The organism is Actinomadura flavalba DSM 45200 (assembly GCF_000374305.1).
GTDB classification, from domain to species: Bacteria; Actinomycetota; Actinomycetes; order Streptosporangiales; family Streptosporangiaceae; genus Spirillospora; species Spirillospora flavalba.
The window spans coordinates 57,536-111,782 of record NZ_KB894098.1; the positions used below are offsets into that span (position 1 = coordinate 57,536).

Here is a 54,247-nt window from a genome sequence, read left to right on the forward strand (position 1 = left end):
AGCGCGGTGCCGCGGTCAGGCGCCGTAGACCGGTTCGGGCACGGGGGCGCGGCCTAGCAGGTCCGCGACGACCGGGCCGAGGTCGGCGGGGTTCCAGCGGGCGCCCGCGTCGGCGGACGGGCCGTGCCGGAACGCGTCCATGACGCAGATCCGGCCGCCCTCGGCGGCGAAGACGCGGCCGGTGACGTCGCGCGACTGCGCCGAGCCGAGCCACACCACGAGCGGCGACACGTTCCCGGGCGCCATCGCGTCGAACGCGCCGTCCGGCGGCGTCGCCATCGTCCGCGCGAACACCTCCTCGGTCATGCGGGTGCGGGCGGCCGGGGCGACGGCGTTGACGGTGACGCCGTAGCGGGCCAGTTCGGCGGCGGCGACGAGCGTCAGCCCGACGATGCCCGCCTTGGCGGCGGAGTAGCCGCCCTGGCCGACGCTGCCGAGCAGGCCCGCGCCGGACGAGGTGTTGATCACGCGGGCGTCCACCGGGCGGCCCGCCTTGCTCTGCGCACGCCAGTGCCGTCCGGCCTGCCGGAGCGGGAGGAAGTGGCCGCGCAGGTGGACGCGCAGGACGGCGTCCCACGCGTCGGCGGCGGTGTTGATCAGCATCCGGTCGCGCAGGAACCCGGCGTTGTTGACCAGGACGTCCAGCCCGCCGAAGTGCTCGACGGCCAGCGCGATCAGGGCGGCGGCGCCGTCCTCGTCGGCGACGTCGTGCGCGCTGGCGACGGCGCGTCCGCCCAGCGCCTCGATCTCGGCGACGACGTCGGCGGCGGGACCGGCGGACGCGGCGCCGCCGCCGTCGGGGGCGACGCCGAGGTCGTTGACGACGACGCGGGCGCCCTGCCGGGCGAACTCCAGGGCGTGCGCGCGGCCGAGGCCGCGTCCGGCCCCGGTGACGACGGCGACGCGGTCGGTGCAGATCACGGGTTCTCCTCGCTGTTGACGGTGGCGGCGTCCAGGAACGCGGGCCGCTCTCCCCCGCCGTGCAGCAGCAGGGAGGCGCCCGAGACGTAACCGGCGAGGCCGGAGGCGAGGAAGGCGCACGCGGCGCCGACCTCGCCGGGGTCGGCCAGCCGGCCGAGCGGGACGGTGCGGGCGACGGCGGCGACGCCGTCCTCGTCGCCGTAGTGCAGGTGGGACCGCTCGGTGCGGACCATGCCGAGCGTGAGCGTGTTGACGCGCACGTCCGGCGCCCACTCGACGGCGAGCGACGCGGCGAGGCTGGCCAGGCCCGCCTTGGCGGCGCCGTAGGCGGCGGTGCCGGGCGAGGGGCGGGTGCCGCTGACGCTGCCGATCATGATGATCGAGCCGCCGCCCGCGGTGGCGAGCATCCGGTCGCGGGCGGCCCGCGCCATGATCAGCGGCGCGATCAGGTTCAGCTCGATGATCTTGGCGTGGGTGCGGGCGTCGCCGTCGGCGGCGGGCAGGAACGGGGTACCGCCCGCGTTGTTGACGAGGATGTCCAGCCGGGGCAGGCCCGCGCAGAACGCGGCGGCGGCCGTCGCGTCGCGGACGTCCAGGGACGCGAACCGGGCCCGCCGCCCGCCCGCCTCGGGCAGGGCCTCGGGGGCGCGGCGGGCGACGGCGACGACGTCGGCGCCCGCGTCGAGCAGCGCGCGGCTGACGCCCGCGCCGACGCCGCGCACGCCGCCGGTGACCACGGCCGTCCTGCCGGTGAGATCGACGTCGGGCACGGCGCTCCTTCCGGGGCGTTCTGCTACCTTCTCAGTTCTAACAAATGTTTGGTGGAAAGGTAGCGTATGGGAATCTCCACCACGACCCACCCGGACGGGGTCACCGAGATCGTCGTCGCCGTCCCGCCCGTCAACGCGCTGCCCGTTCAGGGCTGGTTCGACCTCGCGGACGCGATCACCCGCGCGGGCCGCGACCCCGGGGTGGGCGCCGTCGTGCTGCGCGCCGACGGACGCGGGTTCAACGCGGGCGTCGACATCAAGGAGATGCAGCGCGACGCGGGCCACGGCGCGCTCGTCGGCGCGAACCGGGGCTGCCACGCCGCGTTCGGCGCCGTCTACGACTGCGAGGTCCCCGTCGTCGCGGCCGTGCACGGGTTCTGCCTGGGCGGCGGGATCGGGCTGGTCGGCAACGCGGACCTGGTGATCGCCGCCGACGACGCCACGTTCGGGCTCCCCGAGGTCGACCGGGGCGCGCTCGGCGCCGCGACGCACCTGGCCCGGCTCGTCCCGCAGCACCTCGTGCGCGCGATGGTCTACACGTGCCGCACCGTCGGCGCGGACGAGCTGTACCGGCACGGGTCGGTGCTGGAGGTCGTGCCCGCCGCCGAACTGCGCGCGAGGGCGCTGGAGGTCGCCGGGGTGATCGCCGCCAAGGACCGGTACGTGATCCGCCGGGCCAAGGAGTCGCTGAACGGCATCGACCCGGTGGACGTGCACCGCAGCTACCGCTTCGAGCAGGGCTTCACGTTCGAGCTGAACCTCGTCGGCGCGGGCGACGCGCACCGGGACGCGTTCGTCGCGCGGGGGGCGGGCGGATGAGCAAGGTCATGACGATCGCGGACGTCGTCGGGTCGCTGGAGAGCGGCATGACGATCGGCATCGGCGGCTGGGGATCGCGGCGCAAGCCGATGGCGCTCGTGCGCGCCCTGTGCCGGTCGCCGCTGACCGACCTGACGATCGTGTCCTACGGCGGTCCCGACGTCGGGCTGCTGTGCGCGGCGGGCAAGGTGCGCCGCCTGGTGACGGCGTTCGTCACACTCGACTCGATCCCGCTGGAGCCGCACTTCCGGCAGGCCCGGCAGAACGGGACGATCGAGCTGACCGAGTACGACGAGGGCATGTTCCTGTTCGGCCTGTACGCGGCGGCGCACCGGCTGCCGTTCCTGCCGACGCCCGCCGGGCTCGGCTCGGACGTGCTCCGCGTGAACCCGCACCTGCGGACCGTCCGGTCGCCCTACGAGGACGGCACCGAGCTGGTCGCCGTCCCGCCGCTGCGCCTCGACGTCGCGCTGCTGCACCTCAACCGTGCCGACGCGCGCGGCAACGCCCAGTACCTCGGCCCCGACCCGTACATGGACGACCTGTTCGCCAAGGCCGCCGGGCGGACCTACGTCGCCTGCGAACGCCTCGTCGCGACCGGCGACCTGCTCAAGGAGGGCCCGATCCAGTCGCTGCTGGTCAACCGCTCGCACGTCGCGGGCGTCGTCGAGACGCCGGGCGGCGCGCACTTCACCGCGTGCGAGCCCGACCACGGCCGCGACGAGCCGTTCCAGCGGCTCTACGCCCGCGCGGCGGCCGACCCGGACGAGTGGGAGCGGTTCCGCGCCCGGTTCCTGGACGGCGACGAGACCGCCTACCAGGACGCCGTGCGAACCTGGCGGGAGGAGCGGGCGTGAGCGCGACGCGGGCCGAGGTGTGCGCGGTGGCGTGCGCGGAGCTGTTCCGGGGCGACGGCGAGATCGTCGCGGCGGCGGTGGCCGGGTTCGTCCCGATGCTGGGGGCGCGGCTCGCTCGCGCCACGTTCGAGCCGGACCTGCTGACGACCGACGGCGGTCCCGCGCTCAGCGCCGAACCGGTGCCGCTGGGCGGGCGGGCCGAGACCGTCGAGGGCTGGCTGCCGTTCCGCGACCACCTGTGGCTGGTGCTCAACGGGCGGCGGCACGTGGTGATGGGGCCGAGCCAGATCGACGCGTCCGGCAACACCAACATCTCGTGCGTCGGGCCGTGGGAGCGTCCGGCGCGGCAGCTTCTCGGGTCGCGCGGCGGACCGGGCAACACGCGGCTCAGCACCACGAGCTACTGGGTGCCCCGGCACTCCACGCGGGTGTTCACCGAGGCCGTGGACTTCGTCAGCGGCGTCGGACACGACCGGGGCGCGCACGAGATCCGGGCCGTCGTGACGAACCTGGCCGTGCTCGACTTCGGCGGCGACGGGCGGATGCGGCTGCGGTCGGTGCATCCGGGCGTCGGCGTGGACGACGTCGTCGCCGCGACCGGGTTCGCGCTGGGCGTTCCGGACGAGGTGCCCGAGACGCGGGCGCCCACGGCCGAGGAGCTGCGCGTCATCCGCGACGTCCTGGACCCCGGCGGCCTGCGCGAGCGCGAGGTCCCGGCGTGACCGCCGTCCTCGACACGCCCCTGACGCGGCTGACCGGCGTCCGGCACCCGGTCGTGCAGACGGGCATGGGCTGGGTGGCCGGGCCCCGGCTGGTGTCGGCGGTCGCGAACGCGGGCGGGCTCGGCGTCCTGGCGTCGGCGACGATGACGCACGCCGAGCTGGCGACCGCGATCCGAGCGGTCCGGGAGCGGACGGACGCGCCGTTCGGCGTCAACCTGCGCGCCGACGCCGCCGACGCGGACGAGCGCGTCGCCCTGCTGATCCGCGAGGGCGTGCGGGTGGCGTCGTTCGCGCTGGCGCCCCGGCGCGAGCTGATCGCGCGGCTCAAGGACGCGGGCGTCGTGGTGATCCCGTCGGTGGGAGCGCGGCGGCACGCCGAGAAGGTCGCCGCGTGGGGCGCGGACGCGGTGCTGGTGCAGGGCGGCGAGGGCGGCGGGCACACCGGCCCGGTCGCCACGACGCTGCTGCTGCCGCAGGTCGTGGACGCGGTGGACGTCCCGGTCGTCGCGGCGGGCGGGTTCTTCGACGGGCGCGGCCTGGCGGCGGCGCTGGCCTACGGCGCGGCGGGCGTCGCGATGGGCACGCGGTTCCTGCTCACGGCCGACAGCCCGGTTCCCGAGGCGGTCAAGCGGGTCTACCTGGGCGCGGCCGAGACCGTCGTGACCCGCCAGGTGGACGGGATGCCGCACCGGGTGCTGCGCAGCGACCTGGTGGACGGGCTGGAGCGCGCGGGCCGCGTGTCCGGCCTGGCCCGCGCGCTGCGCAACGCGGCGGCGTTCCGGCGGCTGTCGGGCCTGTCGTGGCGGGCGATGCTCACCGACGGCCGCGCGATGCGGCGCGGCCGGGACCTGTCGTGGTCACAGGTGATCATGGCGGGCAACACCCCGATGCTCCTGCGGGCCGCGATGGTGGACGGGCGCCCCGACCTCGGCGTCATGGCGTCCGGGCAGGCCGTCGCCGTCCTGGACGACCTGCCGTCGTGCGCGGACCTGATCGACCGGATCGTCACCGACGCCGTCCGCGCCATCGAACGGCAGGCCGCGCTGCTCCGGCCGGACGCGTCCTAGTAGCGGGCGCCCGCGGCGGCGGGCACGGCGTCCAGTTCGGCCAGGTCGTCCGGGGTGAGGTCGAGGGCGGCGGCGCCCGCGTTGTCGTGCAGGTAGCGGGACTTCTTGGTGCCCGGGATGGGGATCACGTGGTCGCCCTGGGCGAGTGTCCACGCGATCGCGACCTGCGCGGCGGTCGCGCCGTGCCGGGCGGCGACGGCCTGCACGATCTCGACGATGCGCCGGTTCTGCTCGGCCGCCTCCCGCTGGAAGCGCGGATTGCCCGCGCGGTAGTCGCCGTCCTCCAGGCCGTCCGCCGTGACGGCGCCGGTCAGGAAGCCGCGCCCGAGCGGGGAGAACGGCACGAACGCCGCCCCGTTCGCCGCGCACCAGGCCACGACGTCCCCGACGCCGCCGGTCCCGGCGGCGTCCGGGCCGCCGCCCGCGTGGCCGCCTTCGGCGCCGAGCGCGTCGCGCGTCCACAGCGACAGCTCGGACTGGACCGCCGCGACCGGGTGCAGCGCGTGCGCCTCGGCGGCCTGCGCGACCGTCACCTCCGACAGGCCGAGGCGGCGCACCGTGCCCGCCGCCACCAGGTCGGCCATCGCGCCCCACGTCTCCGCGAGCGGGACCGCCGGGTCGACGCGGTGCAGGTAGAACAGGTCGATCACGTCGGTGCGCAGCCGCCGCAGGCTCTGCTCCGCCGACGCCCGCACGTGCTCGGGCCGCCCGTCGCGGCGCATCCCGTCGCCCTCGGCGACCAGGCCCGTCTTGGTGGCGAGCACGGCCTCGTCGCGGCGGCCCGCCAGCGCGCGGCCCGCCAGCTCCTCGTTGTGGCCCGCGCCGTAGACCTGCGCGGTGTCCAGGAAGGTGACGCCGAGGTCCAGCGCCTCGTGGATCAGCGCGACCGACGCGTCGTCGTCCCGCTCGGACGCGCCGTAGGCCCAGCTCATCCCCATCAGGCCGAGCCCGACCGCCCCGACCGGGGTGCCGTGGAAGTTCCGTGTGCGCATGTCGAGCCCCTCTCCCGCCGTCCGGCGGCCAGCCTAGCCCTCCAGCAGCCGCCGCCCGATGATCATCTTCTGGATGTCGGCGGTGCCCTCGCCGATCAGCAGCATCGGCGCCTCCCGGTACAGCCGCTCGATCTCGTACTCGGTGGAGTAGCCGTAGCCGCCGTGGACGCGGAACGCGTCCTCGATGACCTCCTTGCAGTACTCCCCCGCGAGGTACTTGGCCATTCCGGCCTCCAGGTCGTTGCGCTCGCCGGAGTCCTTGCGGCGCGCGGCCATGACCGTCATCTGGTGCGCGGCCTCGACCTTGGTGGCCATCTCGGCGAGCCGGAACAGGACGGCCTGGTGCTCGGCGATCGGCCGGCCGAAGGTCTCGCGGCGGCGCGCGTAGTCAACGGCCAGCTCGTAGGCGCGGCGGGCCATGCCGCAGGCGCGGGCGGCGACGTTGACGCGGCCGACCTCGACGCCGTCCATCATGTGCGCGAACCCGCGCCCGGGGACGCCGCCGAGGATCTGTCCGGCGTCGATCCGGTACCCGTCGAAGACCAGCTCGGTGGTGTCGATGCCCCGGTAGCCCATCTTGGACAGCTTGCCGGGCACGGTCAGGCCCGGCGCGACCTCGCCGAACCCGGGCGTCTTGTCGACCAGGAACGTCGTCATGCCCCGGTGCCCGGCGTCCGGGTCGGTCTTGACGAGGGTCGCGACGAGCGAGGACGTGGCGCCGTTGGTGAGCCACGTCTTCTGGCCGTCGATCACGTAGGCGTCGCCGTCGCGGACGGCGCGGGTGCGGATCGCGGCGACGTCGGAGCCGCACCCGGGCTCGGTCATGGAGAACGCGCCCCGCACGTCGCCCGCCGCCATCCTCGGCAGGTAGTGCGCGCGCTGCGCGGGCGTCCCGTGCTGGGCGACCATCCAGGCGACGATGAAGTGCGTGTTGATGATGCCGGACACGCTCATCCAGCCGCGGGCCAGTTCCTCGACGACGAGCGCGTAGGTGAGCAGGGACGCGCCCAGCCCGCCGTGCTCCTCCCCGATCATCAGGCCGAACAGGCCGAGGTCGCGCATTCCGGCGACGATCTGCTCGGGATAGGCGTCGGCGCGCTCCAGGTCGCCGGCGACGGGAAGGATCTCCCGTTCCGCGAACGTCCGGACGGTCGCGACGATCTCGCGCTGCTCGGCGGTGAGCCCGTGCGTCTGCTGGAGACGATCCATCAGTGACCCCTTACTCGATGATCGCCGCCAGCGTAATCGTTCGACAGCTCCCGTTCCTTCCGGAATGCTCCTGCGCACGAACACCGGGGGCCGATCCGCCTCCCGTCCTTCCCCCCAAGGAGCACATCCGTGGCCAGCCAGATCGAGATCCGCGCCGCCGGAACGCCCGAGCAGGTCGTCCCGCTGCTCACCGAGACCGTCGAGGCCGACGGTTTCCGCGTGACGTGGGAGAGCCCGGGCTCGGGCCTCATCGAGAAGGGCAGCGCGCTCAAGGCGATGCTGCTCGGTGCCTTCGGCACCCACTACAAGTACCGGGTGCTCGTGCACCCGCAGCAGGACGGCGGCACCGTGCTCAACATCGCGCTGGCCACCACCGGCATGTCCGGCGGCGCCGTGGGCGTCACCAAGGTGCAGCGCAAGCTCACCGACCTCCAGAACCGCCTGAACACGGCGTTCGGGAGCACCGGGGCCGTCGCGGGTTCCTGACCGCTCAGGCGATGACGCCGCGCGCCCGCAGCGCGGCCGGGTCCAGGCCCGCCTCGGCCAGCACGGCGTCGGTGTCGGCGCCCAGGCCGGGGGCGGGCCGGACCGTGCGCGGGCCCGCGTTCAGCGGCGAGGCCGGGGCGCGGACGCGGCCCACGCCCGGCTGGTCGATCTCCGCGAGCAGCGGGGTGTCCAGGTCGATCTCGGTGAAGCGCCGGTAGGGCGACCACAGCACCGACGTGCCGGTGAACGCCGCCGCGACCCCGTCCTCGGTGCGCGCGCCGAACCACGGCTCGAACAGCGCCGCCAGCGCCTCGCGGTGCCGGTAGCGGTCGCCGTCCACCGTGAAGTCGGCGCCCAGCAGGCGCGCCAGGTCCGCGACGTCGCCGGTCCGGCCGGTCGCCGCCGCCAGGTCGGCGAAGTGCCGGGCCGTCAGCGCGACGACCATGACGCGCCGCCCGTCCGCCAGGACGAAGTCCCGCCCGAACCCGCCGAACAGGTGGTTGCCGACGCGGGGACGCTCCGCGCCGAACTGCGCCTCGGCCAGCAGCCCGAGGTTGCCGGCCGTCGCCAGCGCGACGTCGCGCAGCGGCAGCCGGATCGCGGCGCCCGCGCCGGTGCGGGCGCGGCGGCGCTCGGCGGCGAGCAGGCCGACCGCCGCGTACAGGCCGCACGCCACGTCCCAGGCGGGCAGCACGTGGTTCACCGGGCCGCCGTGGCCCTCCGGGCCGGTGACGAACGGGAACCCCAGCTCGGCGTTGACGGTGTAGTCGACGGCCGGGGCGCCGTCGTGGGTGCCCTCGATCTGGAGGTGGATCAGGTCGGGACGGTGCGCGGCGAGCGCCGCGTGCGACAGCCAGTCCCGCCCGACCGTGTTGGTCAGCACGATCCCGGCGCCGGCGACGAGCCGCGTCACGGCGTCGCGTCCTTCGGGTGAGCGCAGGTCGATCGCGACCGAGCGCTTGCCCTTGTTCAGGCCCGTCCAGGGCAGGCTGGCGCCCGACGGCGCCAGCGGCCACCGGCCCCGGTCGGCGGCGCCGCCCAGCGGATCGACGCGGATCACCTCGGCGCCGAGCTGGGCGAGCGTCATCCCGCCGAGCGGGGCGGCGACGAAGCTGGAGACCTCCACGATCCGCAGCCCGTCGAGCAGAGTTCCCACGCGCGAGAACCTACCCGGTGCCGGGTTCAGAGCCGTTCGAGGACGGTGACGTTGGCCTGGCCGCCGCCCTCGCACATCGTCTGGAGCCCGTACCGGCCGCCCGTCCGCTCCAGCTCGTGCAGCAGCGACGTCATGAGCCGCGCGCCCGTCGCGCCCAGCGGGTGCCCGAGCGCGATCGCGCCGCCGTTGGGGTTGACCAGGGCCGGGTCGGCGCCGGTCTCCTTCAGCCAGGCCAGCACGACCGGCGCGAACGCCTCGTTGATCTCCACGGCGTCGAACTGGCCGATCGTCATCCCGGCCTTCTTCAGCGCGTGCGCGGTCGCGGGGATCGGCGCCGACAGCATCCGGATCGGGTCCTCGCCGCGCGCCGACAGGTGGTGGACGCGGGCGCGCGGCGTCAGGCCGTGCGCGCGGACGGCGCGCTCGGACGCCACCAGCAGCGCGGCAGCGCCGTCGGAGATCTGCGCGGCGAGCGCGGCGGTGAGGCGGCCGCCGTCCACCAGCGGCTTGAGGCCCGCCATCTTCTCCCGCGTGGTGTCGCGGCGGGGTCCTTCGTCGGTGTCCACGCCCTCGTACGGGACGATCTCGCGGGCGAACCGGCCCTCGTCGATCGCGGTGTTCGCCCGCCGGTGGGAGGTGTGGGCGAACTCCTCCATGGCGTCGCGGGACAGGTCCCAGTCGCGGGCGATCTGCTCGGCGCCGAGGAACTGCGAGACGGGGCGTCCGCCGTACCGGGCCTGCCAGCCCCTGGACCCGGCGAACGGGCCCCGGTCGAAGCCGAGCGGCTCGGCCGCCGTCATCGCGTACCCGATCGGGATCTGCGACATGTTCTGCACGCCGCCCGCGACCACCAGGTCCGCCGTGCCCGACAGCACGGCCTGCGCCGCGAAGTGCACCGCCTGCTGCGACGACCCGCACTGCCGGTCCACGGTGACGCCCGGGACCTCCTCGGGCAGGCCCGCCGCCAGCCAGCAGGTGCGGGCGATGTCGCCCGCCTGCGGGCCGACGGTGTCCACGCAGCCGAACACGACGTCCTCGACCGCGGCCGGATCGGCGGGCGACCGGTCCATCAGCGCCTTCAGCACGTGCGCGCCGAGGTCGGCGGGATGCGCCCCGGCCAGCCCGCCGCCGCGCCGTCCGACGGGGGTGCGGACCGCGTCCACGATGTACGCCTCGGCCATGCTCGGTCTCCTTCTAAGGGTCGCTCGCCTGGATGCCCTCCAGGACCATCGCGAGGTACTGCTCGGCGATCTGCTCGGCGGACAGCCGCCCGCCGCGCTGGTACCAGTTCGCCGCGACCCAGACGGTGTCGCGCAGGAACCGGTAGATCAGGGTGGGGTCGAGGTCGGGGCGGAACGCGCCCTCCTTGACGCCGCGCTCCAGCAGCGTCCGCCACATCTCCTCGAACCTGCGGTGCGAGTCGGCCAGGTACCCGAACCGGGGCTGCGCGGCCAGGTGCCGCGACTCGTTCTGGTAGATCACGACGGCGGAGCGGTGCCGGTCGATCGAGCGGAACGACTCCACGACGAGCGCGCGCACGGTCCCCCGGGCGTCCAGGTCCGCGTCCAGGACGCGGTCGTAGGCGCTCCACATGTCGTGCAGGAACGTGGACAGGATCTCGTCGGCCATCGACTCCTTGGAGTCGAAGTGGTAGTACAGGCTGCCGCCGAGGATGCCCGCCGCGTCGGCGACCTTCCGGACGGTGGTGGCGTTGTACCCCTGCTCGGCGAACACCTGCGCGGCGGTGGCGAGCAGCTCGGCCCGCCGCTGCACGCGCGCGGCGGCGGTGCCCTCGGCGTCGCGCCGTCGTGGACTCATCGGGAACGGTTCCTCACGGGTGCTGGCTGGAGACGGAGACGGCCTCGCCCGTCATGTACGACGCGTAGTCCGAGGCCAGGAAGACGATAACGTTGGCCACCTCCCACGGCTCGGCGCAGCGGCCGAACGCCTCGCGCGCCGTCAGCTCCTCCAGCAGTTCCGGTGACGTCACCTTGACCAGGTGCGGGTGCATCGCCAGCGACGGCGACACCGCGTTGATCCGCACGCCGTGCGCGGCGGCCTCCAGCGCCGCGCAGCGCGTCAGCGCCATCACGCCCGCCTTGGCCGCCGCGTAGTGCGCCTGGCCGCGCTGGGCGCGCCAGCCGATCACCGACGCGTTGTTGACGATCACTCCCCCGCCCTGGCCGCGCAGGTGCCGCAGCGCGGCGCGGGTGCAGCGCATCGTGCCGGTCAGCGTGATGTCCAGGACGCGGTTCCACTGCTCGTCGGTCATGTCGGCGAGGTCGGCCGTGCCGCCGAGCCCGGCGTTGTTGACGGCGACGTCGAAGCGTCCGAACCGGTCCAGGGCCCGCGCGTACAGCGCTTGGACCTGGGCCTCGTCGGTGACGTCGCAGGGCAGGGCGTCCACGCGGTCCGCGCCGAACTCGGCGGCCAGCTCGGCGCGGGCGGCGCCGAGGCGGCGTTCGTGCGCGTCCGACAGCAGGACGTCCGCGCCCTCCTCCAGGCAGCGGCGCGCGGTGGCGCCGCCGATCCCGGCGCCGGCCGCCGCCGTGAGCACGACGACGCGTCCGGCGAGCAGGCCGTGGCCCGCGACGTAGGGCGGGGTCATGGGCGGGCCTCCCGGGGCAGGCGCAGGACGCGCTCGGCGATGATCGTGCGCTGGATCTCGTTGGAGCCCGCGTAGATGGTGTCGGCGCGGGAGAACAGGAACAGCCGCTGCCAGTCGTTCAGGTCGTACGGCTCGCCGTCGGTGATCATGCCGGCGGCGCCGAGGACGTCCATCGCCAGCTCGCCCAGGTCGCGGTGCCAGGTGCCCCACACCAGCTTGGAGATCGACGACTCGGGACCGGGCGCGCCGTCCGCCGCGCCCGCCATCGTGCGGACGGCGTTGGCGCGCATCGCCTCCAGCCCGATCCAGGCGCGGACCAGGCGGTCGCGCAGCAGCGGATCGTCCAGCGCGCCGGTGCGGCGGGCCAGCTCGATCACGCCCGTCAGCTCGCGGCGGAAGCCGACCTGCTGGCCGAGGGTGGCGACGCCGCGTTCGAAGCCGAGCGTCGCCATCGCGATCCGCCAGCCGTCGCCGGGCGCGCCGACGACGCAGGACGCGTCGGTGCGGGCGTCGTCGAAGAACACCTCGTTGAACTCGCTGGTGCCGGTGAGCTGGACGATGGGGCGGACGTCCACGCCGTCCTGCCGCATCGGGACGAGCAGGTACGACAGGCCCCGGTGGCGGACCGAGCCGGGTTCGGTGCGGCAGACGGCGAAGCACCAGTCGGCCTCGGCGGCCAGCGACGTCCACACCTTCTGGCCGGTGACGCGCCAGGTGCCGCCGTCCAAGGTCGCGCGGGTCTGCACGTTGGCCAGGTCCGACCCGGCGTCCGGCTCTGAGTAGCCCTGGCACCACAGTTCCTCGACGGCGGCGATCGGGGGGAGGAAGCGGGCGCGCTGCTCGTCGGTGCCGAAGGCGAGGAGCGTCGGGCCGAGCAGGTTCTCGCCGATGTGGCCGACGCGGGCGGGGGCGTCGGCCAGGGCGTACTCCTCGTTGAAGACGACCTGCTCCGCCAGCGTGGCGCCGCGTCCGCCGTGCTCGGCGGGCCAGCCGAGGCAGGTCCAGCCCGCGGCGGCCAGGTGCCGTTCCCAGGCGAGCCGTTCGGGGAACGCCTCGTGCTCGCGGCCGGGGCCGCCCAGGCCCCGGGCGTGGGCGAACGCGCCGGTGAGGGCGTCGTTCAGCCAGTCGCGGACCTCGGCCCGGAACGTCCCGTTCGCTGCCACGGGCGCGACTCTACCAAACGGTTGTTAGAAAGAACGGGGCAAACTCCCGATCAAGCTTTGCCGCCGTCCGCGTCGGGTCCTCCCGCCTGCGGGAACGATGGCTCGCGAGGGGGGACCGATGAGTTACGAGACCGGCAACATGTATCCCGAGTACCCCGAACGCCCCGGACCGCCCGGCGACCGGCCCCGGCCCGGCGTCAACGCCGGGCGGCTGTGGGCGGGCGGCGCCGCCACCGCGCTCGTCGCCGCGTTCATCGGCGTCGTCGGCGTGCTGGTCGCGCGCGGCGTGCTCGACATCCCCGTCTGGCTGCCCGCCGGGCAGGACCGCGTCGCCGACGGCACCGCCCTCGGCGTCGCCGTCTTCGGCGCCATCGCCGCGATCACCGCCACGGCCCTGCTGCACCTGCTCATGCTGACGACGCCCAGCCCCCGCCAGTTCTTCGCGTGGATCGTCGCGCTCGCCACGATCGTCGGCGTCGTCTGGCCGTTCACGACCGGCGTCTCCCTGGAGAGCCAGGTCGCCCAGGCCATCATCGCCGGGCTCACCGGCCTCGCCATCGGCACCCTGCTCACGTCGGTGGCGTCCAGCTCCGTCCGCGCCTAGCGCGGCCTACTCCACCCGGACCGCGAAGAGGGTCGTGTCGTCGGCCGCGCGGTCCGGGTTCATGCCGTGCAGGGCGCGGTCGACGACGCGGCCCGGATCGGCCGGGCCGTCCTGGAGGAGGCCCGCCAGGCGTTCGATGCCGTCGCCCAGGTCGGCGCCGCGCCGCTCGACCAGGCCGTCGGTGTAGAGCAGGACGACGTCGTCGGGGCACAGCGGGAGGGTGTGCGTCGCGTACTCGACGTGCGGGACGGCGCCCAGCATCGGGTCGGGCTCGCCCTCCAGCGGATACGCGGCGCCGTCCCGGAGCAGGATCGGCGGCAGGTGCCCCGCCGACGACCAGCTCAGCAGCCGCTCGCGCGGGTCGAACCGGGCGATCACGGCCGTGCCGGTCGTCGGCTCCATGTCGATGACGAGATCGTTGAGCCAGCCCGCGAGCCGCCCCGGGGGCTCCCCCGTGGACGCCAGGCCCAGCAGGCCGTTGCGGCTGCGCGCCATCGCCTCCGTCGCGGGCAGGCCGTGCCCGGCGACGTCGCCGATCGCGAACAGGTCGGTGCCGTCGACGAGGATGCGGGTCGCGAACCAGTCGCCGCCGATGCGCGCCGCGCTCTCGGCCGCCAGGCTGCGCACCGCGATCTCCAGGCCGGGCATGTGCCGCACGTCGGCCGCGTCCGGCAGGATCGCCCGGCGCAGCGTCACCGCCAGACGCTGCTGCTCGGCGGTGCGGGCCTGCTGGCGCTGCATCTGCCGGCGCGTCTGCGTCAGCGCCCGCTCGATGCGGCGGCGGCGCGTGATGTCCTGCGAGACGATGTTGACCGACACCGGGTAGCCGCCGCTGTCCAGCACGGGTTCGGCGAACACCCACAGGTGCCGGTACCGGCCGCCCGTCAGGGCGACGCGGTGCTCGACCTCGACCGGCTCCAGGCGGCTGAACAGCGTCTGGAGCCCCTCCTCGATGAGCGGGACGTCGGCGGGCGCCACGATCTTCGCCAGCTCGGCGGGCGTGGACGGCGCGTCCTCCATGGAGACGCCGTAGTTGGCGGCCATCTGGCTCGACCACTCGACCTCGCCGCTGATCAGGTCCCACTCGCCGAACCCCAGGCGGCCGAGCCGCTCCACCCGGTCGAGGCGGCGGCGGGCCCGGTCCTCCTCGAAGTGGTAGCGCCAGGTGACGCAGACGCCCGTCGGGACGCGGACCGCGCGCAGGGTCATCCTTGACGACTTGGCGACGCCGTCTTTGGCCGTCGAATAGATCATCGGGCCGCCGTGGTAGGGCTCCTCCGACTCCAGCACCTTGACGTAGGAGTCGAACACCCCCGACAGCGCGGAGCCGGGGTCGGTGCGCAGCAGCCGGCGGCCGAGCAGATCGTCGCGGCCCCGTCCGAACAGGTCGCTGGCGCCCTCGTTCAGCTCCGCGTACAGGAAGTCGAAGACGCGGCCGTCGGGACGCCGGACCGGCACCAGGTGGGCGGCGCTGTCCAGCGAGGCCGTCAGCAGGACGCGGGCCTCCGGGTCGTCGGGGAGTTCCTTGAGCGTGGCGGCGTCGTGGTCGGTGTCGGCCTGCGACACCGACCGCAGGATGCGGGCCCGCTCGGCCTCGGCGTCCTCGGTGAGCCGGGCCCGCTCCTCGTCGGTGGTGGCGGGACGCGCCACGGCGGCGACGGTGCCCTCGGGCGCCTCGCTCTCCTCGCCCGGCGCCTTGGTGACGAGCGCGGCGGCGTCGGCGAGTTCGAGGTCCATGTCGCGGGCGAGCCAGATGAGGTGCTGGAGCGCCTCCCCGGTCGGCACCCCGAGCCGGGCGGCCAGCGCGGCCCGCGCCTCGGCGATCAGCGCCCGGCCGCGGACGGCCCCGCGCAGCTCGGCGAATCCGGCATCCGGCGCGTCCGGCGAACCCTCCGGCGGCACGCCCGCCTCGTCGCCAGCAGTCACCGCCTCGCCCCCGTTCCGCAGATGACCTCGTCCCTGAAAAGGTACATAGGTCAGGGAACAGCGACTCCCGACAATTTCGTCCCTAGCCCAGCTTTTTGCCCCACCTTGCCCGACCCCCCGAAGCCGGACACCGAGCCCCTACCCGCCCCACAACCGAGTACGCACCAACCCGGAGTCTGCGCTACAGTAATCAAGCCCGCTACGGCAGGGCACCGGGACGTAGCGCAGTTTGGCAGCGCACTTGACTGGGGGTCAAGGGGTCGTGGGTTCAAATCCCGCCGTCCCGACCGGGTAGGAAAGGGCTTCGGAGCTTGCTCCGGGGCCCTTTTTTGTGTGCGCTGAGGCTTCGGAGGGCGCCGTCCTTGCTGTTATAACATATAGCGTCTAGCCTCGGAGTGTTCTTCCACCCCTGGTAGGAGGCCGGATATGGGGCAGCGGCGGCGTTGTGGTGCGCGGTACGAGGTCGGTGGGCGGGGTGTCTTCTGATGGCGCCGTTGCCGATTGACGCGCTGCCCGGGCGCGTGCCGGTGCTGGTCGCGGGTGGGGGGCCGGTCGGGCTGGCCACGGCGATCGAGCTGGGGACGCGCGGCGTCGGCTGCCTCGTCGTCGAGCCCCGCGCCACCGTCTCCACCGCCCGGCCCCGCTGCAAGACCGTCAACGTGCGGACGATGGAGCACCTGCGCCGCTGGGGCCTGGCCGACCGGCTCCGGCGGCGGGCGCCGCTGCCCGTCTCCTGGTCGCGGGACGTGGTGTTCTGCACGTCGCTGACCGGCCGGGAACTGTCCCGCTTCACCGGCGTGCTCGGCCTCGCTCCGGACGGCGACCGGTTCGCCGAGACCGGCCAGCAGGTGCCGCAGTACGTGCTGGAGGAGGTGCTGCGCGAGGCCGTCACCGACCTGGACCCGTGCACCCTCGCCCTCGGCCTGCGCGTCACGGACCTCGACCAGGACGCCGACTCCGTGCGCGTCACCGTGCGCGACGACGCGGGCCGCGAGGCCGTCGTCACCGCCGATCACGTCGTGGGCTGCGACGGCCCGCGCAGCGTCGTCCGCGAGCGCATCGGCGCCGCCTACCGGGGCGGCCGGGCGCTCAGCCCGAACTTCGGCATGGTGTTTTCCTGCCCGGAGCTGGCCGGGCACGTCGCGCACGGACCGGCCGTGCAGTACTGGGTCGTCAACGGCACGGCGCCCGCCCTCGTCGGTCCGCTCGACCGGACCGGCACCTGGTGGGCGATCGCGTTCGGCGTCGACCGGGCCACCGGCGAGGCGACGGCGCACGACCTCATCGACGCCGTCGCGGGACGCCCGGTGCGGGCCGAGGTGCTGTCGACCGACCCCTGGACGGCCCGGATGGAGATCGTCGACCGGATGCGCCGGGGCCGCGTCTTCCTGGCCGGTGACGCCGCCCACCTCAACCCGCCCTTCGGCGGCCACGGGCTGAACACCGGAATCGGTGACGCGGTCGACCTCGGCTGGAAGCTGGCGGCCGTCGCGCGGGGCTGGGGCGGGCCCGCGCTGCTCGACGGCTACGAGGCCGAGCGGCGGCCGATCCAGGAACGGGTGATCGCGGAGGCGACCGCGAACATGCGGGTGCTGTCGTCCGATCTCGTCACCGCCGACCTGGAGGCCGGCGGCCCGGCGGGCGACGCCGCGCGGCGGGCCGCCGGGGAGCGGATTCAGCGGACCAAGCGCGCCGAGTTCCACGCGCTCGACCTGGTGCTGGACGTCCGCGTCGCCGCCTCCCCCGTCCTGCCGGACGGCGCGGCGTGCGGGACGCGGCTCCCCCACGCCTTCACCGGCGGCGCCTCGCTCTACGACCTGCTCGGCCCGGACCTGACCCTGCTCGTCCTGCGCCCCGGCGCGGCGCCGGAGACGATCGAGGACGCCGCCCGCCGGCAGGGCGTCCCGCTGGCGACCGTGGACGTCACCGCCACCGGCCTGGCGGCCCGCCTCGGCGCGTCGCTCGCGCTGGTGCGTCCCGACCAGATGATCGCCTGGACGGGCGACGGCGCCCCCGCCGACCCGGCGGCCCTGCTCGCGACGGTCACGGGCACGGCGCCGGTACCGGTCAGCCGTCGGTGAGGGCGGCCAGCGCCATCCGCTCGTTGCGCGCCAGGTGCTCGGCGACGGCGTCCGAGGCGGTCGCGGGGTCGCGGCTGCGGAAGGCGGCGACGAGGTCGAGATGGGCCCGGCCGCGCCGCCGGTGCTCGTCCGGGTCGGGGTCCAGGCGGCCGAAGCCGATCCGGACGTAGCGTTCCGCCGCCCGCCACAGCGTGGTGAGGAGCCGCACGTCCCAGACGGTGGCCGCGGGGGCCAGCAGCGCGAAGTGGAACGCGTGGTGGCCGTCGTAGATGTCGCCGATGCCGTGGCCCCGGGCGCCGAACCCGGCGGCCTCGGCCTCCAGCCGGTCGAGTTCGGCGTCGCTGAGCAGCGTGCACGACCGCGCGGCGATCTCCGGCTCGACGACGCGGCGGAGCCGGTAGATGCCGTGCAGGTCGTCCAGGTCGAGGGGGGTCACGGTGGCGCTGCGGCCGGGCCGCATGACGACGAGTCCTTCGCTCTCCAGGCTGCGCAGTGCCTCCCGGACGGGGATGAAGGAGACGTCGAGCATGTCGGCCAGCTCGCGCAGGGAGTAGTCCTGCCCGGGGGCGAGGTCGCCGGACAGGATGGCCCGGCGCAGCTCGTCGGTCGACTGCTCCACGACCGACCGGGAGGTGATGGGCCGCAGTTTCGCCCGAGGTGCCGCCACGTGCTCCGCCTTCCGGGGCCTGGAGATCGGGTTATCAACTATAGCGATCGGTCGGCCCACCCTTGCTGTTATCAAATATACGAAATACGCTGTGGGTCGGATCACAGGAGGAGGTCACCGATGCCCACCCCCAAGTTCGCCCACGTGGTGCTCCAGACCGGACGGCCCGCCGCGCTGCGGGACTGGTACTGCACCGTGCTGGACGGCCACGTCGTCTACGGGGACGACATGCTGACGTTCATCACCTTCGACGAGGAGCACCACCGGATCGCCCTGCTCAGCCCGCCGGTCCCGATCCGCCCCAGGACGCCCGACACGGCCGCCATGCACCACGTCGCCTACACGTTCGCCGGGCTGGACGACCTGCTCGACCGGTACGTCCTGCTGCGCGACGCGGGCGTCCGCCCGGCCGTGTGCATCGCGCACGGGGTGACGACGTCGCTGTACTACCGCGACCCGGACGGCAACTTCGTCGAGATGCAGGTCGACAACTTCGCCGAGCCCGACCAGGCCACCCGGTACATGGGCGGCCCGGAGTACGCCGCCGACTCGGTGGGCCCGGCGTTCGACCCGGAGGAGATGCTGGCGGCCCGGCGCGGCGGAGCGTCCGTCGACGAGCTGACGGCGCGGGCCTGGTCGCTGAAGGCGGGCCTGCCGGACCCGATGGGCGTGCTGCTCGGCACCTGACGTTCCGGCGTGGGCACGCTGTTATCAAATATCTAACCGAAGGGACCACCATGCGCGTCGCCAACCTCGCGGGACGGCTCGTCATCGTCACCGGCGCCCCCGGCGCCGAAGTCGCCCACGACGTCGAGAAGAACAGCGGCGGCCGGTTCGCCGCCGCGCCCCAGGCGGTCTACGACGACTGGGACGCGTTCACCGCGTGGGCGGCCGGCGCCGCGCTGACCGACCCGGTGCCGCTCGACCCCGCCGATCTGGGCGCCCCGTCGCCCGAGCCCCGGCAGGTCCTCGCCGTCGGCCTCAACTACCGCGACCACGCGGCCGAGTCCGGCTTCGCCGCCCCCGCCGGAGACCCGCCGGTCTTCACCAAGTTCCCGAGCTGCCTGACCGGTCCGCGCGGCGACGTCGTCCTGCCGTCCGGCGGGCGCACCGACTGGGAGGTCGAACTCGTCGCGGTGATCGGCCGCCGGGCGCACCGGGTCTCGGCCGCCGAGGCCCCCGCGTACGTCGCCGGGTACACGGTCGGGCAGGACCTGTCCGAGCGGGTGCTCCAGATGGCGGCGCAGCCGCCGCAGTTCAGCCTCGGCAAGTCCCTGCCCGGTTTCGGCCCGACCGGGCCGTGGCTCGTCACGCCGGACGAACTGGACGACGCCGCCGACCTGGAGCTGAGCTGCGCCGTCAACGGCGAACGGGTCCAGCACGGCCGCACGAGCCGTCTCATCCACTCGGTCCCCGATCTGGTCGCCCGCCTCTCGGCGACGCTGCCGCTCCTGCCCGGCGACCTCCTGTTCACCGGCACCCCGGGCGGCGTCGGCTTCGGCATGAACCCCCCGCGCTACCTCGCACCCGGCGACGTCCTCACCAGCCGCATCGAGGGCATCGGTGAGCTCCGCCACCGCTTCGTCGCCGCGCCCGCCTGACGCGGGCGGGTTTCCGCCGCTCCGGGCGCGGTAGCGTCGGGGCATGCGGCTTCATGTGGGGTGTCCTATGTGGGGGCATGTGCCGTGGCAGGGGCGGTTCCTGCCGGAGGGGCTGCCCGCGCGGGAGCGGCTGGCGGCGTACGCGTCGTGGTGCAACGCCGTCGAGGGCAACACGACGTTCTACGCGACGCCCGCGCGCGACGTCGTGGAGACGTGGGCCGAGCAGACGCCCGAGGACTTCCGGTTCCTGCTCAAGCTGCCGAAACCCGTCACGCACGACCACCGGCTCGTCGGCGGCGAGGACGCGCTGCGCACGTTCCTGACGGCGATCGAGCCGCTCGGCCCGCGCGTCCACGCGCTGTGGGTGCAGTTGCCGGCGTCGTTCGGGCCCGGTGAGGTGCAGACGCTCGGCGCGTTCCTGCGGGCGCTGCCGTCCGGGCACCGGTACGCCGTCGAGGTGCGGCATCCGGCGTTCTTCGCGGACGCGCGCGCTGCGGCGCCGCTGCGGAGGATCCTGGAGGACGCGGGCGCCGAGTGGGTTCCGTTCGACACCACGGTGATGTTCGCGAGCCCGCCCGAGAGCGACGCCGAACGGGAGGCGTGGGCGAAGAAGCCGCGCGTCCCGCGCCGGGCCCCGGCCGTGACCGACCGGCCGATCGTGCGGTACCTCGGCCGCGACGACGTGGACCGCACCGTCGAGGGCTGGGCGTACTGGGTGGAGACCGTCGCGGACTGGCTGCGTGGCGGCCGCTCCCCCACGGTGTTCGTCCACACGCCCGACAACACCGAGTCCCTGCCGCTGGCGCGCCGCTTCCACGACGAGGTCCGCGCCCGCGTCCCGGGCCTGGAGCCGCTGCCCGAACCGGTCGAGAACGCCACCCTGTTCTAGGGCCGCGCGGCGAGCGCCCGCTCCAGCCGGGTGAGGGCCCGGCGGAGTTCGTCGATGTCGGCCTTGTCGGCGGGCTGGTCGCGGTCGTTGAGGCGGACGAGGACGGTGCCGCCGGGCTCCAGCGTGATGACCGACGTCTCGGTGACCGCGTCGCCGCCCGCGCGCTGCACCTCGGCGTCCAGGTCCTCGCGGCGCAGGCCGAGGCGGGAGAGGGCCGGGGGCAGGTAGGCGCCGTCGCGGGCGAGGACGGTCGTGCCGCCCTCCAGGAGGCGGCCGATCCGGTGCCAGCGCAGCGTCGCCCGGTCCAGGACGGTGTTGGTGGCGAGCAGCACGGCGGCGCCGAACAGCGCCCCGGTGACCGAGTTGTCCGGCCCGATGATGGCGTTCTGCACGACGTTGGACAGCAGCAGCATGACGACCAGGTCGAGGTTGTTGAGCTGCGCGAGGTCGCGTTTGCCGACGAACCGCAACAGCACGACCAGCGCGACGTACACGAGGATCGTCCGCACGGCCTTGTCCCCGTACGAGACACCGCTCACCAGGATCTCGCGCCACATACACCCGTCCTCCACCGACCACCCTAGGACGGCGCCGCCTCCCCCGCCGGGACGCCGCGCCGCGCCGCCAGCCCGGCGACGGTCAGCGCGGCGAGGACGAACGCGGCGGCGAGCAGCACGAGGATCGACGGCATCGGGTGCTGGACGCCGTCCAGGTAGCCGACCGGGGCGGAGCCGTCCCCCCGCTGGGCCAGCGCGACGGTCTCGCGCCCGCCGAGCGCCACGGCGGCGGCGACGGGACCGAGCGCGGCGGGCACCCCGGCGGTGCGCAGCGCGGGCGGCACGGCGGCGGCGGTCGCGCAGGTCAGTGTGGCGACGAGCAGGGCGAGCAGCAGCACGGCGGGAACCCAGCGGCCCTGCGTGACGATCTTGCTCGTCTCCCCGCCGGTCGCGGCCAGCGCGACCAGCAGGCCGAGCGCGACGAACACGAGCCCGCCGGACGCGAAGGCGGCGCGGCAGCGCGTCGCGCCGCACACGGCCCCGGCGGCGAGCCCGGCCAGCGCGGCCGTCAGCGCGGCCAGCGGGCGGTGCTGCGACGCCGTCCATGCCAGCAGCAGGGGCGCGACGGCGCCGGCGTGGGCCGCGCCGACGACCAGCGCCGCGCCGCCAGGACGCCGACGTGCGGTGCGGCCAGGGACGGCACCGTCAGGACCGCACCGGCGAGCAGCGTCCAGGGCCAGCGGCGGATGAGCACCAGCCCGGCGACGACCGCCGCGCGCGCGAGCGCCGCTCCGAGGAACCGGCCGTCCGCCCAGAATCCGAACGGCCGGGTGGACGCGGCGTGCGGCACGGGCCCGGCCGTGGCGGCGGCGGCCAGCGCGGGCAGGGCGAGCGCCGCGAGCGCGAGGTGCCGGGGGGACGCACCGTCCTGATCTTCCATGGCGGAAGCCTGACACGACGCACCGCCCGAAAATGGGCTTTTGACCACGAATTGACAACGATGAGAGGGCATCGGTCAGGCCCTTGTGTGTCGGGGCCTGATTCGTCCTGGGTGAGTCGGACTTTTCGCCCGTTCGGTGGGACGAGTGCCCGGCGCGGGCTGGGACGGCTGCTTCCTACGGTTCCCGGCATTACCGACACCGAGGAGATGCCCATGGTCACCGAATCCGTTCGTCGTCGGCTCGCCGCCGTCTGCCTGCTGCTCTACGGCGTGCTGCTGTTCCTCGGCTTCGTCACCGGGCCCGACGGGGCCGAGCACGTTCCGGCCGTGTTCCGGGCCGAGGCCGCGACCGTCCAGCTCAGCGCGGTCCTGCTGCACTGGGCGATCGTCGCGCTGGTCGCCGCGCTCGTCGGGCTCGCGCCGCTGCTGCGCGGCTCGGTCGTCGCGACGATCGGCTGGGGCGCGGCGTTCCTCGGCTACGTCAACGCGTCGGGGCTGCTGGTGGGCGACTTCTACGACCTCGCCCTCGCGCAGAAGGCGCCCGACGCGGTGAGCACCGCCGTCATGGACACCGCCGGGGGGCTGCCCGGGTTCGTGTTCGGGTTCCTGCTGCCCGCGTTCCTGTCGCATCTGGGGATGCTCGCGGTCCTCGTCGTCCTGGTGCGGCGCGGGTTCGCGCCGTGGTGGACGCCGGTCGCGGTCGTCGCCGGGATCGTGCTGCCGTTCGTCGTCGCCGGGCAGGCGTCGGCCGTGCAGGCGGTCGGGCCGCTGGTCCAGCTCGCCGGTTACGCGGCGCTGGCGGCGCGGCTGCTGCGGGCGCCGGTCACGGCAGCCCCGCGTCCCGTGCCCGCATGATCGCGTGCGCGCGGTCCGCGACCTGGAGCTTGGCGAAGATGCTCGACACGTGGTTGCGGACGGTCTTGGGGCTCAGCCCCAGCCGTTCCGCGATCTGCGGGTTCGTCAGGTGCCGGGCGACCAGCGCGAGGATCTCCCGCTCCCGGACGGTCAGCTCCGGGAACGGGTGGTCGGCGGGCGCGGGTTCGGCGCCGAGCGCGGCGAAGTAGCTCATCAGCCGGGTCGCGATGGCCGGGCCGAAGATCGCCTCGCCCTGCGCGACGGCGTGCACCGAGCGCAGCACCTCGTCGCGGCGGGCGCCCTTGAGCAGGTAGCCGCGCGCGCCCGCCTGCATGGCCGCGAAGACCGAGGCGTCGTCGTCGGCCATGCTCAGCACGAGGACGCGGACGTGCGGGCTGTCGGCGGTGATGCGGGCGGTGGCCTCCATACCGCCCATGCCGGGCATCGCCAGGTCCATGAGGACGACGTCGGGCTGGACGCGCGGCAGCAGCGCCAGGGCCTGTTCGCCGCTGGCGGCCACGTCCGCGACCTCGACGCCGGGCGCCGCCGCCAGCAGCGCGCACAGCCCGGCGCGGAACGGCGCGTGGTCGTCGACGACGAGCAGCCGGACGGGGTTCACGGAGGTCATCCTTCCAGCGGCAGGTCGGCGCGGACGCGGGTGCCCGCGCCGGGCCCGGACGTGAGGGTGAGCGTGCCGCCGAGTTCGGCGGCGCGTTCGCGCATCGACGCCAGGCCGACGCCGGGGACGGCGTCGGCGGGCAGTCCGCGCCCGTCGTCGGTGACGAGCACGCTGAGGCGCCCGTCCGCGACGGCGACCGTCAGCTCGCAGCGGGCGGCGTCCGCGTGCCGGCGGGCGTTGGTGAGCGCCTCGGTGGCGATCCGGTAGGCGGCGACCTCGACGGCGGCGGGCAGGTCGGGCAGCGTGCCGGGGGCGTGCAGGACGGTGCGCGGGCCGGGCGCCGAGCCGGTGAAGGAGCGCAGCGCGCCGAGCAGCCCGAGGGTGTCGAGCGCGGGCGGGCGCAGGCCGTCCACGAGGCGGCGCACCTCACCGAGCGCGGTCTGCGTGCCCTCGACGATCTCCTCCAGCAGCGCGACCGCCGGGCCGGGCGGGACGGACGCGGCGACGGCCTCGGCGCGCATCGTCAGCGCGGCCAGCTCGGGGCCGAGTCCGTCGTGCAGGTCGCGGCGCAGCCGCCGCCGTTCCTCCTCGCGGGCCAGGACGAGGCGTTCGCGGGCGCGCTGGAGGTGCAGGGCGACGGCGATCTGCGGCGCCAGGTCTGCGAGGATGCGGCGGTCGGCGGCCGACAGGCCCCGCTCCCCCGGGCGCGGCGAGACGAGCAGGCGGCCGAGGGTCGCGTCGCGGTAGACGAGCGGCAGTTCGACCGTCCGGGCGCCGGGGGTGCCGAGCGCGGCGACCGCGCCGGAGTCGAGTTCGACGGCGGCGTAGGGCAGCCGCAGCGTCTCGGCGAGGGTGCGGGCGGCGGTGGCCGGGACGGCGTCGGGCGCGGCGGTGCGCTCCAGGCTGCGGCCGAGGCCGACCAGGACGGCGTACGGGTCGTCGCGGCGCCCGTACAGCAGGCGGTTCACCGAGCGCTGCACCAGGTCGCGCAGCGGCGCGAACACCAGCGCGACCAGGCCGGTGGCGGCGAGCGAGACGGGCAGGCTGGCGGCGAACAGCGCGCCGAGGTAGCCGACGACGGCGACGTAGCCGCCGACGACGCAGGCCGTCAGCACGGTGTAGACGAGCGTCCGGTTGATCAGCAGGTCGATGTCGAACAGGCCGTGCCGCAGGATCGCGATGCCGAGCGCGGCGGGGACGGCGCTCATCCCGGCGGCGCCGAGGATCTCCCAGCCGAGGCCGGTCGGCCACAGGCCGGGCGCGCCGTCGGTGAGACCGGCCGTCAGCCGGGCCAGGACGGCGAGCAGCGCGAGGGCGACGGCGTAGGCGAGCCACTTGAAGGGGCGGGCGCCGTCGCCGCGGGCGCGCCGGGCGCGGGCGATGACCGTCCCGGCGCCGACGGCGAACAGCAGCGGCAGCATCGCCCCGGTGACGGCGGCGGCGAGCGCGGCGGGCGCCTCGGCGGCGGCGACGCCGAACGGGTTGGGCATCTGCCGCTCCCCGCCGACCTGGCCGTTCTCGCCGGGCGCGAACGCGGCCAGCGCCATCGTGACGGCGCCGACGGCGACGGCCGCGTGGATCGGGCGGCGCCGGGCGGGAACCTCCCCGGCCGGGAAGAAGAACGGGACGAGGACCAGCGCGAGGTTGGCGGGTACCCACAGGAACGTCTGCGGCCAGGCCGCGACGGCGGCACCGGGCAGCCCGGCCAGCGCCCACTGCCCGCACGCCTCCATCAGCGCGAACGCCGACGCGCTGACGAGCAGCAGCCGCCCGACCGGGTTGCCGGGCCGGTGCACGGCGATGAGGCCGCCGACGACCGCGCACGACGCGACCAGCGGCAGATGGCTCTGCTCGGCCGCCGACCCGTCGCGGACGGCGCACAGGACGACCGCCGCGACGAGCAGCGCGAGCGTGCTCGCGGCCCACAGCGAGCGGCGCAGGGTGGTCACGGGGTTCGTCCCTTCGGGAGGCGGCGTCACTGTAGCCCGGCCGCCCGTCCCGGGGCACGGGACGGTGTCCCGCCCGGCCGGGACGGTCAGAACGCCGAGAGCACGAGCCCCGCCGCGCACAGCAGCCCGAGCCCGGCGGCGGCGACGCCGAGGATCGCGCGCGTGGCGCGGTGCGGGGTGTGGCCCCGCGCGAGGTAGGCGACGCCCCAGGGCAGCGGCAGCAGGAACAGCAGGCCGAGCGCCGGGACCGACAGGGCGCCGAGGCGGCCGGTCAGGTCGGCGCGGCGGGCGGCGTCCCCGGCGGTGTTGAGGCGCGCGGCGAACGGTTCGCCGACGTCGGACTCGGGCGGCAGGTGCACGTCGGACAGCGGCGGGCGCGCGGCGTCGTCGGGCGTGAACGTCCCCCGGCACTCGCGCCGCGCCTGGTTGCCGGCGCCGTATTCGCGGCAGCTCCCGGCGGTCGCGGTGCCCGGCGTTCCGGCGACGCCGAACGCGAGCCGCAGGTCATCGACGCCGAACCCGATGGGGGCGAGCGCGACGGCGAGCCAGAGCGCGGTGACGAGGAGGAGGCCGCGCAGCCCGGTGCGGGGCGCGCGCGTGTCCGATCGCGACATGGAGCCGCCTTCCGGTCGGGGGGAGCCGATCGCCTCTGGTGCGCTTTGGACGCGGGCGGGCGCGGTCCCGTTCACGTCGGGCATGATCCAGGGAAGAGATCGCCGACGGGAGGGCGCGATGACGGCCGAGCGAGAGCATGTCCTGGCGGTGCCGGACGAGGCGGCGTGGCGCGAGGGCTATCCCTACGACGTGAAGCTGCGCCGCAAGGAGTACGAGCGCGACAAGCGCGCCCTCCAGATCGAGCTGCTCAAACTCCAGGCGTGGGTGAAGGGCACCGGGCAGCGGCTCGTCGTCCTCTTCGAGGGCCGCGACGCCGCGGGCAAGGGCGGCACGATCAAACGCTTCACCGAGCACCTGAACCCGCGCGGCGCGCGCGTCGTGGCGCTGGAGAAGCCGACCGAGCGGGAACGCACGCAGTGGTACTTCCAGCGGTACGTGGCGCATCTGCCGAGCGCCGGGGAGATCGTCCTGTTCGACCGCTCCTGGTACAACCGCGCCGGGGTGGAACGCGTGATGGGCTTCTGCACGCCGCGCGAGTACGTCGAGTTCATGCACCAGGCGCCGGAGTTCGAGCGTCTTCTCGTCCGCGACGGCGTGCACCTGGTCAAGTTCTGGTTCTCGGTCTCGCGCGGCGAGCAGCACCGCCGGTTCGCCGCCCGCCGCGACGACCCCGTCCGCCGCTGGAAGCTGAGCCCGGTCGACCTGGAGTCCCTCGACAAGTGGGACGCCTACACCGAGGCCAAGGAACTGATGTTCTTCCACACCGACACGCTGGACGCCCCGTGGACGGTCGTGAAGAGCAACGACAAGAAGCGCGCCCGCCTGGAGGCCATGCGCCACGTCCTGCACCGCTTCGACTACGAGGACAAGGACCCGTCCATCGTCGGCACCCCCGACGAAAAGATCGTCGGCCCCGCCGCCCGCCTCTTCGAAGAGGGCGAACGCAACGCCCTACTCCTGACCGACGACCCCCCGCGCCCCGGAGCCGCCCCGCCGTGACCGGTCGTGCCACCGGGTGACGAGGGCCGCCAGGCTCAGCCCGGCGGTCTCGACCAGGGCGATCTCGTACACCCCGAGGTTCGCGGTGGCGCCGAGGGCCGTCACGGCGGCGAAGGTGGCGACGACGTACGCCACGACCCCGCGCACCAGCGCCGGGCCCGTGGATCTGTACAGCAACGCCACCGCCGCGACCACCGCCACCGCCGCGACGACCCAGCCGACCGGCCCGGCCTCCCCCGCGGCCGCCACCGACAGCACCACCACCCCGACGGCGGCGACGCACGCGACCAGGCGGGCCAGCACACGCACGAACCTCTTCACCAGCGGCCCCCTCGCCCCGGCCGACGTCTCTGAACGACGAAACGCCTGGTCGGACGACCAGAACCGGACGAACGACACCATAAGTCCCGCAGCGGAGCCCCGACCGCAGGAAGCGCCACATGTCCATAACGATGGGACACGACGAAGGGGAGAGCCGGATGGCTCTCCCCTTCTTGGTGGTGCGGTCAGCGGCGGGCGCGGCGGCGGGTGATGATGAGGGCGATGCCGCCGAGGGCGAAGGCGCCCAGGCCGAGGCCGCTCAGCCAGCCGATGGGGCTGCCGGTGTTGGGCAGCTCACCGGCGGTGGCCTTGCGGCACGGGCCGCCGACGGGGCCGGGCGTGCCCGCGCCGGGAGCGCCGCTGCCGCCCGACGAGGCGCTCTGGTGCGCGCAGACGCATGACTGGCGCCCGGACGAATCGCGGACCGGCGTCTCGCCCTCGACGCACGGGCGCAGCGGGTTCGGCGTGGCCGCCGGGCCCGGCGCGGCACCGGCGGCCGGCTGCTCGGCGGCGGCAGCGGGCTTGGGCTTCGGCGACGTCGTCGGCTCGGGCTTGGGCGCCGAACGGGGTCCGAGCGCGGCGTGCGCGACGGCGGACTGCGGCTTCGCAGCGGCGGCGGCTTGGACGGTGACGGCCGCGCGGGCCGTCGCGGTGCGTCCCGCGTAGCTGAGCGTCGCGACGTTGGTGAGCTTGCCCGGCTCGGCGCCCTGCGTGACCTTCGCGTTGACGGTGATCGTGCGCGTCGCCTTGTACGGCACGGTCTTCCACCGGCAGGTCACCGCGTTGCCCGCCTTGGCGCAGCCGGAGCCCGCGACCGAGGCGATCGTGAGCCCCGCCGGAGCCGGGTCGCGGAGCCGCACGTTGGACGCGGGCACCATTCCGACATTGCGGAGCGTGAGCTTGAACGTGGCCTTTCCGCCGGGTTTGACCTTGGGGGTGGAGGTCGACTTGGTGAGCTGGAGCCGGGGCGGCGTCGGGGGGCCGTCGGCCGGCAGCACCGCTGCTGCGGCGGGCGTGCAGGTCACCGTGAGGGCGGTCAGCGCGAACATGGCCGCGGAGGCCGAGCCGCCGCGACGCCGGGACAGACGCATCCAAGATCCGATCATCAGTGCGGTTGTGGCGGGACCGCCCGACAGAACGGCCACGGAGAGTCACTTTCGCACTGCGGACAGCACCGGTCAACGATGACGCGCCCACTCCGCAAAGGCCGGAGGGGAGAACCGCGACGCGGTTCTCCCCTCCGATCGCCCCAGGTCAGGCGCGGGTCAGCGCTTGGCCTTGTCCTTGGCGGCCTGGACGGCCTTGCCACCGGTATGGGCGGCCTTCTCCTTCGCCTTGACGGCACCGGCGACGGCCTTGTCGCGGGCCGGGCCGGCGGCGTCACGGGCGTTGCCCGCGACGTTCTGGAGCTGGAGCTGGGCGCGGGCCCAGTTGGTCTGGCTCCGGCGGACGTGCCGCCGCCACAGCAGCACCGCCACGACTCCGGCGGCGATGCTCGCCAGTCCCGCGCCGCCGCTCCAGGCGGCCTTGCGGGCCTTGGTCCGGTCGGCGCCGAGCGTGTCGAGCGTCTGGCCGGCGTCGTCGTGGAGCTGGGCCGGCGACGTCTGCGCGTCACCCTGCGGGTCGCCGAGCCCGGCCCTGCCGTCGAGCCGGGTGGGCTTGTGCGTGGTCAAGGGGGCTCCCCTCCTTGCGGTCGATCCGGTCAACATCCGGCTTACCCGACGTGAACGGATCAAACGTGACCCTCCTTGGGAGGCCGAGAAACCCGGGCGGTCACCCGCCCGCGAGGAGGTCCGCGAACGGCGTCGGCTCGTCGTAGGGGTCGGACGCGACGGCCGGGGCGCGGCCCGCGACGAGATCCGCGAGTTCGCGCCCGGCGCGCTCGACGCGCGGGGTGAGCGGATCGGCGTCGCCGCCCCAGTCCTCCGACGCCGCGTAGACGGCCGTCGGGGCGACCGTCGCGCGCAGGTAGGCGAACAGCGGGCGCATCGCGTGGTCGATCGCCAGCGAGTGGCGGGCCGTGCCGCCGGTGGCGCCGAGCAGGACGGGCCGTCCCTCCAGCGACCCGGGCTCCAGGACGTCGAAGAACGTCTTGAACAGGCCGCTGTAGGACGCGTTGAACACCGGCGTCACGGCGACGAGGCCGTCCGCGCCGGTCACGCCCTCCAGCACGCCGCGCAGCCTGCCGCCGGGGAAGCCGGTGACGAGGTTGTCGACGAGGTCGTGCGCGTGGTCGCGCAGGTCCACCGGGACGAGCGTCACGGTGTCGCCGCGCTCGCGCAGGCTCGCGGCGGCGGCCGCGCCGAGCCGGTCGGCGAGCAGGCGGGTGGTGGACGGCCGGCCGAGACCGGCCGCCACGACGGCGAGGGTGCGTTCGCTCATCGGGTGGCCTCCTGGGTGCTCGGGACGTCGCCGGCGCGGGCGGCGACGAGGGACGCGTGCGTCGGGGCGTCGGGCACGTGCGCCGGACGGCCCTTGGCGAACTCCTCGCGCAGCACCGGGACGACCTCCCCGCCGAGCAGGTCGAGCTGCTCCAGGACCGTCTTCAGCGGCAGCCCGGCGTGGTCCACCAGGAAGAGCTGGCGCTGGTAGTCGCCGAAGTCCTCGCGGAAGCGCAGCGTCCGGTCGATGACCTGCTGGGGGCTGCCGACGATCAGCGGCGTCTCGGCCATGAAGTCCTCCAGCGACGGCCCGTGCCCGTAGACGGGCGCGTTGTCGAAGTAGGGGCGGAACTCGCGGATGGCGTCCTGGGAGTTCTTGCGCAGGAACGCCTGCCCGCCGAGCCCGACGATCGCCTGGTCGGCGCTGCCGTGGCCGTAGTGCTCGAAGCGGCGCCGGTACAGGCCGATGAGGCGCTGGTAGTGCTCCTTGGGCCAGAAGATGTTGTTGGCGAAGAAGCCGTCGCCGTAGTAGGCGGCCTGCTCGGCGATCTCCGGGCTGCGGATCGATCCGTGCCAGACGAACGGCGGGACGCCGTCCAGCGGGCGGGGCGTCGAGGTGAACGACTGGAGCGGCGTGCGGTGCTTGCCCTGCCAGTCGACGACGTCCTCGCGCCACAGCCGGTGCAGCAGCGCGTAGTTCTCGACCGCGAGCGCGATGCCGTCGCGGATGTCCTTGCCGAACCACGGGTAGACGGGGCCGGTGTTGCCGCGGCCGAGGACGAGGTCGGTGCGGCCGTCGGACAGATGCTGGAGCATCGCGTAGTCCTCGGCGATCTTCACCGGGTCGTTCGTCGTGATCAGCGTGGTCGCGGTGGACAGGATCAGCCGTTCGGTGCGGGCGGCGACGTAGCCGAGCATCGTCGTCGGGGACGACGGCACGAACGGCGGGTTGTGGTGCTCGCCGGTGGCGAAGACGTCGAGCCCGACCTCTTCGGCCTTCTGCGCGATCGTGACCATCGCCTTGATGCGCTCCGCCTCGGAGGGCGTGCGGCCGGTCGTCGGGTCCGGGGTCAGGTCACCGACGGAGAAGATCCCGAACTGCATGGTCGCCCTCCAAGATAGTAGAAGTTTCAATCATAGAGGGGAACCGGACGCCCCGTCGATCTATTCCGCCCGCCGGACCGGCCCCCGGCCGCTAGAAAGGACCCCATGTACGCGCTGCTGGCCCGTCTCTGGAAGGCCCTGTCCGCCCGCGCCCAGTGGAGGATCGCGTGGTTGCGCCACCCGACGTTCATGGTGGGGGTGACCGGCGTCGTCCGCGACGCCGACGGCCGCGTCCTGCTGCTGCGCCACCGGCTGTGGCCGGAGGGCCGCGCGTGGGGCCTGCCGACCGGCTACGCCGAGCGCGGCGAGACGTTCGAGGAGACCGTCGTCCGCGAGGTCCGGGAGGAGACGTCCCTGGACGTCCGCACCGGCCGCCTGCTGCGCCTGCGCAGCGGCTACCGGCTGCGCGCCGAGGTCGCCTACGAGGCCGAACTCCTCGGCGGCACGCTCCGCCTCGACCCCCGCGAGATCCTCGACGCGGCCTGGTTCTCCCCCACCAATCTCCCCGAGACGACGATGCCGTCCCACCGCGCCCTCATCCTCGGCCCCCCGGAGGAACCGTGACGGTCAGGCCGGGTTCGGCTCGTGTTCGGCCTTCCGGGTGAGGTTGGTGGGCATGCCGCCGAAGATGAGGCCGTGGAACGGGGAGATGGACTGCCAGTAGAGGTGGCCGAGGAGGCCGTGCGGGCGGAAGACGGCGCGCTGGTGGTAGATCGTGCCGCCGGTCTCCTCGTCGGGCTCGATCCACAGTTCCAGCCAGGCGCGGCCCGGCAGCAGCATCTCGGCGCGCAGCCGCAGGCACCTGCCGGGCTCGATGGCCTCGACGCGCCAGAAGTCCAGGGCGTCGCCGGTGCGCAGGCGGACGGGGTCGCGGCGGCCCCGGCGCAGGCCGACGCCGCCCGCCAGCCGGTCCAGGAACCCGCGCACGTACCAGGCGACCGGCAGCGAATACCAGCCGTTCTCGCCGCCGATGCCCTCGATGCGCCGCCACACCGCCTCGGGTGACGCCGGGGTGCGCAGCTCGCGCTCGTCGGTGTAGAGGCTGCCGCCCGCCCAGTCGGGGTCGGTGGGCAGCGGGTCGCTCGGCGCGCCCGGCGTCGCCGCCGAGCTCCAGCGGGTGCTGACGTCGCCGGACCGGACGCGGCGCAGCGCCAGCTCCACCGCCTGCTCGAACCCGATCAGGCCCTCCGGCGGGTCGGGCACGTAGGCGGCGATGTCGTGCTCCTTCGCCACGACCTCCGTCGTCAGCGACTCCACCAGCGGGCGCGCGATCGCCCCCGGCACCGGCGTGATCAGCCCGACCCACAGGCTCGACAGCCACGGCGACAGGATCGGCACCGGCACGATGAGGCGCGGCGTCAGCCCCGCGACCTTCGCGTAGCGGATCATCATCTCGCGGTAGGTGAGGACGTCCGGGCCGCCGATGTCGAAGCCGCGGCTCACGTCGGACGGCAGTTCCGCGACGCCGACGAGGTAGCGCAGCACGTCCCGGATCGCGATCGGCTGCACGCACGACCCGGCCCACTTCGGCGTGACCATCGCGGGCAGCCGCTCGGTCAGGTAGCGCAGCATCTCGAACGACGCCGACCCCGACCCGATGATCACCCCGGCGTTGAGCACGACGGTCGGGACGTCGCCGCCGAGCAGGATCTCCGCGACCTCGGCCCGCGACCGCATGTGCTCCGACAGCTCGCCCGAGTCGTGCATGCCGCCGAGGAACACGACGCGGCGGACGCCCGCGTCGCGGGCCGCGTCCGCGAACGACCGCGCGGCGCGGCGGTCGCGTTCGGCGAAGTCGCCGCCGCCGCCCATCGCGTGCACGAGGTAGTAGGCGACGTCCACGTCCGCGAGGGCGGGCGCCAGCGTCGGCGGGTCGAGCACGTCGGCGCGGACGGTCTCGACGCGGCCGGCCCACGGCTGGTCGCGGACGCCCTCGGGGTGCCGGGCCATGCAGCGGACCGTGTGACCGGCGTCGAGCAGCTCGGGGACGAGACGTCCGCCGACGTAGCCGGTGACGCCCGTCACGAGACAGCGGGTGGAAGTGGCCATGACCGGCGCCTACCCCGCGTGACCCCGCCGAACCCGGAACGGCGCCCAGTAGGGTCGGCACCGTGATCGACGTTCCCGAACCGCCGCCCACGATCGGCGACACCCGCGACCTGCTGACCGGCTACCTCGACTACTACCGGAGCGCGCTGCTGCGCAAGCTCGACGGCCTGTCCGAGGAGGGGCTGCGCACGAGCGGCGTGCCGTCCGGCTGGACGCCGCTGGAGCTGCTCAAGCACCTCACGCACGTGGAGATCCGCTGGCTGCGCTGGCGGTTCCTCGGTGAGGATGTCCCCGACCTGTACGACGACCGGGGCCCCGGCGGGCGCCGCGAGGACCCGTGGCGCGTCCTGCCCGAGGTGACGTTCGCGGAGGTCCGCGAGGGGTTCGAGGCGACGGCGGCGCGCTCGCGGCAGATCGTCGCGGACGCCGCGCTCTCCGACGTCAGCGCCCGCACGGACGACGAGCACCCCGGCACGAGCCTGGCCTGGATCCTCTTCCACCTGCTCCAGGAGTACGCCCGGCACGTCGGCCAGCTCGACGTCGTCCGCGAGCGGTTCGACGGCGCGGTGGGCGAGTAGGTCTACCGCCAGCGGACGGACGTGCCGCCGTCGCGCTCGCCCCGCACGAGGAGGCGGTCGTAGACGAACTCGGCGGGCCGGACGAGGCTCGGCCGGACCCGCCACAGCTCCCCCACCGCCCCGGGGGCCTGGTCGAGCAGGGCGACGGTGAGCGCGGCCAGCGCGGCGGCGCGGTCGCCGCACACGCCGCCCGGTCCCCCGGTGCCGTGCTCGGGCGGTCGGATCTCCCAGGCGAAACGCGTTCCCGGTATCGGTCCCATGCTCGCAGCGTAGGCACGGCGGGCGCGCGGCACGGCCGGATCGGACGGTATAGGGATACCGATGTTCGCGCTCAGCCGGGTTCGTCGAGCCGCGCGGCGATCTGCGTCCGCGACGTGCACTCCAGCTTGGCGAGGATGTGCTCGACGTGGGAGTCGGCGGTGCGCTTGGCGATGACGAGCCGGTCCGCGATCTCCCGGTTGGTGAGCCCGTCCGCGACCAGTCCGGCGATCTCGCGTTCGCGCGGGGTGAGGCGGCGCCTTCCCGGCCCGGCCTCGGCCGCGCCGACGGCGGGCGCGGTCTCGCCCAGTGCCTCCGCGACGGCGGAGTCCTCACCGAGGCGGCGGCCCGCCTCCAGGGCGGCGGTGAAGACGTCCTCCCCGACGGCCTCGACGGCCTGGCCCTCGTAGAAGGACCGCAGCAGCGCGTGCTGCGGCCCGAACATCGTGGTGCCGGTGCGGGTGCGCAGCCGGTCGGCCACGCCGAGCCAGCGGGCGGCGCTCGGCGCGTCCCCGAGGGAGACCGCGCACGCGGCGGCCATGTCGAGGGCGAGCGCGACGCCGAGCCGGTCACCGAGGTCGCGTTTGACGGCCAGCCCGGCGCGGACGTCGTCCAGGGCGCCCGCGGCATCGCCGTCGAGTAGCCGGGCGAGGCCGAGCACGCACAGCCCGAACGAGCGGCACCACAGCTCGCCCGCCGGGGTGGTGGCGAGGACGGCGCGGCGGGCGTCGTCCTGCGCGGCGCGCGGGTCGCCGCCCAGGCAGCGGGCGACGGCGAGGAACACGTCGGCGGTGGGGGTGAGGACGTCGGTGACGCCCGCCTCGGCGTGCAGGTCGCGGGCCTGGGCCAGCGCGGTGACGGCGTCCGCCATCCGGTCGGCGTACAGGGCGGTGACGCCCTGGGCGAGGCGGACGTAGCCGAGCCCGGACCGGTCGTCGTCGGCCGCGGCGCGCTCCTCGGCGGCGGCCAGCGGCCCCGCGGCGGCGTCCGGGTCGTTCTGGAGGACGGCGAGCACGCCGCCGAGGGCGAGCATCTCGGTGCCGGCCCGGCCCTGCGGCTCGCGCAGCTCCAGGTAGTGCTCGAACCAGTACCGGGCCTCACCGATGAGCCCCTGCAACGCCAGGATGCGGCCGAGGCCGAGCAGGGCGGGGCACAGCAGCGCGTCGTCGGCGGTGCGCAGGCCGTGGTCGAGGAGGGCGCGCAGGTTGGCCTCCTCGTCGCGGTACCAGTCGAGGACGCGGCGCTGCCCGGCGGTGGTCAGCTCGGGGACGGCGCGGGCGACGCATCCGGCGAACCAGGCGAACGCGCGGTCGCGCAGGACGGCGGTCTCCCCGGCGCGGTCGAGCCGTTCGGCGCCGTACTCCCGGATGGTGTCGAGCATCCGGTAGCGGGCGGCGGCGCCGCGTGTGACGGGCCGCACGATCGACTTGGCGACGAGCCCGGCGAGCAGGTCGAAGACCTCCCCGGCGGGCAGTTCGGCGTCGGCGCAGACGTTCTCGGCGCTGTCCAGGTCGAAGCCGCCCTCGAACACCGACAGCCGCGCCCACAGCAGCCGCTCGCCCGGCGAGCACAGCTCGTGGCTCCAGCCGATCGCGGTCTCCAGCGTCTGGTGCCGGGGCATGGCGGTGCGGCGTCCGCGCACGTGCAGGATGCGCCGGTCGAGCCGGTCGACGATCTGCGTCACCGACAGGGCGCGCAACTGCACGGCGGCCAGCTCGATCGCGAGCGGGATGCCGTCCAGGCGGCGGCAGAGCAGCACGACGGCGCCGCGGTCGGAGTCGGTGAGGCGCCACTCGGGGACGACGGCGGCGGCGCGTTCGGCGAACAGGTCGACGGAGTCGCACGGGGCGCCGGGGTCGTGGTCGTCGGCGCCGGGCACCGCGAGCGGCGCGACGACGAGCGTGTGCTCGCCCGCGATGTCGAGCGGCTGCCGGCTGGTGGCGAGGATGCGCAGGCCGGGGGCGCTGCGCAGCAGCAGTTCGGCGAGGATCGCGCAGGCGTCGACGAGGCGTTCGCAGGTGTCCAGGACGAGCAGCAGGTCGCGGTCGGCCAGGTGGGCGACGAGGTCGTCCAGGGCGGTGGCGGCGTTGTGGTCGGGCAGGCCGAGCGCGCCGCCGAGGGCGCGCGCGAGCAGGCCCGGTTCGCGCAGCACGGACAGGTCGACGAAGCAGACGCCGTCGGCGTGGTCGTCGGCGAGCCGGTCGGCGGCGCGGACGGCGAGCCGCGACTTGCCGACGCCGCCGGGACCGGTGAGCGTCACGAGCCGGCCGCGCGCGAACATCCGGCCGATCTCGGCCAGTTCGGCGCGGCGTCCGATGAAGCTGGTCAGCTCCGCGGGGAGCCGTCCGGAACGGGGTTCCAGACTCGTCGTCGTCACGGCCGCCTCTGCTCAGCTCCCACCGGCCGGAGGCCGGCGACTCACCGGGGGACCTACGGTGGCATCGTACCGGCCGCTGAACCGATCGCAACCGTTCCATTACCGTCGGCTGGACGGGCGGGGCGGCCGAGCAGGGCGCCGCGCGCGATCTCGCGCGCGGTGCGGGACGCGACGACGGTCCACGCGACGGCGAGCAGCGCGTACAGCGCGGCGGACACGGCGGCGAGCGCGGTGAGGCCGGTGTGGCGGGCGAGGACGGCGGCGCCGGTGACGCACGTCCCGACCGGGAACGTGTACGCCCACCAGGTGAGCCCGAACGGCAGGCCGGTGCGCAGCGCGCGCAGGTTGGCGGCGCCCGCGACGGCGAGCCACAGCAGCGCGAAGCCGAGCACGGGGACGCCGTATCCGGCGGCGGCGAGCCGCAGCGGCCCGGCGTACTGCGGCAGGACGGTCCGGGCGGCGTCGGCGAGCAGCCCGGCGGCGGTGACGGACTGCCCGAGCGGGCCGAGGACGAGGAACAGCGACGGCGTCAGCGCGTCCGGCAGGCCGCTGCGGGCGATCCGCGTCCAGATGCCGGGGAGCAGCAGCGCCGTGCCCAGCAGGGAGGCGCCGAACAGCGCGGCGCAGGCGGCGAGCAGGGTGGCGCGGGGTTCGCCGGGCGGCAGGTGCGGGACGAGCGCCGCCCCGGCGGTCGCGGCGACCATGGGCGCGACGACCGGCAGCAGCCAGGTCGGGTCGGCCTCGCGGTCGGCGCGCCGGGTGACCAGCAGGTACGGGACGGCCGCCGCGACGGCGACGGCGTACACCGTGCCCGCCGTCCAGAGCGCGGCGTCCACGAGGACGGCGGCGCGCGGGCCGATCACGTCCGTGCCGATGGTGAGGGTGGCGTGGCCGGTGGCGAGCAGCGCCATCGGCGGGCAGCCGTAGAAGACGGCGGTGGCCGGGGTGCGCAGGTGCTCGCGGGCGACGTCGCGGTGCCGGGCGACGTGGACGGCGCGGGCGGCGACGAGGGCGGTGAGCAGGGCGCAGGAGAGCATCCAGACGGCGGCGCCCGCGGGGCGCAGCGCGGGGTGGGGCGCGGCGGCGGTCGCGACGATCGCGGTCCCCATGACCGCCGCGTACCAGTTCGGGCCGAGATGGCGCACCCGGTCGGAGAAGGGCATGGGGCGCACTCTGGCCGTGTCCGGACGCCATCGGTAGAGGTCACAGCCCTATGGGGCCATAACATGGACTTATGGGGATTGCGCATCGCGTGCCGGATCTCGGCGCGCTGGAGCTGCTGCTGGCCGTGGTGCGGCTCGGCAGCGTCGGGCGGGCCGCCGCCGAGCTGGGCGTGACGCAGCCCGCCGCCAGCGCGCGCATCCGGTCGATGGAACGGCAGCTCGGCGTCGAACTGCTCGACCGGTCCCCGCGCGGCTCCACGCCGACGGCGGCCGGGACGCTCGTCGCGGGGTGGGCGCAGCAGGTGGTCGACGCCGCGACGGCGCTGGACGCGGGCGTGGCGGCCCTGCGGCACGACCAGGACGCCCGGCTGCGGGTCGTCGCGAGCCTCACCGTCGCCGAATATCTCGTCCCCGCCTGGCTGGTCGCGCTGCGGGCGCACCGCCCCGGCACGGCCGTCACGCTGCGCACGGCGAACTCGACGGCCGTCGCCGAGGCCGTGCGCGCCGGGGAGGCCGACCTGGGGTTCGTGGAGGGCACCCGCACCCCCGCCGGGCTGCACGGCTCGGTCATCGCCGCCGACCGGCTCGTCGTGGTCGTCGCGCCCGGCCACCCCTGGGCGCGGCGCCGCTCGGGCGTCACCGGCGCGGAGCTGGCGGCCACGCCGCTCATCCTGCGCGAGGAGGGCTCGGGCACGCGCGAGGTCCTGGACCGCGCCCTCGCCGCCCACGGCGGCACGGCGCCGCCGCTGCTCCAGCTCGCGTCCACGACGGCGCTCAAGGCCGCCGCGACGTCCGGCACCGCGCCGGTCGTCGTCAGCGAGCTGGCCGTCACCGACGAGATCGCCGGGGGACGTCTCGTCGCCGTCCCCGTCCCCGGGCTCGACCTGCGCCGCCCGCTGCGCGCCGTCTGGCCCGCCGGGCACCGCCCCACCGGCCCGGCCCGCGACCTGCTGGCCCTCGCCCGCCGCGCCTAGTCCGCCGCCTCGATCACGCCGTCGGTGACGGTGAGGCGGGCGGTGACGTCGCCCCGGGTGAGGGTGAAGGCGTACTCGGTGTGGGTGCGGGCGCCGTCGAGGCCGAGGAGATGGGTGGCGCGGTCGGACTCCGCGTAGGTGAGGCCGCCCGGGAGGTGGCGGTGGCCGCCGGAGCCGTCCTCGGTGTCGGCGCGCCAGGTGGCGGCGGCGACGTCGCGGGTGACGACCAGGGGCGGGCGGCGGTCGCCGGTGAGGCGGACGCGCAGCGGCGGCGGATGCTCGGGGTCGTCGAACGGGCGCGGCGCGGCGTGCTCGGCGGTGCGGACCGGGAGGGCCAGCACGCTGCGGGCCGGGTCGAGCGTGACCGTGAACGGGGCGTCCGGCGACCACGGCCAGCGGGCGGTCGCGACGGCCAGCCGTACCCGGTGACCGGGCCGGAAGGCGTGCCCGGTGGGACGCAGGACGGCGGTGAGGTCGCTCCACTCCCCCGGCGCGCCGGGGAACTCCCCCTCGCCGCGCGCGACGAGCGCGGACGCGCCGTCCGGCCCGACGTCGCAGAGCCGCAGCGCGAGCACGCCCGGCTCGCCCGCCAGGCGCAGGCGGACGCGGACCCGGCCGAGGATCGTCAGCTCGGCGGGGAGCGGCGCCGAGTCGAACGCGGCGCCGCGCGCGTCCTCCTCACGCTGGTCGTGCGGCAGGTCGGCGGCGGTGCGGGGAACCGGGCGCCCGGTGTCGACGCCCGCGTGCGGCGGCGACCGGACGACGACGGGCGCGGCGTCCCCCTCGCGCAGCGGCGCCTCGCGCAGCACGACGTCCGGGGACGGCCAGACCGGCTCGGCGGCCCATCCCGCGCCGAGGAAGGCGCGCAGCGCGGGATCGTCCGTGACGCCGGTGTCCGCGCCGCGCAGCCAGTGCTCCCACCAGCGCAGCGTCTCCTGGAGGAACCCGATGGCGGCCGCCGCCGGTGCCTCGTCGGGGTACTGCCGCGCCCACGGCCCGACGATGGCACGCGCCGTGGGCGACGCCTCCAGCAGGTCCAGGACGCGACCGGCCGCCGGATCGGGCCAGCCCGCGACGGCGAGCACGGGCACGGGCACGTCGCCCCCGTCCGCCGGGGCCGGTGGGCCGGGCGCGTCCAGGCGGGCGCGCCAGAGCGCGCGCCAGTCGCCGGTGCCGGCGGGGTCGGGCGGAAGCGGCGGAACGGACGCGGTGCCGGGGGCGCAGGCGACGACGGCGGCGAGCGGATCGGGGGCCAGGGCGGCGACGTCCAGCGCCGTCTGGGCGCCAGGGCCGAGGCCGAACATGCCGACCCGCCCCGTGCACCAGGCGCGGCCGGCGAGCCAGCCGACGACCGCCGCGCCGTCCCCGGCGGTGTGATCGGCGTACACGCCCTCCGAGCCGCCGGTGCCGCGCGCGTCCACCCGGACGGACGCGTAGCCGTGGCCCGCGTACCAGGGGTGCCGCTGGGCGTCGCGGGCCGCCGTGCGGTCATCGAGCCGTTCGGGCGAGAACTCCAGCAGCGCCGGGACCGGGACGTCCGTGCGCGGGCGCCACACGCGGGCGTGCAGCCGGACGCCATCGGGCAGCGGGACGGCGACGTCCTCGACGGACGTCGCGAACGGGAACGCCGTCCGGTAGCGCACGGACGTCGGTATACCCGGCGGACGGGCAAGGACCGCCGGGTTCCGGGCCAACGGCCCGCAAACGATCCCGTCCGTTGATTCCGCCGTGTGCCGGGCATGCTGGACACATGATCGGAGAACACGTCCTCGCCGCGTACGCGCCGGGCGGCGGGGGCCGGGACGCGCTGGCGTTCGCCGAGGCGGTCGTCGCGCACACCACCGGCAGGCTCACCGTCGCGCACGTCCACCCGCCGGACCGCCCGGCCGCCGCCGGGGAGGCCGCGACGCTGCTGCGGCAGGCCGAGGCCGCGCTGGGCGACCGGCCCGCCGCGTACACGGCGCGCGAGAGCCGCAGCGTGGCGCGCGGCCTGGCCGGGGAGGCGGGCAAGGCCGGCGCCGACCTCATCGTCGTCGGTTCGACCGAGGGGGGCGCGGGCGGGCGCATCGCGATCGGCTCCACCGCCGACCACCTGCTGCACTCGGCGCCCGAGGCCGTCGCGCTCGTCCCGGCCGGGTGGCCGCCCGCCGTGCTCGGCCGCATCACCGTCATGTACGTCGACCGGCCGCAGTGCGACGAGGCGGTGACGCGCGCCGCGCTCGCCGCGCTCACCCTCGGCGTGCCGCTGCGGCTCGTCACGCTCGCGCTGCCCGGCGACCCGGCCGAGCGGTTCCGCGACGACCTGGCGATGGCCATCCGGCTCGCCGTGGACTCCACCGGGATCGACCCGGGCGAGGTGTCCGCCGAACTGGCCGAGGGCGACGACGTGGCGGACGCGCTCGCCGGCGCCGGGTGGGACGACGGCGACCTGCTGGTGTGCGCGAGCAGCGAGGACGCCGCCGCGCACCGGGTGTTCGTGGGCGAGGTCGCGCTGAAGATGCTGCGGGCGGCGACCGTCCCGGCGATCGTCCTGCCTCGGGGCTACTCATGAGCTAGTCATGACCGACCATGGGACATATGGCACAAATCAACCGTTTTCCCTGCTCCGCTTGCCGCCAGGATTTACCTCGCATACATTCTCCCGAGACCGGGACGTGACCTGCGTGCAGCATGAGGTCCGGCGCCGGTTCCGGGTCCGGGCTCCCGCCCGCCCGCGCGAGGTTTCCAGGGAGCTGGCATGGACCCCATCGGCAAGAAGCTGCTCAACGTCGCCAAATCCGAACTCGGCTACGTGGAGAAGGGCGACGGGTACACCAAGTTCGGCGAGTGGTACCGCAAGAACGTCGACGGCGACCACGACGAGTACTTCTCCACCGCCCCCTGGTGCGACATGTTCCTCGCCTGGGCCGCCGACAAGGCCGGCGTCACCGAACAGGCCGGGCAGTTCGCCTCCACCGTCGAGCACGCCAAGTGGTTCCAGGGCAAGGACGCCTTCGGCACCGAACCCGAACCCGGCGCGTTCATCTTCTTCGACTGGAACGGCTCGGACGACATCGACCAGATCGACCACATCGGTCTCGTCGAACGCGTCGACGGCAAGAAGATCCACACCATCGAGGGCAACGCCGACGGGTACAAGCTCACCCGCAAGGTCCGCGACATGGACACCGTCGTCGGCTTCGGCTACCCCTCCAAGGTCAAGGTCGCCCAGACGTACGCGCCCAAGCACGCCGCGCCGCCGCCCGCCGTCGAACAGCTCACCGGGCAGCCCGTCGCCGACGCCGTCCCCGGCGTCACCAAGGAGACCCCCGCCGACGACGCCAAGCCCATCGGCACCCAGGACGCCGTCCTCGGCGGCGTCCTCGCGATGATCCTCTTCGGCACCGTCGCCCTCGCCGCCGGACGCGCCGGCGCCGCCAAGGCGCCCACCACGCCGCCCATCCGCGTCCGCAAGCGCGGCAAGCACCACAAGCCGTCCACCCCCGTCAAGCTGCCCGCCGACGTCACCCCCGCCGACCTCGACGCCGCCGACACCGCCACCACCGTCATGCCCGCCCTCTCCCTCGCCGTCGCCCACGCCGCCGAGGACCGCGAGTTCTGGGGCCGCATCGACCACCTCAAGGACGACGAGGAACTCGCCTTCTGGGACACCCTGCACGCCGAGTTCGCCACCGAACCCGCCGCCGCACACGCCGAGTACCCATCCGCTCCCGAGTTCCGCTAGAGTTGGCGACGTCGCCGCGAGGGGAAACCCGAGCGGAGGGCAAGCGGAAGTGGCTCAGGGGTAGAGCATCACCTTGCCAAGGTGAGGGTCGCGGGTTCAAATCCCGTCTTCCGCTCTGAGAGGCCGCATGGCCTCGCTCTGGTGGAGTGGCCGAGAGGCGAGGCAACGGCCTGCAAAGCCGTGTACACGGGTTCAAATCCCGTCTCCACCTCAACGCCGTCACCCTTCTACAGGGTCACGCGCGGGCGATTAGCTCAGTGGGAGAGCGCTACCTTGACACGGTAGAGGTCACTGGTTCAATCCCAGTATCGCCCACGAGCAGGCTTCCCCTGTTCAGCGCGGCTGCGCTTTCCCCGAGTGCCGCAATTCCGCCCGGGGGGACGACCCCCCGGAACCCCCCGAGGTGGGGGCTGCGCCCCCACACCCCCATCGTGCGTGGCTGGGGTTTTGTTCGGTCCTCTCCCTTTTCCGCCTTCGCTCTTTTCTTAGAGTAGGCCGGTTTGGATTAGCCAGGCTTTTGCTACTGATGCTGGTTTGTCTCTGTTTGTTGTTACTCGGGTGTTCATGTAGCGGAGGTCGGCCGTCGTTAGTTTGGTGGAGACGGTGTTCAGGGTTTGGCGGGTGGTGGGGTCGGCCTTCTGGGTGCGGATGAGGGGGGTGATGTTCTGGGCGGAGAAGAGGTGGTCGGGGTCGTCCAGGAGGGTGAGGTCGCGTTTGGTGAGGGACGGGTCGGTCGTGAAGAGCTGGGCGGCCTGGACCGAGTTCGAGGCGAGGAGTTCGGCGCGGGTGTCGAGGTCCTCGGTGCGGAAGGGCTGGAAGGCGCGGAAGTCCAGGTCGTAGACGGCGCGAAGGCCGATCATGCCCTGGTAGCGGGTGGCGAACTCCGGGGCGGCGCCCAGGGTGAAGGTCGGGGCCACCGCCTTCAGGTCCCGCAGGGACTTCAGGCCGTGTTCCCGGGCCGTCGCGCGGGTGACGGCGATCGCGTCCTTGTTCTCCGCGCGTGACGACGGGAGGATCTCCAGGTCCTTCGGGAGACGGTCGCGCAGGAGCTTGTTGATGCTCTCGCCCGTCGTGGGGGCCTCGGCGCCCATGCGCAACGCGCCCACGTAGGAGGCCAGCGCGCCGTTGTACTCGGGGACCAGGTCGACCTGGCCGTCGGCCACCAAGGAGTAATAGGACTCCCGGGAACCGATCGAGTGCCTGCGGACGACGCGATGGCCCTTCGCCTCCAGCGCCTGCGCGTAGATCTCCGCCAGCAGGACGCTCTCGGGAAAGTTCGCCGAACCGACCGTGAGCGTGCCCGGCGGAGGCGTCCGCGCCGCCTGCACCGCCGGTTTCGGGGGCGTGTGCGGCCACAGCAGGACGAGTGCCGCCGCCAGCGCCGGGACCGCCGCCACCGCGAGGATCTTCAGGGCCAGGGCCGTACGGCGGCCCGCCGCGACGTGCGGGCCGCCGCCGCGGCGGGCGTCGCGCAGGCGGCCCACCGTGGGGTCGCGGGGCTGGAGCGGGGTCGGCGGCCGTTCGGGCGGCGGCGTCTCCTCGGCCGCGCCCGCCGGTTCGCGTTCGTCGTGGCCCAGCAGCCGCAGGAGCAGCACGCGCGCCGTGGGACGGGACTCCGGATCGTCGGCCAGGCAGGGTTCCACCAGCGGGCGCAGCCAGCCGGGCAGATCGGCCATCTGCCCCTGGAGGCGCAACTGGCGGGCGAACGGGCCCTCACCCGGCGGCCCGGTGATCGCCGCCGCGTAGATCATGGTGAGGGCCCAGCCGTAGACGTCCGCCGGTGGGCCCGCCGGAGTCCCCCGCGCCTGCTCGGGAGCCATGAAACCCGGCGTCCCGCCGTCCGCAGCGGGCGTGCCGAGGGCCGTGGCGACGCCGAAGTCCACGATCCGCGGCCCCTCCGCCGCGAGCAGCACGTTCTGCGGCTTGATGTCGCGGTGCACCACGTTCGCCGCGTGCGTGGCCGTGAGCGCCGCCAGCGTGCCCAGCGCCAGACGTTCCAGGTCGGCGCCGCGCAGCGGCCCCCCGGTCTCGACGGCCCGGTGGAGCGACGGGCCGTCGGCGTACTCGCTGACCAGGAACGGGCGCCCGTCGTGCACGCCCGCGTCCAGCACCCGCGCCGTGCAGAAACGCGCGACTCGCTGCACGAGGGCGATCTCGTCCGCGTCCACGCGGGCGTCCGCCGACGGCGGCCCGTGCGAGATCTTCACCGCCACCGGACGATCCGGGGTGCGGGCCCAGTGGGCGAGGTAGACGACCCCCTGCCCGCCCTCGCCCAGCCGCCCGTCGAGGACGTACCCGGCGATCTCCTCCGGGTCGGTCGCGTGCAGAGCCTCCGCTGCCACTGTCCGTCACCCCTTCGATCGGTCCCGTGACGATTGGATGCCGCGCGGACCGCCCCGGTTCCGTCGGCGGCCCGGTTTCAGGCGGGGCGCCAGGTCAGCGGCAGGCGGTCCAGGCCCAGCAGGCCGTAGGCGTGTTCGACGGCGTCGTCGTTCGCGGCGAGGCGGTAGCCGGGGACGCGGCGATGCCACTCCTCCAGGGCGACGCGCATCTCGGTGCGCGCCAGGTGCGCGCCGAGGCAGCGGTGCGGGCCCGCCGCGAAACCGAGGTGGCGGTTGCCCGCGCGGGCGGGGTCGACGCGGCCCGGGTCGGGGAAGACGGCGGGGTCGCGGTTGATGGCCAGGAGCGGCAGCATCACCATGTCGCCGGCCTTCATCCGGCAGCCCGCGAACTCCACGTCGCGCGTCACCTTGCGGCCCGGCTGGACGATCGCGTAGGCGCGGATCAGGTCCTCGACCATGCCGGGGATGAGGGCCGGGTCGTCGCGGACGGCGCGCTGGTCGTCGGGGAACTCGGCCAGGTGCCAGAAGGCGTAGGAGAGCTGGGCGGTGACGGTGTCCAGGCCCGCCATGAACAGCAGGAGGCAGAAGGCCAGCAGGTCCTCGCGCGGGATGGCGGCGCCGTTCATGCGCCAGGACGCCGCAGCGCTCAGCAGGTCGTCGCCGGGGTCGGCGCGTCTCCGCTCGATCTCCTCGTCGAACATCGCGGTGACCTCTTGCATCGCGGTGATCCTGGCCTGGTTCGCCGTCGGGGGGCCGTGCAGGATGGCGCGCTCCCAGGCCAGGAAGGTGTCCAGGCGGTCGACCGGGAGGCCCAGGAGCTCCAGGAAGATCACTGCCGGGAAGGGGACGGCGAAGGCGTCGACGAACTCGCATTCCCCGGCGGTCACGGCGGCGTCCACCAGGGCGGCGCAGTGTTCGCGGATGCGCGATTCGCGGGCCTTCACGGCCGCGGGGGCGAAATGGTCGCGGAGCAGCGTGCGCCAGGCCGTGTGCTCGGGAGGGTCGAGCATCTCGGGTATCCAGCGGTAGCGGGGGTCGGGGTCCAGGGCGTTGACGGACGCGCTGGAGAAGGTCTTCGGGTCGCGCAGGACGGCCAGCGCGTCCTCGTGGCGGGTCAGGACCCAGAAGCCGCGGCCGAACGTCGAGCGGAAGGCGCGGTGCCGGTCGCGCAGCTCGCCGAGGATCGCGGCCGTCGCGCCCACCGGGCGGCGGCCCGCCAGCGGATCGAAGTGGAGTTCGGTCATCGCTTGCGCCCCACCCCGCACAGGAACCAGGTCGGGAGGTCGGCGCGCGGCGGCACGGCCGGACGCCACGCCGCCAGCGGCACGATGCCGGGGTCCAGCACGTCCAGGCCGTCGAAGAAACGGCCGATCGAGTCCGCCGAGCGCAGCGTCATGCCGGTGCTCGCCCGGCGGTAGACGCGGGCGCCCTCCTGCGCGACCTCGGCGCGCTCCCCCGCCGTGATGTGCGAGATCGCCAGGTGACTGCCGGACGGCAGCGCGTCGCGCAGCGCCGCGACCGTCTCGTGCGGGCGCTCGTCGTCGTCCAGGCAGTGCAGGACGGAGATGAGCAGCACCCCCACCGGGCGGTCGAGGTCGATCACCTCGCGCAGCGCCGGGTCGGCGAGCAGGTCGTCCACGGCGCGCAGGTCGCCCGCGAGCGTGACCGTGCCCGGCGTGGACGCCAGCAGCGCGCGGCCGTGGGCCAGCACCATCGGATCGTTGTCGATGTAGGCGACGCGGGCGTCGGGGGCGACGCTCTGCGCGACCTCGTGGACGTTGCCCTGCGTCGGCAGTCCCGCGCCGATGTCCACGAACTGCCGCAGCCCCGCCTCCCCCGCGAGGAACCGGACGGCCCGGTCGAGGAACGCGCGGTTCTCCCGGGCGAGCGCCGGGGCCTGCGGCGCGACGCGCAGCACCTCGTCGGCGGCGGCGCGGTCGGCGGCGTAGTTGTCCTTGCCGCCGAGGTAGAAGTCGTACATGCGGGCGACGTTGGGAACGGAGACGTCGATCCCCGGGGGCGCCGGACGCTCGTGCACGCGAATCCTTCCGAACGGTGCGATGATCTCCGTACCGGTCGCCAGGTTCACAAGACCCGCGACCGCTGTCAAGCGGGTCACGGATTTCCCGCGCCTGACACCGCTCAGAGCGGTGTCACGACACCGCTTAGAGTGGGTTCATGCGAGCGACGACGAGCGGGCGCGTGCTGCACGACCCGAGGGGCGGTTCGTTCCGGTTCGACGCCGGGGCCGTCTGCCTGGACTTCGCGTACACCGGCGGCGAGGGCCGGTACGCGGTGTTCGAGACGCTGCGCGAGCCCGGCGACCTGGCCGCGTGGCTGGCCGGGCCGCCGCTCGGCGCGGTCGTCACGGAACCGGTCACCGACCGCGAGCTGGCCGACGCCAAGGCCCTCCGGCAGGCGATCTGGGACGTCGCGCACGCGCGCGCCGCGACGCGTCCGCCGCCCGCCGGGGACGTCGCGACCCTCAACCGGACCGCCGCCGCCGAACCGCTGGCGCCCGAGCTGTCCGCCGACGGGACGTCGGTGCGCTGGGCCGCCCCGGTGCGGGCCGGGCAGGCGCTCTCGACGCTGGCGCGCGAGATGATCGACCTGCTGACCGGGCCGCTGGGCGGCCGGTTCCGGGAGTGCGCCAGCGACGACTGCCCGCTCGTGTTCGTGGACTCCTCCCGGCCGAACGCGCGCCGGTGGTGCGCGATGGAGCGCTGCGGCAACCGGCACAAGCTGCGTGCGCTGCGGGCCCGTCGCGCTGACGGGTAGCTCAGCCCAGGATGCGCGCGGCGCCGAACCCGGCCGCCAGCGGCTCGCCCTCGGTGAACCGGCGCGGGTGGAGGCGCGCCAGCCCGGCGGACGGCTCCTCCCCCGCCACCAGCGCCGCCACGTGCCCGCTCAGCGACGGCGCGAGCTTGAAGCCGTGGCCGCTCGTCCCCGCGTCGACGTAGACGCGCTCGCTCACCTGGCCGATGACCGGCTGCCAGTCGGGGCTGACGTCGTAGAGGGCGGTCCAGCCGCCCGCGCGGCGGGACCGGACCGGCGACGGGACGCGGGTGCGGTAGGCGTCGGCCAGGACGGCGAACTCCGGGTCGGTCAGCGGCCCCGGGACGGTGTCCGGCGGGACGGGCGGTGTGGCGCCCAGCGGGCCGAGGACGGCGCGGCCCCCGGTCTGCGGGGCCGAGTAGTAGCCGGCGTCCACGTCGACCAGCACGAACGGGACCGCCACGCCCGCCGCGCCCGGGTCCAGCACGGCGACGACGTGGCGTTCGGCGTGCAGCGGCAGTGCGACGCCGAGGCGGCGGACGAGCGGCGCCGTCCAGGGACCGGCGGCGACGAGGAGGCGGTCGCAGGTGTGGGCGGCGCCGTCCGACGTCGTCACGGTGACGCCGTGGCCGGTCTCGTCCAGGCCGACGACCTCGCGGCCGGTGAACAGCGCCGCGCCGTGCCGGGCCGCCGCGCGGGCGAGGCCCGTCGTCGTGAGGTAGGGGTCGGCGGTGCCCGCGTCCGGCTCCCACACGGCGATGGCGACGCCCGTCGTGTCCACGCCGGGGAAGCGGCGGGCGAGCTGGGCGGGGGTGAGCAGTTCGGCGCGGACGCCGAGCGCCCGCAGTCCCTCGACCGTCGTGGTGACGCGCGGGACGTCGGGCGAGCCGTGCAGGTAGAGGCCGCCGGTGCGGCGGTAGCCGGACTCGCCGCCGGTGCGGTCGCGGAAGGAGGCGAGGAAGTCCAGGCCGGCGGCGGCGACCTCGGCCAGGAACGGGTCGGTGTAGTAGGCGCGGCAGATGCCGCTGGAGCGGCCCGTCGGCCCGCTCGCGACCGCGCCGCGTTCGAACACCGCCGTGCGCAGGCCGCGCCGGGCCAGGTGGTAGGCGGCTCCGGCGCCGTGCACTCCGGCGCCGATGACGCCGACGTCGAACTCGCTCATCGCACCCTCCCCAGTTTCCTACTTTTAGAGTAGGGAAAGTGTGTTTGAGCGTCAAACGGCGGAGCTCTCGCCCGTCAGGTGCTCCAGCGTGCCCGTGATGTCCAGGATGCGGTCCAGGATCGGGGGGCGGTGGTCGAGGCGCAGCAGCGCGCCCGCCGCCGTCGCCTTGCGGTGGACCATGAGGAGCGCGGCCAGGCCGAGCGAGTCGCAGACGCCCAGCCGCGTGCAGTCCAGGCGCAGCACGCGCGCGTCGCCGTGGGCGGCGAGTTCGGCGGTGACGGTGTCGGTGAGCAGGTCGGCCGTCGCGATGTCGAGATCGCCGTCGAGATGGACGGTGATCTCACCGGGGGCGGGGGCGGTGACGGTGAGCAGGAGTGGGGCGGGGGCGTTCATGGGTGGGGCAGGCTCTCGTCCAGGTGGTTGCGGCCGTGCTCCAACAGGGCGGACGCCCGGGGGAAGTCGCGCAGCCGCTGGGCCAGCACGTGTACGGCGGGCAGCAGCGAGCGCCCCGGGACGTTCCGGGCGGCGAGGATGCCCGCCGTCCAGCCGAGGAAGCCGGTGAACAGCTCCGCGTCGTCCACGTAGAGGGCGGTGGCGAGGAAGTCGACGATGTGCGCGATGTCCTCGGCGGTGTGCCGGCGCTGGCGGTCGGTGTAGGCGCGCATCGCCGGATAGCGCTCCTCCAGGCCGTGCAGCGTCTCGCGGACGAGCTGCCGCGACGACCGCGCGACCATCGTGTACTCCTGGTCGCCCAGGTGCGGCAGGCCCGGCGCGGGGGTGGGCCGGGGCACCGGGCGGGCGGCGAGGACGCCGGCGGCGGCGCGGGCGTCGGGCGCCCAGGCGTCCGCGCCGAGCAGTGTCGCGAAGCGGCCGTCCGGGCCGAAGGCGGCGCCGCCGACCAGCACGGCCGTACCCGTCGCCTGGCAGGCGGTGATGACGGCGTGCGCGGTCGGCAGCCGCGTCGGGATCGAGCCCGACAGCGCGACCGCCGCCGGGCCGGTGCGGTGCACGTGGGAGATCAGGTGCGCGGTCGGGACCTGGGCGCCGAGGTAGTCGACGTGCCAGCCGCGCAGCCGCAGCACCTCGGCGAGCAGCCGGGCGGGCAGCGCGTGCCACTCGCCGTCCACGCAGGCGACGGTGACGCGGCCGAGCGCGGGCAGCGCGGCCGTGGCGGCGCGGTTGGGCGGGTGGTGGGCGAGCGCGGCGACGACGCGGTCGTTGACGGCGGTCGCGGTGTGCTCCTGGGCGACCGTGAGGCGGTTCCCGGCCCACTCGGCGCCCACCCGGGCCTGCACGCGGGCGACGACGTCCAGCAGCAGCGTCTCGGCGTCCACGCCCGCGTCGTACGCGGCCAGCACGCCGTCCACGGCGGCGTGCTCGGCGCCCTCGACGGCGTCCGCGAACAGCCGGTCGGCGCACGCTTCGACGTCGGCGGGGGCGACGACGGACGGGACGGTCACGCGGGCTCCTTCCGTCCGGCGGGCGCGGAGATGGCGACCACGGCCATGTCGTCGTGGTGGCCGGTGCCGACCCACTGCGCCGCGAGCATCTGCACGCGTTCGACGAGGGCGCGCGCGGGCATGCCCGCGCACTGCTCCAGCTCCTCGCGCAGCCGGGCCTCCCCGAACATCTCGTCGCCGAGGGGGCCGCCCATGACCTCGGTGATGCCGTCGGTGTAGAGCAGGCAGGTCTCCCCCGGCGCGAGCGTCACGGTGACGGTCGTCGTGACGATCTCGTCCAGGACGCCGATGAGCGTCCCCTTGCTGGGCACGGGCTCCACCGAGCGGTCGGCGCGGACGACGAACGGCGCCGGATGCCCGGCGCTGGTCAGCCGCAGCTCGACGCCGTCGCCGGTGCGCCGCACCGACGTCAGGACGAGCGTGACGAAACGCGTCCGCTCGCCGTTGAGCAGCGTCCCGTTGAGGAGCCGCAGCACGCGGCCGTGGTCGGCGGCCATCGGCAGCAGCGCCTGGAGCGTCGTGCGGATCTTGCCGGTGAGGACGGCGGCCTCCAGGCCCTTGCCGCACACGTCACCGAGGACGACCAGGGACTCCTCCCCCTCGGCCGAGCGCGGATGCACGTCGTAGAAGTCGCCGCCGACGCGTTCGCCCTCGCCGGACGGCCGGTACCCGGCGGCCAGCTCGACGCCGTCGACCTCCTGGACGCGCGGCGGCAGCAGCTCCCGCATCAGCGTCTCGGTGATCGAGGTCTGCTCGGCGTAGAGCCCGGCGGCGGACATGGCGGCGCCCGCGCGGCCCGCGAACAGCCGCGCGAACACCTCCTCGCCCTCGGAGAACGCCGCGTGCTCGGTGCGGCGCAGCAGGATCAGCGCCCCGGCGGGGACGCCGTGCCCGGGCAGCGACGTGACGACCATCGACCCGACGGCGCCGAAGCCCTCCCGGACGACCCACGCGGGCGCTGCGGCGGGGTCGATCCACCGCGACGGCATCGGCGGGAAGCCCTGGAGCGCCTCGGCCAGCCCGGGGACCTGCGCCGGGTCGACGGCGAGATCGTCGCGGACGGGTTCGCCGTCGGGCCCGCAGTAGACGACGGGGTGGCGGCGGTGCACGGCCGGGGTGATGACGAGGGCGGCGTCGGCGAGGTGCCGGGCGGCGAGCCGGGCCGTGACCTCGGTGCAGCGGTCGAGGTTCAGCGAGGACAGCAGCGAGTTGGACGCCTCGACCAGGAACTCGGTGCGCTCGCGCTCCAGCCGCAGCGCCTCGGCGGCGAGCCGGTGCTCGGTGTCGTCGGCGAGCCACCACACGACGCGGCCGTGCTCGTCGGGGCCGGACGGGTACGCCTCGTAGACGCGGTCGCCGACCGTGCCGTGGGCGACCTCGCCGTCCGCCCCGGACCCGGTGGCGCGGGTGAGGGCGGCGTGGGCGCGCGACAGCCAGGCGGGAACGGCGCCGTCGAGCGGTGTGCCGGGGCCGGCGTGCTGGAACAGCACGCGCGCCGCCGTGTTGCTCTCGGTGATCGTGCCGGTGACGTCGACCACCAGGGCCGGGTAGGGCGCGGCGCCCCACACCGGATCGGCCTGCGGTCCGGGAGTCTGAGAACGCGAGGGCGAAACCTTCACAACAGGGAACCCGCGGTGGGTCCTCACCTCACAGTCGAGTGCGGCCCTTGACGGGCGGACGTCACCCCACTGTACCCACCGCGTCCCGGCCGTCCACTCCGCGATCATGTGCGCGGGCGGGCGGGTACGCTCCGCACAGCGAAAGGAGCGTCCATGCCCGTCACCCGTCTGCTGCCCTCGCCCGAGGCGCACGACCTGCTCGCGCTCACCCGCGACATCGCCGCCAAGGAGCTGCTGCCGCGCGTCGCGTCGGCCGAGCGGAACGCCGTGTTCCCGCGCGAGGTGTTCACGGCGCTCGGCGCGGCGGGGCTGCTGACGCTGCCGTTCCCCGAGGAGTTCGGCGGCGGCGGGCAGCCGTACGAGGTGTACCTGGCGGCGCTGGAGGAGATCGGCGCGGCATGGTCGAGCGTCGGCGTCGGGGTGAGCGTGCACGCGCTGTCGTGCTTCCCGCTGTTCACGTTCGGGACGGACGAGCAGCGGGCGCGGTGGCTGCCGGGGATGCTGTCGGGCGAGCGGCTCGGGGCGTACTGCCTGTCGGAGCCGCACGCCGGATCGGACCCGGCGGCGATCTCGTCCCGCGCGGTCCGCGACGGCGACGCCTACGTGCTGAACGGCGCGAAGGCGTGGACGACGCACGGCGGCGAGGCCGACTTCTACACGGTGATGGCGCGGACGTCCGACGACGGGCCGCGCGGCATCTCCTGCTTCCACGTCCCGGCGGGCACGCCCGGGCTGGCGTTCGACGTCCCCGAGGACAAGATGGGCCTGACGGGCTCGACGACGGCGACGGTCCGGCTGGAGGACGCCCGCGTCCCGGCGGATCAGCGCATCGGCGCGGAGGGGCAGGGCCTGTCGATCGCGCTGGCGGGCCTGGACGCGGGCCGCCTCGGCATCGCGGCGGTCGCGACGGGCCTCGCCCAGTCCGCGCTGGACCACGCCGTCGCCTACGCCAAGTCCCGCGAGACGTTCGGCAAGGCCATCATCGACCACCAGGGGCTCGGGTTCCTGCTGGCCGACATGGCGGCGGCGGTCGGCTCGGCCCGCGCCGCCTACGTGCAGGCCGCCCGCTTCAAGGACGCGGGCCTCCCCTACGCCCGCGAGGCGTCGGTCGCCAAGCTCGTCGCGACCGACAACGCCATGCGCGTCACCACGGACGCCGTGCAGGTCCTCGGCGGCGCCGGGTACACCCGTGACTTCCCGGTGGAGCGCTTCATGCGCGAGGCCAAGGTCATGCAGATCTTCGAGGGCACCAACCAGATCCAGCGCCTGGTGATCTCCCGCGACCTCGCGCGATGAGCGGGCGGTCAGGCGATGTCGGCCGGGTCCAGGCCGGTCTGGGCGGCGATGTCGGTGGCGGGGCGGCCCGCGCGGACGGCGTCCTGGCAGGCGCGCAGGAGGTCGGTGCGGGCGGCGTCGGCCTCATCGCGGGCCTGCTCGTAGCGGGTGAGGGCGAGGCGGACCTGGACGTCGGGATCGTCGGAGCTCATGGACGCTAGCGTACGCCGCACGGTGTCCGACGATCATGCCGACCGGGTGCGGTGGAACGGGAAGTACGCGGGCCGCGAGCCGTCGTTCCGGGTGCCCGACGCGGCGGCGCGGGCGCTGGAGCTCGCGCCGGACGGCCCCGTGCTCGACCTGGCGTGCGGCGTGTCCGGACTCGTGCTGGACGCGGCCGGACGGGGACGCGACGCGACGGGTGTGGACGTCTCGGACGTCGCGCTCGGCCTGCTCGCGCGGGAGGCGGCACGGCGCGGCGTCGCCGCGCGCGTCACGCTCGTCCACGCCGACCTGGCCGGATGGACGCCGCCGGGCCGCTTCGCGCTCGTGGCCGCCACGGGCTTCTGGGACCGGGCCGTCTTCGACGCGGCCGTCCGCGCCGTCGCGCCGGGCGGCGTGCTGGCCTGGGAGGCGTTCACCCTGGCGGCACGCCGCGAGCGGCCCGCGCTCCCCCGCGCGTGGTGCCTGGCCGACGACGAGCCCGCCGCGCTCCTGGACGACGACTTCACCGTGCTCGCCCAGGAGGACCGCGCCACCAAACGGCGGCTGCTCGCCCGCCGCTGACCCGCCCGCGCCACCGGACCCCGCCGGGAACGCGGCGCCCACCGCGCACCCTGCTTCTTCAGGATGGCGGGGCCGGGATCGAGAGGTCGGACGCCGCGGCGCTCGGCGCGGCGGGACTGCTGACGCTGCCGTTTCCCGTTACGGGCCTACCCGGCGGCCGGGGCCGAGACCCGGCGGCGCGGGCGTCCGGCCGGTACGGCGGGGCCTTCGAGCAGCGCGGCGAACCAGTCGATGGTGCGGCGCAGTCCCCGTTCGCTCGGCACGCGTGGGTGCCAGCCGAGGCGCTGCGCGGCCAGCGTCGTGTCGGGGCGGCGGACGCCGGGGTCGTCGGCGGGCCGGTCGATGAACACGATCTCGGAGTCCGAGCCGGTCAGCGTCCGGATCGTCTCGGCGAGGCCGAGCATCGTCATCTCCTCGGGGTTGCCGATGTTGACCGGGCCGGGCTCGGCGCCGTCCGCGAGCGCGAGGACGCCGGCGACGGTGTCGTCCACGTAGCAGATCGACCGGGTCTGCGACCCGTCGCCGGTGACGGTCAGCGGCTCCCCGGCGAGCGCCTGCCGGATGAACGTCGGGATGGCGCGGCCGTCGTGCGGGCGCATCCGCGGGCCGTAGGTGTTGAAGATGCGGACGATGCCGGTGTCCAGGCCGCGGCTGTTGCGGTAGGCGGTGGTGAGCGCCTCGGCGTAGCGTTTGGCCTCGTCGTAGACGCTGCGCGGCCCGACCGGGTTGACGTTGCCCCAGTAGTCCTCGCGCTGCGGGTGCCGGAGCGGGTCGCCGTACACCTCGCTGGTGGACGCGAGGACGAACCGGGCGTCCTTCTCCCGGGCCAGGCCGAGCGCGTGCAGCGTGCCCACGCCGCCGACCTTGAGCGTCTCGACGGGCAGCTT

At 74.9% G+C, this 54,247-nt stretch carries 57 protein-coding genes and 4 tRNA genes (2 of these 61 cut by a window edge); 25 read left to right on the forward strand and 36 right to left on the reverse strand.

Features of this window, described 5'->3' with window-relative positions; all coding sequences use genetic code 11:
* On the forward strand, positions 1–57 hold the 3' portion of the coding sequence (locus C229_RS0120850) for an AraC family transcriptional regulator (RefSeq protein WP_018657047.1). 903 nt of this gene lie to the left of the window's left edge; the window shows 57 of its 960 coding nt (coding positions 904–960); its start codon lies off the left edge, out of view; the stop codon is at positions 55–57.
* Here the strand turns inward: C229_RS0120850 and C229_RS0120855 are convergent.
* Both C229_RS0120855 and C229_RS0120860 read right to left on the reverse strand, forming a co-directional pair.
* Positions 16–921 carry an SDR family oxidoreductase gene (locus tag C229_RS0120855; RefSeq protein WP_018657048.1) on the reverse strand — a complete coding sequence of 302 codons (906 nt, stop codon included), beginning with the start codon at positions 919–921 and terminating at the stop codon, positions 16–18. The genes C229_RS0120850 and C229_RS0120855 overlap by 42 nt on opposite strands.
* Positions 918–1,691 (reverse strand): SDR family oxidoreductase, encoded by a 774-nt coding sequence (locus C229_RS0120860; protein WP_018657049.1) that lies wholly within the window; start codon positions 1,689–1,691, stop codon positions 918–920. The genes C229_RS0120855 and C229_RS0120860 overlap by 4 nt, the downstream gene beginning before the upstream one ends.
* Positions 1,692–1,757: 66 nt before the next feature.
* On the opposite strand from C229_RS0120860, the gene C229_RS0120865 reads away from it, so the two are divergent.
* Genes C229_RS0120865 through C229_RS0120880 form a run of 4 tightly spaced genes read left to right on the forward strand, consistent with a single transcriptional unit; the run spans position 1,758 to position 5,156 of the window.
* Positions 1,758–2,510 carry an enoyl-CoA hydratase family protein gene (locus tag C229_RS0120865; protein WP_018657050.1) on the forward strand — a complete coding sequence of 251 codons (753 nt, stop codon included), beginning with the start codon at positions 1,758–1,760 and terminating at the stop codon, positions 2,508–2,510.
* Positions 2,507–3,367 (forward strand): CoA transferase subunit A, encoded by an 861-nt coding sequence (locus C229_RS0120870; protein WP_026314004.1) that lies wholly within the window; start codon positions 2,507–2,509, stop codon positions 3,365–3,367. Before C229_RS0120865 ends, C229_RS0120870 begins: the two co-directional genes overlap by 4 nt.
* Entirely contained in the window at positions 3,364–4,089 is a 726-nt protein-coding gene (locus C229_RS0120875; protein ID WP_018657052.1) for a CoA-transferase subunit beta, read from the forward strand. The genes C229_RS0120870 and C229_RS0120875 overlap by 4 nt, the downstream gene beginning before the upstream one ends.
* Complete coding sequence (locus tag C229_RS0120880; protein ID WP_018657053.1) at positions 4,086–5,156, forward strand: NAD(P)H-dependent flavin oxidoreductase; 1,071 nt, start codon at positions 4,086–4,088, stop codon at positions 5,154–5,156. Before C229_RS0120875 ends, C229_RS0120880 begins: the two co-directional genes overlap by 4 nt.
* Here the strand turns inward: C229_RS0120880 and C229_RS0120885 are convergent.
* Positions 5,153–6,148: an aldo/keto reductase gene (locus C229_RS0120885; protein WP_018657054.1), complete on the reverse strand. Its 996-nt coding sequence runs from the start codon at positions 6,146–6,148 to the stop codon at positions 5,153–5,155. The two genes, C229_RS0120880 and C229_RS0120885, sit on opposite strands and share 4 nt — an antisense overlap.
* 33 nt (positions 6,149–6,181) lie before the next feature.
* Positions 6,182–7,357: an acyl-CoA dehydrogenase family protein gene (locus C229_RS0120890; RefSeq protein WP_018657055.1), complete on the reverse strand. Its 1,176-nt coding sequence runs from the start codon at positions 7,355–7,357 to the stop codon at positions 6,182–6,184.
* Positions 7,358–7,486: 129 nt separating this feature from the next.
* Here C229_RS0120890 and C229_RS0120895 point away from each other — a divergent pair, with 129 nt between their 5' ends.
* Complete coding sequence (locus tag C229_RS0120895) at positions 7,487–7,843, forward strand: hypothetical protein (RefSeq protein WP_018657056.1); 357 nt, start codon at positions 7,487–7,489, stop codon at positions 7,841–7,843.
* Positions 7,844–7,847: 4 nt separating this feature from the next.
* On the opposite strand, the gene C229_RS0120900 is transcribed toward C229_RS0120895, so the two are convergent.
* The 5 genes from C229_RS0120900 to C229_RS0120920 are packed head-to-tail and all read right to left on the reverse strand — an operon-like array spanning position 7,848 to position 12,770.
* Entirely contained in the window at positions 7,848–8,999 is a 1,152-nt protein-coding gene (locus tag C229_RS0120900; RefSeq protein WP_018657057.1) for a CoA transferase, read from the reverse strand.
* Positions 9,000–9,025: 26 nt separating this feature from the next.
* Complete coding sequence (locus tag C229_RS0120905; protein ID WP_018657058.1) at positions 9,026–10,180, reverse strand: acetyl-CoA C-acetyltransferase; 1,155 nt, start codon at positions 10,178–10,180, stop codon at positions 9,026–9,028.
* Between the two features lie 13 nt (positions 10,181–10,193).
* The gene (locus tag C229_RS0120910; protein WP_018657059.1) at positions 10,194–10,817 is read right to left on the reverse strand and encodes a TetR/AcrR family transcriptional regulator; all 624 of its coding nucleotides are present in this window, start codon (positions 10,815–10,817) and stop codon (positions 10,194–10,196) included.
* A gap of 13 nt (positions 10,818–10,830) precedes the next feature.
* Positions 10,831–11,607 carry an SDR family oxidoreductase gene (locus C229_RS0120915; protein WP_018657060.1) on the reverse strand — a complete coding sequence of 259 codons (777 nt, stop codon included), beginning with the start codon at positions 11,605–11,607 and terminating at the stop codon, positions 10,831–10,833.
* A complete protein-coding gene (locus C229_RS0120920; protein ID WP_018657061.1) occupies positions 11,604–12,770 on the reverse strand; it encodes an acyl-CoA dehydrogenase family protein in 1,167 nt (388 codons plus the stop codon). Before C229_RS0120920 ends, C229_RS0120915 begins: the two co-directional genes overlap by 4 nt.
* Before the next feature lie 118 nt (positions 12,771–12,888).
* On the opposite strand from C229_RS0120920, the gene C229_RS0120925 reads away from it, so the two are divergent.
* The gene (locus C229_RS0120925) at positions 12,889–13,374 is read left to right on the forward strand and encodes a DUF6069 family protein (protein WP_018657062.1); all 486 of its coding nucleotides are present in this window, start codon (positions 12,889–12,891) and stop codon (positions 13,372–13,374) included.
* A 6-nt stretch (positions 13,375–13,380) separates the two neighbouring features.
* Here the strand turns inward: C229_RS0120925 and C229_RS0120930 are convergent, their stop codons facing one another.
* Positions 13,381–15,300 (reverse strand): PP2C family protein-serine/threonine phosphatase, encoded by a 1,920-nt coding sequence (locus C229_RS0120930; protein WP_155884963.1) that lies wholly within the window; start codon positions 15,298–15,300, stop codon positions 13,381–13,383.
* Between the two features lie 213 nt (positions 15,301–15,513).
* Here C229_RS0120930 and C229_RS0120935 point away from each other — a divergent pair.
* Both C229_RS0120935 and C229_RS0120940 read left to right on the forward strand, forming a co-directional pair.
* A tRNA-Pro gene (locus C229_RS0120935) sits at positions 15,514–15,587 on the forward strand.
* Between the two features lie 198 nt (positions 15,588–15,785).
* The gene (locus tag C229_RS0120940) at positions 15,786–17,381 is read left to right on the forward strand and encodes an FAD-dependent monooxygenase (RefSeq protein ID WP_018657064.1); all 1,596 of its coding nucleotides are present in this window, start codon (positions 15,786–15,788) and stop codon (positions 17,379–17,381) included.
* Here the strand turns inward: C229_RS0120940 and C229_RS0120945 are convergent.
* A complete protein-coding gene (locus C229_RS0120945; RefSeq protein WP_051109038.1) occupies positions 17,368–18,048 on the reverse strand; it encodes a GntR family transcriptional regulator in 681 nt (226 codons plus the stop codon). The two genes, C229_RS0120940 and C229_RS0120945, sit on opposite strands and share 14 nt — an antisense overlap.
* A gap of 120 nt (positions 18,049–18,168) precedes the next feature.
* Between C229_RS0120945 and C229_RS0120950 the strand changes: the two genes are divergently transcribed.
* Genes C229_RS0120950 through C229_RS0120960 form a run of 3 tightly spaced genes read left to right on the forward strand, consistent with a single transcriptional unit; the run spans position 18,169 to position 20,538 of the window.
* On the forward strand, positions 18,169–18,735 hold the full coding sequence (locus C229_RS0120950; RefSeq protein ID WP_018657066.1) for a VOC family protein: 567 nt from the start codon (positions 18,169–18,171) through the stop codon (positions 18,733–18,735).
* Between the two features lie 50 nt (positions 18,736–18,785).
* On the forward strand, positions 18,786–19,649 hold the full coding sequence (locus tag C229_RS0120955; protein ID WP_018657067.1) for a fumarylacetoacetate hydrolase family protein: 864 nt from the start codon (positions 18,786–18,788) through the stop codon (positions 19,647–19,649).
* 43 nt (positions 19,650–19,692) lie between these two features.
* Positions 19,693–20,538 (forward strand): DUF72 domain-containing protein, encoded by an 846-nt coding sequence (locus tag C229_RS0120960; RefSeq protein WP_033424636.1) that lies wholly within the window; start codon positions 19,693–19,695, stop codon positions 20,536–20,538.
* Here the strand turns inward: C229_RS0120960 and C229_RS0120965 are convergent.
* The 3 genes from C229_RS0120965 to C229_RS0120975 are packed head-to-tail and all read right to left on the reverse strand — an operon-like array spanning position 20,535 to position 21,975.
* Positions 20,535–21,095 (reverse strand): DUF421 domain-containing protein, encoded by a 561-nt coding sequence (locus C229_RS0120965; protein WP_018657069.1) that lies wholly within the window; start codon positions 21,093–21,095, stop codon positions 20,535–20,537. The two genes, C229_RS0120960 and C229_RS0120965, sit on opposite strands and share 4 nt — an antisense overlap.
* Positions 21,096–21,118: 23 nt before the next feature.
* Entirely contained in the window at positions 21,119–21,571 is a 453-nt protein-coding gene (locus tag C229_RS0120970) for a hypothetical protein (RefSeq protein WP_018657070.1), read from the reverse strand.
* A 32-nt stretch (positions 21,572–21,603) separates the two neighbouring features.
* Positions 21,604–21,975: a hypothetical protein gene (locus tag C229_RS0120975; RefSeq protein ID WP_018657071.1), complete on the reverse strand. Its 372-nt coding sequence runs from the start codon at positions 21,973–21,975 to the stop codon at positions 21,604–21,606.
* Between the two features lie 213 nt (positions 21,976–22,188).
* Between C229_RS0120975 and C229_RS31325 the strand changes: the two genes are divergently transcribed.
* Positions 22,189–22,830, forward strand: a complete 642-nt coding sequence (locus C229_RS31325) for a hypothetical protein (RefSeq protein ID WP_018657072.1) — start codon at positions 22,189–22,191, stop codon at positions 22,828–22,830.
* Here C229_RS31325 and C229_RS0120985 read toward each other — a convergent pair.
* From C229_RS0120985 to C229_RS0120995, 3 genes are all read right to left on the reverse strand, one after another.
* Complete coding sequence (locus C229_RS0120985; protein WP_205624527.1) at positions 22,799–23,458, reverse strand: response regulator; 660 nt, start codon at positions 23,456–23,458, stop codon at positions 22,799–22,801. The two genes, C229_RS31325 and C229_RS0120985, sit on opposite strands and share 32 nt — an antisense overlap.
* Entirely contained in the window at positions 23,455–25,398 is a 1,944-nt protein-coding gene (locus C229_RS0120990; protein WP_018657074.1) for a sensor histidine kinase, read from the reverse strand. The genes C229_RS0120985 and C229_RS0120990 overlap by 4 nt, the downstream gene beginning before the upstream one ends.
* 86 nt (positions 25,399–25,484) lie before the next feature.
* Positions 25,485–26,012, reverse strand: coding sequence for a hypothetical protein (locus C229_RS0120995; RefSeq protein WP_018657076.1), 528 nt, complete (start codon positions 26,010–26,012; stop codon positions 25,485–25,487).
* Positions 26,013–26,130: 118 nt separating this feature from the next.
* Here C229_RS0120995 and ppk2 point away from each other — a divergent pair, with 118 nt between their 5' ends.
* Positions 26,131–27,012 (forward strand): polyphosphate kinase 2, encoded by an 882-nt coding sequence (gene ppk2 / locus C229_RS31330; protein WP_018657078.1) that lies wholly within the window; start codon positions 26,131–26,133, stop codon positions 27,010–27,012.
* Here ppk2 and C229_RS0121005 read toward each other — a convergent pair.
* The 5 genes from C229_RS0121005 to C229_RS0121025 all read right to left on the reverse strand — a co-directional run bounded on the left by C229_RS0121005 (position 26,965) and on the right by C229_RS0121025 (position 30,818).
* The gene (locus C229_RS0121005; protein ID WP_155884965.1) at positions 26,965–27,333 is read right to left on the reverse strand and encodes a hypothetical protein; all 369 of its coding nucleotides are present in this window, start codon (positions 27,331–27,333) and stop codon (positions 26,965–26,967) included. The genes ppk2 and C229_RS0121005 overlap by 48 nt on opposite strands.
* A 185-nt stretch (positions 27,334–27,518) precedes the next feature.
* Positions 27,519–28,424, reverse strand: coding sequence for a DUF11 domain-containing protein (locus C229_RS0121010; protein WP_026314008.1), 906 nt, complete (start codon positions 28,422–28,424; stop codon positions 27,519–27,521).
* A 174-nt stretch (positions 28,425–28,598) separates the two neighbouring features.
* Positions 28,599–29,006, reverse strand: coding sequence for a hypothetical protein (locus tag C229_RS0121015; protein ID WP_018657081.1), 408 nt, complete (start codon positions 29,004–29,006; stop codon positions 28,599–28,601).
* Between the two features lie 100 nt (positions 29,007–29,106).
* Positions 29,107–29,715 (reverse strand): FMN reductase, encoded by a 609-nt coding sequence (locus C229_RS0121020; RefSeq protein ID WP_018657082.1) that lies wholly within the window; start codon positions 29,713–29,715, stop codon positions 29,107–29,109.
* On the reverse strand, positions 29,712–30,818 hold the full coding sequence (locus C229_RS0121025; RefSeq protein ID WP_018657083.1) for an LLM class flavin-dependent oxidoreductase: 1,107 nt from the start codon (positions 30,816–30,818) through the stop codon (positions 29,712–29,714). Before C229_RS0121025 ends, C229_RS0121020 begins: the two co-directional genes overlap by 4 nt.
* A gap of 105 nt (positions 30,819–30,923) precedes the next feature.
* On the opposite strand from C229_RS0121025, the gene C229_RS0121030 reads away from it, so the two are divergent.
* Positions 30,924–31,382: an NUDIX domain-containing protein gene (locus tag C229_RS0121030; protein WP_018657084.1), complete on the forward strand. Its 459-nt coding sequence runs from the start codon at positions 30,924–30,926 to the stop codon at positions 31,380–31,382.
* Between the two features lie 3 nt (positions 31,383–31,385).
* On the opposite strand, the gene C229_RS0121035 is transcribed toward C229_RS0121030, so the two are convergent.
* Positions 31,386–32,867, reverse strand: a complete 1,482-nt coding sequence (locus C229_RS0121035; protein WP_026314009.1) for an SDR family oxidoreductase — start codon at positions 32,865–32,867, stop codon at positions 31,386–31,388.
* A 62-nt stretch (positions 32,868–32,929) separates the two neighbouring features.
* On the opposite strand from C229_RS0121035, the gene C229_RS0121040 reads away from it, so the two are divergent.
* A complete protein-coding gene (locus C229_RS0121040) occupies positions 32,930–33,445 on the forward strand; it encodes a DinB family protein (RefSeq protein ID WP_018657086.1) in 516 nt (171 codons plus the stop codon).
* Positions 33,446–33,447: 2 nt separating this feature from the next.
* On the opposite strand, the gene C229_RS0121045 is transcribed toward C229_RS0121040, so the two are convergent.
* The 3 genes from C229_RS0121045 to C229_RS0121055 form a co-directional block, all read right to left on the reverse strand.
* Positions 33,448–33,705, reverse strand: coding sequence for a hypothetical protein (locus C229_RS0121045; protein ID WP_155884966.1), 258 nt, complete (start codon positions 33,703–33,705; stop codon positions 33,448–33,450).
* A gap of 71 nt (positions 33,706–33,776) precedes the next feature.
* Positions 33,777–36,080, reverse strand: coding sequence for an ATP-binding protein (locus C229_RS0121050; RefSeq protein WP_018657088.1), 2,304 nt, complete (start codon positions 36,078–36,080; stop codon positions 33,777–33,779).
* Positions 36,081–36,133: 53 nt separating this feature from the next.
* The gene (locus C229_RS0121055) at positions 36,134–37,243 is read right to left on the reverse strand and encodes a TDT family transporter (protein WP_018657089.1); all 1,110 of its coding nucleotides are present in this window, start codon (positions 37,241–37,243) and stop codon (positions 36,134–36,136) included.
* A 71-nt stretch (positions 37,244–37,314) separates the two neighbouring features.
* On the opposite strand from C229_RS0121055, the gene C229_RS0121060 reads away from it, so the two are divergent.
* Complete coding sequence (locus tag C229_RS0121060) at positions 37,315–38,217, forward strand: LysR family transcriptional regulator (RefSeq protein WP_026314010.1); 903 nt, start codon at positions 37,315–37,317, stop codon at positions 38,215–38,217.
* Here C229_RS0121060 and C229_RS35510 read toward each other — a convergent pair.
* Positions 38,214–39,860: a CocE/NonD family hydrolase gene (locus tag C229_RS35510; RefSeq protein ID WP_018657091.1), complete on the reverse strand. Its 1,647-nt coding sequence runs from the start codon at positions 39,858–39,860 to the stop codon at positions 38,214–38,216. The genes C229_RS0121060 and C229_RS35510 overlap by 4 nt on opposite strands.
* A gap of 107 nt (positions 39,861–39,967) precedes the next feature.
* Between C229_RS35510 and C229_RS0121070 the strand changes: the two genes are divergently transcribed.
* From C229_RS0121070 to C229_RS0121090, 5 genes are all read left to right on the forward strand, one after another.
* Positions 39,968–40,768 carry a universal stress protein gene (locus C229_RS0121070; RefSeq protein WP_018657092.1) on the forward strand — a complete coding sequence of 267 codons (801 nt, stop codon included), beginning with the start codon at positions 39,968–39,970 and terminating at the stop codon, positions 40,766–40,768.
* Between the two features lie 186 nt (positions 40,769–40,954).
* A complete protein-coding gene (locus C229_RS0121075; protein WP_018657093.1) occupies positions 40,955–41,941 on the forward strand; it encodes a CHAP domain-containing protein in 987 nt (328 codons plus the stop codon).
* A 43-nt stretch (positions 41,942–41,984) separates the two neighbouring features.
* Positions 41,985–42,056 (forward strand) — tRNA-Gly (locus C229_RS0121080).
* Positions 42,057–42,081: 25 nt separating this feature from the next.
* A tRNA-Cys gene (locus C229_RS0121085) sits at positions 42,082–42,152 on the forward strand.
* A 32-nt stretch (positions 42,153–42,184) separates the two neighbouring features.
* Positions 42,185–42,256: transfer RNA gene (locus tag C229_RS0121090), tRNA-Val, on the forward strand.
* A 170-nt stretch (positions 42,257–42,426) separates the two neighbouring features.
* On the opposite strand, the gene C229_RS33075 is transcribed toward C229_RS0121090, so the two are convergent.
* The 3 genes from C229_RS33075 to C229_RS0121105 form a co-directional block, all read right to left on the reverse strand.
* Positions 42,427–44,283: a glycine betaine ABC transporter substrate-binding protein gene (locus tag C229_RS33075; protein WP_018657094.1), complete on the reverse strand. Its 1,857-nt coding sequence runs from the start codon at positions 44,281–44,283 to the stop codon at positions 42,427–42,429.
* A gap of 77 nt (positions 44,284–44,360) precedes the next feature.
* On the reverse strand, positions 44,361–45,527 hold the full coding sequence (locus tag C229_RS0121100) for a cytochrome P450 (protein ID WP_018657095.1): 1,167 nt from the start codon (positions 45,525–45,527) through the stop codon (positions 44,361–44,363).
* On the reverse strand, positions 45,524–46,321 hold the full coding sequence (locus C229_RS0121105) for an SAM-dependent methyltransferase (protein WP_018657096.1): 798 nt from the start codon (positions 46,319–46,321) through the stop codon (positions 45,524–45,526). Before C229_RS0121105 ends, C229_RS0121100 begins: the two co-directional genes overlap by 4 nt.
* 140 nt (positions 46,322–46,461) lie before the next feature.
* On the opposite strand from C229_RS0121105, the gene C229_RS0121110 reads away from it, so the two are divergent.
* Positions 46,462–47,061, forward strand: coding sequence for a CGNR zinc finger domain-containing protein (locus C229_RS0121110; protein WP_026314011.1), 600 nt, complete (start codon positions 46,462–46,464; stop codon positions 47,059–47,061).
* A 1-nt stretch (position 47,062) separates the two neighbouring features.
* Here C229_RS0121110 and C229_RS0121115 read toward each other — a convergent pair whose 3' ends face one another.
* The 4 genes from C229_RS0121115 to C229_RS0121130 are packed head-to-tail and all read right to left on the reverse strand — an operon-like array spanning position 47,063 to position 51,218.
* Positions 47,063–48,220, reverse strand: coding sequence for an NAD(P)/FAD-dependent oxidoreductase (locus tag C229_RS0121115; protein ID WP_018657098.1), 1,158 nt, complete (start codon positions 48,218–48,220; stop codon positions 47,063–47,065).
* Positions 48,221–48,271: 51 nt separating this feature from the next.
* Complete coding sequence (locus C229_RS0121120; RefSeq protein WP_018657099.1) at positions 48,272–48,613, reverse strand: STAS domain-containing protein; 342 nt, start codon at positions 48,611–48,613, stop codon at positions 48,272–48,274.
* Complete coding sequence (locus tag C229_RS0121125) at positions 48,610–49,680, reverse strand: cobalamin B12-binding domain-containing protein (protein WP_018657100.1); 1,071 nt, start codon at positions 49,678–49,680, stop codon at positions 48,610–48,612. Before C229_RS0121125 ends, C229_RS0121120 begins: the two co-directional genes overlap by 4 nt.
* The gene (locus C229_RS0121130) at positions 49,677–51,218 is read right to left on the reverse strand and encodes a PP2C family protein-serine/threonine phosphatase (RefSeq protein ID WP_240487359.1); all 1,542 of its coding nucleotides are present in this window, start codon (positions 51,216–51,218) and stop codon (positions 49,677–49,679) included. Before C229_RS0121130 ends, C229_RS0121125 begins: the two co-directional genes overlap by 4 nt.
* Before the next feature lie 234 nt (positions 51,219–51,452).
* On the opposite strand from C229_RS0121130, the gene C229_RS0121135 reads away from it, so the two are divergent.
* Complete coding sequence (locus tag C229_RS0121135) at positions 51,453–52,595, forward strand: acyl-CoA dehydrogenase family protein (protein ID WP_018657102.1); 1,143 nt, start codon at positions 51,453–51,455, stop codon at positions 52,593–52,595.
* An 8-nt stretch (positions 52,596–52,603) separates the two neighbouring features.
* Here C229_RS0121135 and C229_RS0121140 read toward each other — a convergent pair whose 3' ends face one another.
* A complete protein-coding gene (locus C229_RS0121140; protein WP_018657103.1) occupies positions 52,604–52,786 on the reverse strand; it encodes a hypothetical protein in 183 nt (60 codons plus the stop codon).
* Between C229_RS0121140 and C229_RS0121145 the strand changes: the two genes are divergently transcribed.
* Positions 52,785–53,360 (forward strand): SAM-dependent methyltransferase, encoded by a 576-nt coding sequence (locus C229_RS0121145; RefSeq protein ID WP_026314012.1) that lies wholly within the window; start codon positions 52,785–52,787, stop codon positions 53,358–53,360. The two genes, C229_RS0121140 and C229_RS0121145, sit on opposite strands and share 2 nt — an antisense overlap.
* A gap of 146 nt (positions 53,361–53,506) precedes the next feature.
* Here the strand turns inward: C229_RS0121145 and C229_RS0121150 are convergent, their stop codons facing one another.
* A protein-coding gene (locus C229_RS0121150) for a UDP-glucuronic acid decarboxylase family protein (protein ID WP_018657105.1) crosses the window boundary here: on the reverse strand, positions 53,507–54,247 show its 3' portion. The gene runs 270 nt beyond the window's last position; only the last 741 of its 1,011 coding nucleotides appear in the window; its start codon lies off the right edge, out of view — the gene reads right to left on this strand; it ends in the stop codon at positions 53,507–53,509.

Coding starts and splice junctions, on each gene's coding strand:
- C229_RS0120865 (WP_018657050.1), top strand. CDS start 1,758: ATGGGAATCTCCACCACGACCCACCCGGACGGGGTCACCGAGATCGTC.
- C229_RS0120870 (WP_026314004.1), top strand. CDS start 2,507: ATGAGCAAGGTCATGACGATCGCGGACGTCGTCGGGTCGCTGGAGAGC.
- C229_RS0120885 (WP_018657054.1), bottom strand. CDS start 6,148: ATGCGCACACGGAACTTCCACGGCACCCCGGTCGGGGCGGTCGGGCTC.
- C229_RS0120890 (WP_018657055.1), bottom strand. CDS start 7,357: ATGGATCGTCTCCAGCAGACGCACGGGCTCACCGCCGAGCAGCGCGAG.
- C229_RS0120905 (WP_018657058.1), bottom strand. CDS start 10,180: ATGGCCGAGGCGTACATCGTGGACGCGGTCCGCACCCCCGTCGGACGG.
- C229_RS0120910 (WP_018657059.1), bottom strand. CDS start 10,817: ATGAGTCCACGACGGCGCGACGCCGAGGGCACCGCCGCCGCGCGCGTG.
- C229_RS0120915 (WP_018657060.1), bottom strand. CDS start 11,607: ATGACCCCGCCCTACGTCGCGGGCCACGGCCTGCTCGCCGGACGCGTC.
- C229_RS0120925 (WP_018657062.1), top strand. CDS start 12,889: ATGAGTTACGAGACCGGCAACATGTATCCCGAGTACCCCGAACGCCCC.
- C229_RS0120940 (WP_018657064.1), top strand. CDS start 15,786: ATGGCGCCGTTGCCGATTGACGCGCTGCCCGGGCGCGTGCCGGTGCTG.
- C229_RS0120950 (WP_018657066.1), top strand. CDS start 18,169: ATGCCCACCCCCAAGTTCGCCCACGTGGTGCTCCAGACCGGACGGCCC.
- C229_RS0120955 (WP_018657067.1), top strand. CDS start 18,786: ATGCGCGTCGCCAACCTCGCGGGACGGCTCGTCATCGTCACCGGCGCC.
- C229_RS0120960 (WP_033424636.1), top strand. CDS start 19,693: ATGCGGCTTCATGTGGGGTGTCCTATGTGGGGGCATGTGCCGTGGCAG.
- C229_RS0120965 (WP_018657069.1), bottom strand. CDS start 21,095: ATGTGGCGCGAGATCCTGGTGAGCGGTGTCTCGTACGGGGACAAGGCC.
- C229_RS0120975 (WP_018657071.1), bottom strand. CDS start 21,975: ATGGAAGATCAGGACGGTGCGTCCCCCCGGCACCTCGCGCTCGCGGCG.
- C229_RS31325 (WP_018657072.1), top strand. CDS start 22,189: ATGGTCACCGAATCCGTTCGTCGTCGGCTCGCCGCCGTCTGCCTGCTG.
- C229_RS0120985 (WP_205624527.1), bottom strand. CDS start 23,458: ATGACCTCCGTGAACCCCGTCCGGCTGCTCGTCGTCGACGACCACGCG.
- C229_RS0120995 (WP_018657076.1), bottom strand. CDS start 26,012: ATGTCGCGATCGGACACGCGCGCGCCCCGCACCGGGCTGCGCGGCCTC.
- ppk2 (WP_018657078.1), top strand. CDS start 26,131: ATGACGGCCGAGCGAGAGCATGTCCTGGCGGTGCCGGACGAGGCGGCG.
- C229_RS0121010 (WP_026314008.1), bottom strand. CDS start 28,424: ATGCGTCTGTCCCGGCGTCGCGGCGGCTCGGCCTCCGCGGCCATGTTC.
- C229_RS0121020 (WP_018657082.1), bottom strand. CDS start 29,715: ATGAGCGAACGCACCCTCGCCGTCGTGGCGGCCGGTCTCGGCCGGCCG.
- C229_RS0121025 (WP_018657083.1), bottom strand. CDS start 30,818: ATGCAGTTCGGGATCTTCTCCGTCGGTGACCTGACCCCGGACCCGACG.
- C229_RS0121030 (WP_018657084.1), top strand. CDS start 30,924: ATGTACGCGCTGCTGGCCCGTCTCTGGAAGGCCCTGTCCGCCCGCGCC.
- C229_RS0121035 (WP_026314009.1), bottom strand. CDS start 32,867: ATGGCCACTTCCACCCGCTGTCTCGTGACGGGCGTCACCGGCTACGTC.
- C229_RS0121045 (WP_155884966.1), bottom strand. CDS start 33,705: ATGGGACCGATACCGGGAACGCGTTTCGCCTGGGAGATCCGACCGCCC.
- C229_RS0121055 (WP_018657089.1), bottom strand. CDS start 37,243: ATGCCCTTCTCCGACCGGGTGCGCCATCTCGGCCCGAACTGGTACGCG.
- C229_RS0121060 (WP_026314010.1), top strand. CDS start 37,315: ATGGGGATTGCGCATCGCGTGCCGGATCTCGGCGCGCTGGAGCTGCTG.
- C229_RS0121070 (WP_018657092.1), top strand. CDS start 39,968: ATGATCGGAGAACACGTCCTCGCCGCGTACGCGCCGGGCGGCGGGGGC.
- C229_RS0121075 (WP_018657093.1), top strand. CDS start 40,955: ATGGACCCCATCGGCAAGAAGCTGCTCAACGTCGCCAAATCCGAACTC.
- C229_RS0121100 (WP_018657095.1), bottom strand. CDS start 45,527: ATGACCGAACTCCACTTCGATCCGCTGGCGGGCCGCCGCCCGGTGGGC.
- C229_RS0121110 (WP_026314011.1), top strand. CDS start 46,462: ATGCGAGCGACGACGAGCGGGCGCGTGCTGCACGACCCGAGGGGCGGT.
- C229_RS0121115 (WP_018657098.1), bottom strand. CDS start 48,220: ATGAGCGAGTTCGACGTCGGCGTCATCGGCGCCGGAGTGCACGGCGCC.
- C229_RS0121120 (WP_018657099.1), bottom strand. CDS start 48,613: ATGAACGCCCCCGCCCCACTCCTGCTCACCGTCACCGCCCCCGCCCCC.
- C229_RS0121135 (WP_018657102.1), top strand. CDS start 51,453: ATGCCCGTCACCCGTCTGCTGCCCTCGCCCGAGGCGCACGACCTGCTC.
- C229_RS0121145 (WP_026314012.1), top strand. CDS start 52,785: ATGGACGCTAGCGTACGCCGCACGGTGTCCGACGATCATGCCGACCGG.
- C229_RS0121140 (WP_018657103.1), bottom strand. CDS start 52,786: ATGAGCTCCGACGATCCCGACGTCCAGGTCCGCCTCGCCCTCACCCGC.